The 57,332-nt window shown below is 64.6% G+C and carries 50 protein-coding genes (2 of these 50 only partly in view); 32 read left to right on the top strand and 18 right to left on the bottom strand.

The window, feature by feature from the left end:
• The 6 genes from LDZ27_RS11745 to dut all read left to right on the top strand — a co-directional run.
• Window positions 1-401, top strand: partial view of a bifunctional riboflavin kinase/FAD synthetase gene (locus LDZ27_RS11745; RefSeq protein ID WP_244814248.1) — the end only. It extends 595 nt beyond the left edge of the window; only the last 401 of its 996 coding nucleotides appear in the window; its start codon lies off the left edge, out of view; its stop codon occupies window positions 399-401.
• 117 nt (window positions 402-518) lie between these two features.
• Window positions 519-3,350, top strand: coding sequence for an isoleucine--tRNA ligase (gene ileS, locus LDZ27_RS11750; protein WP_244814249.1), 2,832 nt, complete (start codon window positions 519-521; stop codon window positions 3,348-3,350).
• Window positions 3,351-3,857 (top strand): signal peptidase II, encoded by a 507-nt coding sequence (lspA, locus tag LDZ27_RS11755; protein WP_244814250.1) that lies wholly within the window; start codon window positions 3,351-3,353, stop codon window positions 3,855-3,857.
• A 55-nt stretch (window positions 3,858-3,912) separates the two neighbouring features.
• Window positions 3,913-5,121: a bifunctional phosphopantothenoylcysteine decarboxylase/phosphopantothenate--cysteine ligase CoaBC gene (gene coaBC, locus LDZ27_RS11760; RefSeq protein WP_244814251.1), complete on the top strand. Its 1,209-nt coding sequence runs from the start codon at window positions 3,913-3,915 to the stop codon at window positions 5,119-5,121.
• A gap of 7 nt (window positions 5,122-5,128) precedes the next feature.
• Window positions 5,129-6,136, top strand: coding sequence for an LLM class flavin-dependent oxidoreductase (locus LDZ27_RS11765; protein WP_244814252.1), 1,008 nt, complete (start codon window positions 5,129-5,131; stop codon window positions 6,134-6,136).
• Between the two features lie 2 nt (window positions 6,137-6,138).
• Window positions 6,139-6,585 (top strand): dUTP diphosphatase, encoded by a 447-nt coding sequence (dut, locus tag LDZ27_RS11770; protein ID WP_244814253.1) that lies wholly within the window; start codon window positions 6,139-6,141, stop codon window positions 6,583-6,585.
• A gap of 71 nt (window positions 6,586-6,656) precedes the next feature.
• Here the strand turns inward: dut and clpA are convergent, their stop codons facing one another.
• Both clpA and clpS read right to left on the bottom strand, forming a co-directional pair.
• Window positions 6,657-8,960: an ATP-dependent Clp protease ATP-binding subunit ClpA gene (gene clpA, locus LDZ27_RS11775; RefSeq protein WP_244814254.1), complete on the bottom strand. Its 2,304-nt coding sequence runs from the start codon at window positions 8,958-8,960 to the stop codon at window positions 6,657-6,659.
• The gene (gene clpS, locus LDZ27_RS11780; RefSeq protein ID WP_244814255.1) at window positions 8,957-9,271 is read right to left on the bottom strand and encodes an ATP-dependent Clp protease adapter ClpS; all 315 of its coding nucleotides are present in this window, start codon (window positions 9,269-9,271) and stop codon (window positions 8,957-8,959) included. Before clpS ends, clpA begins: the two co-directional genes overlap by 4 nt.
• 517 nt (window positions 9,272-9,788) lie before the next feature.
• Between clpS and cspD the strand changes: the two genes are divergently transcribed.
• Window positions 9,789-9,995, top strand: a complete 207-nt coding sequence (cspD, locus tag LDZ27_RS11785) for a cold shock domain-containing protein CspD (RefSeq protein WP_008351201.1) — start codon at window positions 9,789-9,791, stop codon at window positions 9,993-9,995.
• Window positions 9,996-10,196: 201 nt separating this feature from the next.
• Here cspD and icd read toward each other — a convergent pair whose 3' ends face one another.
• Window positions 10,197-11,453 (bottom strand): NADP-dependent isocitrate dehydrogenase, encoded by a 1,257-nt coding sequence (gene icd, locus LDZ27_RS11790; RefSeq protein ID WP_244814256.1) that lies wholly within the window; start codon window positions 11,451-11,453, stop codon window positions 10,197-10,199.
• 204 nt (window positions 11,454-11,657) lie between these two features.
• Here icd and LDZ27_RS11795 point away from each other — a divergent pair, with 204 nt between their 5' ends.
• The 10 genes from LDZ27_RS11795 (at window position 11,658) to LDZ27_RS11840 (ending at window position 22,603) form a co-directional block, all read left to right on the top strand.
• On the top strand, window positions 11,658-12,233 hold the full coding sequence (locus tag LDZ27_RS11795) for a pseudouridine synthase (RefSeq protein WP_244814257.1): 576 nt from the start codon (window positions 11,658-11,660) through the stop codon (window positions 12,231-12,233).
• A gap of 317 nt (window positions 12,234-12,550) precedes the next feature.
• On the top strand, window positions 12,551-12,760 hold the full coding sequence (locus tag LDZ27_RS11800) for a hypothetical protein (protein WP_244814258.1): 210 nt from the start codon (window positions 12,551-12,553) through the stop codon (window positions 12,758-12,760).
• A 326-nt stretch (window positions 12,761-13,086) separates the two neighbouring features.
• Window positions 13,087-13,527 (top strand): DUF192 domain-containing protein, encoded by a 441-nt coding sequence (locus LDZ27_RS11805; protein ID WP_244814259.1) that lies wholly within the window; start codon window positions 13,087-13,089, stop codon window positions 13,525-13,527.
• A 180-nt stretch (window positions 13,528-13,707) separates the two neighbouring features.
• On the top strand, window positions 13,708-15,813 hold the full coding sequence (gene fusA / locus LDZ27_RS11810; protein ID WP_244814260.1) for an elongation factor G: 2,106 nt from the start codon (window positions 13,708-13,710) through the stop codon (window positions 15,811-15,813).
• Between the two features lie 99 nt (window positions 15,814-15,912).
• Window positions 15,913-16,416, top strand: coding sequence for a cupin domain-containing protein (locus LDZ27_RS11815; RefSeq protein ID WP_244814261.1), 504 nt, complete (start codon window positions 15,913-15,915; stop codon window positions 16,414-16,416).
• 85 nt (window positions 16,417-16,501) lie between these two features.
• Window positions 16,502-18,163, top strand: coding sequence for an ABC transporter substrate-binding protein (locus tag LDZ27_RS11820; RefSeq protein ID WP_244814262.1), 1,662 nt, complete (start codon window positions 16,502-16,504; stop codon window positions 18,161-18,163).
• The gene (locus tag LDZ27_RS11825) at window positions 18,164-19,171 is read left to right on the top strand and encodes an ABC transporter permease (protein WP_244814263.1); all 1,008 of its coding nucleotides are present in this window, start codon (window positions 18,164-18,166) and stop codon (window positions 19,169-19,171) included. It abuts the gene before it with no gap.
• Complete coding sequence (locus tag LDZ27_RS11830) at window positions 19,168-20,019, top strand: ABC transporter permease (RefSeq protein ID WP_244814264.1); 852 nt, start codon at window positions 19,168-19,170, stop codon at window positions 20,017-20,019. Before LDZ27_RS11825 ends, LDZ27_RS11830 begins: the two co-directional genes overlap by 4 nt.
• Window positions 20,016-22,106, top strand: a complete 2,091-nt coding sequence (locus LDZ27_RS11835; protein ID WP_244814265.1) for an ABC transporter ATP-binding protein — start codon at window positions 20,016-20,018, stop codon at window positions 22,104-22,106. Before LDZ27_RS11830 ends, LDZ27_RS11835 begins: the two co-directional genes overlap by 4 nt.
• A 77-nt stretch (window positions 22,107-22,183) precedes the next feature.
• Window positions 22,184-22,603 carry a hypothetical protein gene (locus tag LDZ27_RS11840; RefSeq protein ID WP_244814266.1) on the top strand — a complete coding sequence of 140 codons (420 nt, stop codon included), beginning with the start codon at window positions 22,184-22,186 and terminating at the stop codon, window positions 22,601-22,603.
• 20 nt (window positions 22,604-22,623) lie between these two features.
• Here the strand turns inward: LDZ27_RS11840 and LDZ27_RS11845 are convergent, their stop codons facing one another.
• The 3 genes from LDZ27_RS11845 to aspT (LDZ27_RS11855) form a co-directional block, all read right to left on the bottom strand.
• Window positions 22,624-23,475 (bottom strand): aldo/keto reductase, encoded by an 852-nt coding sequence (locus tag LDZ27_RS11845; protein ID WP_244814267.1) that lies wholly within the window; start codon window positions 23,473-23,475, stop codon window positions 22,624-22,626.
• 67 nt (window positions 23,476-23,542) lie between these two features.
• Window positions 23,543-25,234 (bottom strand): aspartate-alanine antiporter, encoded by a 1,692-nt coding sequence (aspT, locus tag LDZ27_RS11850; protein ID WP_244814268.1) that lies wholly within the window; start codon window positions 25,232-25,234, stop codon window positions 23,543-23,545.
• A gap of 4 nt (window positions 25,235-25,238) precedes the next feature.
• Window positions 25,239-26,918, bottom strand: coding sequence for an aspartate-alanine antiporter (gene aspT / locus LDZ27_RS11855; RefSeq protein ID WP_244814269.1), 1,680 nt, complete (start codon window positions 26,916-26,918; stop codon window positions 25,239-25,241).
• Window positions 26,919-27,415: 497 nt separating this feature from the next.
• Here aspT (LDZ27_RS11855) and LDZ27_RS11860 point away from each other — a divergent pair, with 497 nt between their 5' ends.
• Together LDZ27_RS11860 and LDZ27_RS11865 are read left to right on the top strand one after the other, a co-directional pair.
• Window positions 27,416-28,423 (top strand): LysR family transcriptional regulator, encoded by a 1,008-nt coding sequence (locus tag LDZ27_RS11860; protein WP_244814270.1) that lies wholly within the window; start codon window positions 27,416-27,418, stop codon window positions 28,421-28,423.
• Between the two features lie 59 nt (window positions 28,424-28,482).
• The gene (locus LDZ27_RS11865; protein WP_244814271.1) at window positions 28,483-29,508 is read left to right on the top strand and encodes a 2-hydroxyacid dehydrogenase; all 1,026 of its coding nucleotides are present in this window, start codon (window positions 28,483-28,485) and stop codon (window positions 29,506-29,508) included.
• Between the two features lies 1 nt (window position 29,509).
• Here the strand turns inward: LDZ27_RS11865 and LDZ27_RS11870 are convergent, their stop codons facing one another.
• Window positions 29,510-30,007, bottom strand: coding sequence for a hypothetical protein (locus LDZ27_RS11870; RefSeq protein WP_244814272.1), 498 nt, complete (start codon window positions 30,005-30,007; stop codon window positions 29,510-29,512).
• A gap of 179 nt (window positions 30,008-30,186) precedes the next feature.
• Between LDZ27_RS11870 and LDZ27_RS11875 the strand changes: the two genes are divergently transcribed.
• From LDZ27_RS11875 to pdeM, 4 genes are read left to right on the top strand one after another with little or no spacing between them, the layout of a single operon-like run.
• Window positions 30,187-31,242, top strand: a complete 1,056-nt coding sequence (locus LDZ27_RS11875; RefSeq protein ID WP_244816130.1) for a ligase-associated DNA damage response exonuclease — start codon at window positions 30,187-30,189, stop codon at window positions 31,240-31,242.
• A complete protein-coding gene (locus tag LDZ27_RS11880) occupies window positions 31,239-32,894 on the top strand; it encodes an ATP-dependent DNA ligase (protein ID WP_244814273.1) in 1,656 nt (551 codons plus the stop codon). The genes LDZ27_RS11875 and LDZ27_RS11880 overlap by 4 nt, the downstream gene beginning before the upstream one ends.
• Window positions 32,891-35,650, top strand: coding sequence for a ligase-associated DNA damage response DEXH box helicase (locus LDZ27_RS11885; protein WP_244814274.1), 2,760 nt, complete (start codon window positions 32,891-32,893; stop codon window positions 35,648-35,650). Before LDZ27_RS11880 ends, LDZ27_RS11885 begins: the two co-directional genes overlap by 4 nt.
• An 8-nt stretch (window positions 35,651-35,658) precedes the next feature.
• Window positions 35,659-36,327: a ligase-associated DNA damage response endonuclease PdeM gene (pdeM, locus tag LDZ27_RS11890; RefSeq protein WP_244814275.1), complete on the top strand. Its 669-nt coding sequence runs from the start codon at window positions 35,659-35,661 to the stop codon at window positions 36,325-36,327.
• On the opposite strand, the gene LDZ27_RS11895 is transcribed toward pdeM, so the two are convergent.
• On the bottom strand, window positions 36,328-36,777 hold the full coding sequence (locus LDZ27_RS11895) for a hypothetical protein (RefSeq protein WP_244814276.1): 450 nt from the start codon (window positions 36,775-36,777) through the stop codon (window positions 36,328-36,330).
• A gap of 286 nt (window positions 36,778-37,063) precedes the next feature.
• Between LDZ27_RS11895 and LDZ27_RS11900 the strand changes: the two genes are divergently transcribed.
• On the top strand, window positions 37,064-38,236 hold the full coding sequence (locus LDZ27_RS11900; RefSeq protein ID WP_244814277.1) for an MFS transporter: 1,173 nt from the start codon (window positions 37,064-37,066) through the stop codon (window positions 38,234-38,236).
• A 125-nt stretch (window positions 38,237-38,361) separates the two neighbouring features.
• Here LDZ27_RS11900 and fahA read toward each other — a convergent pair whose 3' ends face one another.
• Window positions 38,362-39,648, bottom strand: a complete 1,287-nt coding sequence (gene fahA, locus LDZ27_RS11905; RefSeq protein ID WP_244814278.1) for a fumarylacetoacetase — start codon at window positions 39,646-39,648, stop codon at window positions 38,362-38,364.
• Window positions 39,645-40,982, bottom strand: coding sequence for a homogentisate 1,2-dioxygenase (hmgA, locus tag LDZ27_RS11910; RefSeq protein ID WP_244814279.1), 1,338 nt, complete (start codon window positions 40,980-40,982; stop codon window positions 39,645-39,647). The genes fahA and hmgA overlap by 4 nt, the downstream gene beginning before the upstream one ends.
• Before the next feature lie 185 nt (window positions 40,983-41,167).
• Here hmgA and LDZ27_RS11915 point away from each other — a divergent pair, with 185 nt between their 5' ends.
• A complete protein-coding gene (locus LDZ27_RS11915) occupies window positions 41,168-41,989 on the top strand; it encodes an EAL domain-containing protein (protein WP_244814280.1) in 822 nt (273 codons plus the stop codon).
• 25 nt (window positions 41,990-42,014) lie between these two features.
• On the opposite strand, the gene LDZ27_RS11920 is transcribed toward LDZ27_RS11915, so the two are convergent.
• On the bottom strand, window positions 42,015-42,905 hold the full coding sequence (locus LDZ27_RS11920; protein ID WP_244814281.1) for a hypothetical protein: 891 nt from the start codon (window positions 42,903-42,905) through the stop codon (window positions 42,015-42,017).
• A 423-nt stretch (window positions 42,906-43,328) separates the two neighbouring features.
• Here LDZ27_RS11920 and dalD point away from each other — a divergent pair, with 423 nt between their 5' ends.
• The 3 genes from dalD to LDZ27_RS11935 all read left to right on the top strand — a co-directional run bounded on the left by dalD (window position 43,329) and on the right by LDZ27_RS11935 (window position 47,541).
• Window positions 43,329-44,729, top strand: a complete 1,401-nt coding sequence (gene dalD / locus LDZ27_RS11925; RefSeq protein ID WP_244814282.1) for a D-arabinitol 4-dehydrogenase — start codon at window positions 43,329-43,331, stop codon at window positions 44,727-44,729.
• Window positions 44,730-44,845: 116 nt separating this feature from the next.
• Window positions 44,846-46,327: a xylulokinase gene (gene xylB, locus LDZ27_RS11930; protein ID WP_244814283.1), complete on the top strand. Its 1,482-nt coding sequence runs from the start codon at window positions 44,846-44,848 to the stop codon at window positions 46,325-46,327.
• Window positions 46,328-46,593: 266 nt separating this feature from the next.
• Window positions 46,594-47,541: a sugar-binding transcriptional regulator gene (locus tag LDZ27_RS11935; protein ID WP_244814284.1), complete on the top strand. Its 948-nt coding sequence runs from the start codon at window positions 46,594-46,596 to the stop codon at window positions 47,539-47,541.
• A 12-nt stretch (window positions 47,542-47,553) separates the two neighbouring features.
• On the opposite strand, the gene LDZ27_RS11940 is transcribed toward LDZ27_RS11935, so the two are convergent.
• The 7 genes from LDZ27_RS11940 to LDZ27_RS11970 form a co-directional block, all read right to left on the bottom strand.
• A complete protein-coding gene (locus LDZ27_RS11940; protein WP_244814285.1) occupies window positions 47,554-48,417 on the bottom strand; it encodes an MOSC domain-containing protein in 864 nt (287 codons plus the stop codon).
• A 79-nt stretch (window positions 48,418-48,496) separates the two neighbouring features.
• The gene (locus tag LDZ27_RS11945; RefSeq protein WP_244814286.1) at window positions 48,497-49,651 is read right to left on the bottom strand and encodes an ABC transporter ATP-binding protein; all 1,155 of its coding nucleotides are present in this window, start codon (window positions 49,649-49,651) and stop codon (window positions 48,497-48,499) included.
• A gap of 34 nt (window positions 49,652-49,685) precedes the next feature.
• Window positions 49,686-50,384 carry an HAD family phosphatase gene (locus LDZ27_RS11950; protein WP_244814287.1) on the bottom strand — a complete coding sequence of 233 codons (699 nt, stop codon included), beginning with the start codon at window positions 50,382-50,384 and terminating at the stop codon, window positions 49,686-49,688.
• A gap of 11 nt (window positions 50,385-50,395) precedes the next feature.
• The gene (locus LDZ27_RS11955; protein WP_244814288.1) at window positions 50,396-51,247 is read right to left on the bottom strand and encodes a carbohydrate ABC transporter permease; all 852 of its coding nucleotides are present in this window, start codon (window positions 51,245-51,247) and stop codon (window positions 50,396-50,398) included.
• Window positions 51,244-52,179, bottom strand: a complete 936-nt coding sequence (locus LDZ27_RS11960; protein WP_244814289.1) for a carbohydrate ABC transporter permease — start codon at window positions 52,177-52,179, stop codon at window positions 51,244-51,246. Before LDZ27_RS11960 ends, LDZ27_RS11955 begins: the two co-directional genes overlap by 4 nt.
• A gap of 68 nt (window positions 52,180-52,247) precedes the next feature.
• On the bottom strand, window positions 52,248-53,606 hold the full coding sequence (locus LDZ27_RS11965) for a sugar ABC transporter substrate-binding protein (RefSeq protein ID WP_244814290.1): 1,359 nt from the start codon (window positions 53,604-53,606) through the stop codon (window positions 52,248-52,250).
• A gap of 200 nt (window positions 53,607-53,806) precedes the next feature.
• On the bottom strand, window positions 53,807-54,580 hold the full coding sequence (locus LDZ27_RS11970) for an L-iditol 2-dehydrogenase (RefSeq protein ID WP_244814291.1): 774 nt from the start codon (window positions 54,578-54,580) through the stop codon (window positions 53,807-53,809).
• 230 nt (window positions 54,581-54,810) lie between these two features.
• Here LDZ27_RS11970 and LDZ27_RS11975 point away from each other — a divergent pair, with 230 nt between their 5' ends.
• The 4 genes in view from LDZ27_RS11975 to LDZ27_RS11990 are tightly spaced (at most 2 nt apart) and all read left to right on the top strand, a layout consistent with a single transcriptional unit that may run on beyond the window.
• Window positions 54,811-55,296 carry a Fur family transcriptional regulator gene (locus tag LDZ27_RS11975; protein ID WP_244814292.1) on the top strand — a complete coding sequence of 162 codons (486 nt, stop codon included), beginning with the start codon at window positions 54,811-54,813 and terminating at the stop codon, window positions 55,294-55,296.
• The gene (locus LDZ27_RS11980; protein WP_244814293.1) at window positions 55,293-56,183 is read left to right on the top strand and encodes a metal ABC transporter solute-binding protein, Zn/Mn family; all 891 of its coding nucleotides are present in this window, start codon (window positions 55,293-55,295) and stop codon (window positions 56,181-56,183) included. Before LDZ27_RS11975 ends, LDZ27_RS11980 begins: the two co-directional genes overlap by 4 nt.
• Window positions 56,180-57,061 (top strand): metal ABC transporter ATP-binding protein, encoded by an 882-nt coding sequence (locus LDZ27_RS11985; RefSeq protein ID WP_244814294.1) that lies wholly within the window; start codon window positions 56,180-56,182, stop codon window positions 57,059-57,061. Before LDZ27_RS11980 ends, LDZ27_RS11985 begins: the two co-directional genes overlap by 4 nt.
• A gap of 2 nt (window positions 57,062-57,063) precedes the next feature.
• Window positions 57,064-57,332 carry the start of a metal ABC transporter permease gene (locus tag LDZ27_RS11990; RefSeq protein WP_244814295.1) on the top strand. The gene runs 520 nt beyond the window's last position, so only the first 269 of its 789 coding nucleotides appear in the window; it begins with the start codon at window positions 57,064-57,066; its stop codon lies beyond the right edge, outside the window.

The following is a 57,332-nucleotide window of genomic DNA, read 5'->3' on the forward strand; positions in this document are numbered from 1 at the left end:
AGCTCGGCCGCGATCTCGGCTTTCCCACGCTCAATCTGCCGATCGCGCACAAGCGCCCGGCGCTCGCGGGCATCTTCGTCGTGCGCGTGCACGGCCTCGCGAGCGAACCGCTGCCCGCGGTCGCGAGCCTGGGCCTGCGCCCGACCGTCGACGATTCCGGCCGCGTGCTGCTCGAAGTCTTCGTGCTCGACTGGCACGGCGACGCCTACGGCAAGCTCGTGCGCGTGGAGTTTCTGAAGAAGCTGCGCGACGAGGAAAAGTACGTGGACCTCGAAACGCTGTCGGCCGCCATCGCGAAGGATGTCGACAACGCGCGCGCCTATTTCGGCCTGCCGCCCGCGAGCAACGCGGGCAGCCGCGCGTCCGGCTTCGCCATTTCCGCCACCGACCGAATTAGGTAAGCGCGCGCTGCCGCATCGCCCGATGCGCGTATCGCCCGCTGCCCTCGCCTTCGAATCATCGCGCGCGCGTTTCGAGCCAACCGCCAAGCGCCGTCTACCGAATTCACCGAGTCACCCATGAGCGACAAGAAAGAGAAAGCCTCCTCGAAGTACCCCGTCAACCTGCTCGACACGCCGTTCCCGATGCGCGGCGATTTGCCCAAGCGCGAGCCCGCGTGGGTCAAGGAATGGCAGCAGAACAAGATCTACGAGAAGATCCGCGCGGCGTCGAAAGGCCGCAAGAAGTTCATCCTGCACGACGGCCCGCCGTATGCGAACGGTGACATCCACCTCGGCCACGCGGTGAACAAGATTCTGAAGGACATGGTCGTCAAGGCGCGCAATCTCGCGGGCTTCGACGCCGTCTACGTGCCGGGCTGGGACTGTCACGGCATGCCGATCGAGATCCAGATCGAAAAGCAGTTCGGCAAGACGCTGCCCGCCATCGAAGTGATGCAGAAGGCGCGCGCTTACGCGAGCGAGCAGATCGAGAAGCAGAAGGTCGGCTTCCGGCGTCTCGGCGTGCTCGGCGACTGGGACAATCCGTACAAGACGATGAACTTCGTGAACGAAGCGGGCGAAATCCGCGCGCTCGCGAAGATCATGGAAAAGGGCTTCGTCTTTCGCGGCCTGAAGCCGGTGAACTGGTGCTTCGACTGCGGCTCGGCGCTCGCGGAAGCGGAAGTCGAATACAAGGACAAGACCGATCCGACCATCGACGTGATGTTCGCGTTCGCGGAACCGGAAAAGACCGCGCAGGCGTTCGGCCTCGCCGCGCTGCCGAAGGCGGAAGGCGGGATCGTCATCTGGACGACGACGCCGTGGACCATTCCCGCGAACCAGGCGCTCAACGTGCATCCGGAGATCGAATACGCGCTCGTCGATACACCGCGCGGCTTGCTGATCCTCGCCGCCGAGCGCGTCGAAGCGTGCCTCGCGAACTACGGCTTGCCGGGCGAAGTCATCGCGACGACGACCGGCGCCAAGCTCGCGAACCTGCGCTTTCATCATCCGCTCGCGGCCGCGCATCCGGGCTACAAGCGCACGTCGCCCGTCTATCTCGGCGACTACGTGACGACCGAAAGCGGCACGGGCGTCGTGCATTCGTCGCCGGCGTATGGCGTGGAAGACTTCGTGTCGTGCAAGGCGCACGGCATGGCGGATTCGGACATCATCAACCCGGTGATGGGCGATGGCCGCTACATCGAATCGCTGCCGCTTTTCGGCGGGCTGTCCATCTGGAAGGCGAATCCGGACATCGTCGAGGCGCTCCGGAACGCCGGCGCGCTCGTGAAGACCGAGAAGTACACGCACAGCTACATGCACTGCTGGCGCCACAAGACGCCGATCATCTATCGCGCGACGTCGCAATGGTTCGCTGGCATGGACGTCACGCCGAAAGACGGCGGGCGCACGCTGCGCGAGATCGCGCTGGAAGGCGTCGAGAACACGGCGTTCTATCCGTCGTGGGGCAAGCAGCGCCTTTACAGCATGATCGCGAACCGGCCGGACTGGACGCTTTCGCGTCAGCGCCAGTGGGGCGTGCCGATGGCGTTCTTCGTGCACAAGGAAACCGGCGAGCTGCATCCGCGCACGCCGGAATTGCTGGAAGAAGTGGCGAAGCGCGTCGAGGAAGGCGGCATCGAGACGTGGCAATCGCTCGATCCGCGCGAACTGATCGGCGACGACGCCAACATGTACGAGAAGAACCGCGACACGCTCGACGTCTGGTTCGACTCCGGCACGACGCACTGGCACGTGCTGCGCGGCTCGCACAAGGACGACCTGCAATTCCCGGCCGACCTGTATCTGGAAGGCTCGGACCAGCATCGCGGCTGGTTCCATTCGTCGCTGCTCACGGCGTCGATGCTCGATGGCCGCCCGCCCTACGACGCGCTCCTCACGCACGGCTTCACCGTCGATGGCGAAGGCCGCAAGATGTCGAAGTCGCTCGGCAATGGCGTCGATCCGCACGAAGTGGCGAACCGCCTCGGCGCGGAAATCATCCGCTTGTGGATTGCATCGACGGACTATTCCGGCGAACTCGCGATCTCCGAGGAAATCCTGAAGCGCGTGACGGAAACGTATCGCCGTATCCGCAATACGCTGCGGTTTCTGCTCGCGAACCTGTCGGACTTCGACTTCGACAAGAACGCGCTGCCGGTGTCGGAGTGGCTCGAAATCGACCGTTACGCGATCGCGCTCACGCGCAATCTGCAAGACGACGCGCTCGCGCACTACGAGAAGTACGAGTTCCATCCGGTCGTCGCCAAAATCGCGACGTTCTGCTCGGAAGACCTGGGCGGCTTCTATCTCGACGTGCTGAAGGACCGTCTCTACACGACGAAGCCCGATTCGCGCGAACGCCGCAGCGCGCAGACCGCGCTCTTTCATATCGCGCACGGATTGCTGCGGCTCGTCGCGCCGTATCTCTCGTTCACGGCGGAAGAAGCGTACAAAGTGCTGAAGCCGGGTCAGGAAACGATCTTCGCCGAAGTCTTCGCGGCCTATCCGGACATCGCGAATTCGGGCGAACTGCTCGACAAATGGACGCTGATTCGCTCCGCGCGCAGCGACGTGACGAAGGCGCTCGAAGAAGCGCGCACGGCGAACCTGATCGGTTCGTCGTTGCAGGCGGAAGTCGTCGTGCGCGCGAGCGGCGCGCGCTACGACGCGCTCGCGAGTCTCGGCGACGCGCTGCATTTCGTGCTCATCACGTCGCAGGCGAGCGTCGAGCGCGTGGCGGGCGAAGCGGAAGAAGGCGTCGACGTGACCGCGTCCAGCTACATGAAGTGCGAGCGCTGCTGGCACTACTGCGCGGACGTCGGCTCGCACGCGGATCATCCGGGCTTGTGCGGCCGCTGCTTCTCGAACCTCTTCGGCGCCGGCGAAACGCGAGGCGCAGCATAAATGGCCAAGACGATGGTGAAACAACGCTCGTCGAGCGGATCGCTCGCACCCTGGATCGGCGTCGCGCTGATCGTCATCCTGTTCGATCAGTTGACGAAGATCGCAGTGCAGAAGACGTTCGCCTATGGCGAGCCGCACGCGCTCGCGCCGTTCTTCAACCTGCTGCTCGTCTATAACCGCGGCGCGGCGTTCAGCTTCCTCGCGGCGGCGGGCGGCTGGCAGCGCTGGGCGTTCACCGCGCTCGGCGTCGTCGCGGCGGCCGTGATCTGCTATCTGCTCAAGAAGCATTCGGCGCAGCGCCTCTTCTGCACGGCGCTCGCGCTCATCATGGGCGGCGCGATCGGCAACGTGATCGACCGCCTCGCGTATGGTCACGTCATCGACTTCCTCGATTTTCATGCGCGCGCCTGGCACTGGCCGGCGTTCAATCTCGCGGACAGCGCGATCACCGTCGGCGCCGTGCTGCTGGTGTTCGACGAACTGCGGCGCGTGCGCGGCTCGAAGTGATGTTTTTGGCGCGGCCCCTTCGAGGCGCCGCGCTTTTTTTTGCGACGGAGGCAAGTTGGAACTCGCAGGCAAACATCTCGTTCTCGGACTGACGGGCGGCATCGCGTGCTACAAGATCGCGGAACTCACGCGCCTTTTGACGAAGGCGGGCGCGACCGTGCAGATCGTGATGACCGAAGCCGCGACGCAGTTCATCACGCCCGTCACGATGCAGGCGCTGTCGGGCCGTCCCGTCTACGTTTCGCAGTGGGATGCGCGCATGCCGAACAACATGCCGCACATCGACTTGTCGCGCGAGGCGGATGCGATCGTCATTGCGCCCGCTTCCACCGACTTCATCGCGAAGCTCGCGCACGGCATGTGCGACGACCTGCTCTCGACGCTTTGCATCGCGCGCGATTGCCCGCTGCTCGTCGTGCCCGCGATGAATCGCCAGATGTGGCAACACCCGGCGACGCAGCGCAACGTCGCGCAGATTCGCGCGGACGGCGTCGAAGTGCTGGGCCCGGATTCCGGCTCGCAGGCGTGCGGCGAAGTAGGCGACGGCCGCATGATCGAGCCGGAAGCCGCGTTCGAAGCCATCTGCGCGTTCTTCCAGCCGAAGATTCTGCGCGGTCAGCGCGTGCTGATCACGGCCGGCCCGACGTTCGAGCCGCTCGATCCGGTGCGCGGCATCACGAATCGCTCGTCGGGGAAAATGGGCTTCGCGCTCGCGCGCGCGGCGGCTCAGGCGGGCGCTGACGTGCATCTCGTGGCCGGGCCGGTTGCGCTCGCGACGCCGTGGGGCGTGTTTCGCGAAGACGTGCAGACCGCGCTTCAGATGCACGACGCCGTGATGCAGGCCACGCCCGATGCGGACATCTTCATCGCGGTGGCGGCGGTCGCGGACTGGCGCGTCGATCACGCGAGCGAGCACAAGATCAAGAAGGCGGCGGGCCAGCCGTTGCCGGCGTTCGAGTTCGTCGAGAATCCGGACATTCTCGCAACGGTCGCGAATCTGCCGAATCCGCCGTATTGCGTCGGCTTCGCGGCGGAAAGCGGCGACCTCGAATTGCACGGCGAGGAGAAGCGCAAGCGCAAGAATGTGCCGCTGCTGATCGGCAATCTCGGGCCGCTGACGTTTGGCCGCGACGACAACGAAGTCGTCCTCTTCGAGGCTTCGGGTGCGACGCCGTTGCCGCGCGCGGACAAGCAGACGCTCGCGCGCGCGCTCATCGCGGAGATCGCCAAACGCGCGCCGAGCGGCGGCACGCTCTTTTCCTGAGCGCCTCATGACGAAGCTATCGGTTCTCGACCAGACGCCGGTCATCCACGGCCACACGACGGCGGACGCCATCGCCGCGACGCTCGACCTTGCGCAACTCGCCGACGACCTCGGCTACACGCGCTACTGGTGCGCGGAACATCACGGCTTGCATGGCGTGTCCAATCCGTGTCCGGAAGTGATGCTCGCGCGCATCGGCAGTCTCACGAAGCGCATTCGTATCGGCTCGGGCGGCGTGATGCTGCCGTATTACTCGTCGTTCAAGGTCGCGGAACAGTTTCTGATGCTCGAAGCGCTGTTTCCGAACCGCGTCGATCTGGGCGTCGGGCGCGCGCCCGGCGGCGACATGCGAACGGCGCAGGCGGTCGCGGCGGGTTCGTATAATCGCGGCGACGTCTTCCCGCACCAAGTCGCTGAACTCATCGCCCTCTTCGACGGCAAGATTCCCGACGATTCGCTCGCCAAAGGCGTGCTGCTTCAGCCGCACATCGACACGCGTCCCGAACTGTGGATGCTCGGATCGAGCGAATTCGGCGGCCTGCTTGCGGCGCAACTCGGCATTCGCTTCGCGTTCGCGCATTTCATCAACGCGCAGTATGGGCATCGCGTGGCCGAGGCGTATCGCGAGCGGTTCACGGCGGGCCACGAAGACAAACCGTATCTCGCGGCTGCCGTCTTCGCCATCTGCGCGGATACCGACGAAGAAGCGCAGGCGCTCGAAAAAGCCGTCGATCTGCGTCGCGTGCAGATGGCGTATGGACTGAACCAGCCGATTCCGTCGATTGCGCAAGGGCTCGCGCAGCACTACGGCGAGCGCGAACGCGCGGTCATCGCGCATGAGAAAGCGCGCAGCATCATCGGCACGCCCGAGCGCGTGACCGAGAAGCTGCACGCATTGCAGGAACAATTCGATGCCGACGAGCTGATCGTCCTGACGGTCGCCGGCAGCTACGCCGCACGCACGCGGTCCTATGAACTTCTCGCCGATGCCTTCGCGCTCGGCCAATCCGCCTGACCATGAAACTCGACGTCAAGATTCTCGACCCGCGCATGCGCGACTATCTGCCCGCCTACGCGACGCCCGGCAGCGCGGGCCTCGACCTTCGCGCGTGTCTCGATGCGCCGCTCGTCATCGAGCCGCATCAGACGGTGCTCGTGCCGACCGGCCTCGCCATCCATCTCGCCGATCCCGGCTACGCCGCGCTCATTCTGCCGCGATCGGGCCTCGGCCATAAGCACGGCATCGTGCTGGGCAATCTCGTCGGGCTGATCGATTCTGATTATCAAGGTCAGTTGATGGTCTCGACGTGGAATCGCGGCGATACCGCATTCACGCTCAACCCGATGGAACGGCTCGCGCAGCTGGTGATCGTGCCGGTCGTGCAGGCGCAGTTCAATATCGTCGATGAGTTCGACGCAAGCGAGCGCGGCACGGGCGGGTTCGGCAGTACCGGAAAGCACTGAGCTTCTTCGAGGCGAAAAAAAACGGCGCGGGTTTTGCAACCCGCGCCGTTTTTCATTCAAGCACTGAACCGTCAATCCACCTCGATCGCTTCCGGATTCGGATTGCGCGGCGGCGCCGAATTCTCGTCGAAGGTCAGCTGGACCTTGTCCTCGGCATCGACATCGACCGTCACCCGGCCGCCGTTGAGCAGCTTGCCGAAGAGCAGTTCGTCGGCGAGTGCGCGGCGGATCGTGTCCTGAATCAGACGCTGCATCGGACGCGCGCCCATCAGCGGATCGAAACCGTGCTTCGCGAGATGCTTGCGAAGCGCGTCGGTGAAGACCGCATCGACCTTCTTCTCGTGCAGCTGATCTTCCAGTTGCATGAGGAACTTGTCGACCACGCGCAGGATGATTTCCTCGTCCAGCGAACGGAAGCTGATGATCGAATCGAGACGGTTGCGGAACTCCGGCGTGAACATGCGCTTGATGTCGGCCATTTCGTCGCCCGACTCGCGCCGCGACGTGAAGCCGATCACCGACTTGCCCATCGTTTCCGCGCCCGCGTTCGTCGTCATGATGATGATGACGTTGCGGAAGTCCGCCTTGCGCCCGTTGTTATCCGTCAGCGTGCCGTGGTCCATCACTTGCAGCAGCACGTTGTAGATGTCCGGATGCGCCTTCTCGATTTCGTCCAGCAGCAGCACGCAATGCGGCTTCTTCGTGACGGCCTCGGTCAGCAAACCGCCCTGATCGAATCCGACGTAGCCCGGCGGCGCGCCGATGAGACGGCTCACCGCGTGGCGCTCCATGTACTCGGACATGTCGAAGCGAAGCAGTTCGATGCCGAGCGTGAACGCGAGCTGCTTCGCGACTTCGGTCTTGCCGACGCCCGTCGGACCCGAGAACAGGAACGCGCCGATCGGCTTGTCCGTCTTGCCGAGACCCGCGCGCGCCATCTTGATCGATGCCGACAGCGCGTCGATCGCCGGATCCTGGCCGAACACGACAGCCTTCAGATCGCGGTCGAGCGTCTGCAGCTTGCTGCGGTCGTCCTGCGACACGCTTTGCGCCGGCACGCGCGCGATCTTCGAGATGATCTCTTCGATCTCGCTCTTGCCGATGGTCTTCTTCTGCTTCGACTTCGGCAGAATCCGCTGCGCCGCGCCCGCTTCGTCGATCACGTCGATTGCCTTGTCGGGCAAATGACGGTCCGTGATGAAGCGCGCCGACAGTTCCGCCGCCGCCGACAGCGCACCCGAGGAGTACTTCACGCCGTGATGCTCTTCGAAACGCGACTTGAGACCGCGCAGAATGGCGACCGTCTGCTCGACGGACGGCTCGGTGACATCGACCTTCTGGAAGCGCCGCGACAAGGCCGCGTCCTTTTCGAAGATGCCGCGATATTCGGTGAACGTCGTGGCGCCGATGCACTTCAGCTGCCCCGACGAAAGCGCCGGCTTCAGCAGGTTCGATGCGTCGAGCGTCCCGCCCGATGCCGCGCCCGCGCCGATCAGCGTGTGAATCTCGTCGATGAACAGAATGGCGTGCGGACGCTCCTTCAGTTCCTTAAGCACCGTCTTGAGACGCTGCTCGAAATCGCCGCGATACTTCGTGCCCGCGAGCAGCGCGCCCATGTCGAGCGAATAGACCTGCGCATCCGCGAGGATGTCCGGCACTTCGCCGCGCGTGATTCGCCAGGCGAGGCCTTCGGCGATCGCGGTCTTGCCGACGCCGGCTTCACCGACGAGCAGCGGATTGTTCTTGCGGCGGCGGCAGAGCACCTGCACGACGCGCTCGACTTCCAGCTCGCGTCCGATCAGCGGATCGATCTTGCCGTCCTTCGCCTGCTGGTTCAGGTTCTGCGTGAACTGTGCGAGCGGCGTTTCCTTCTGCGCGGCGGCGTCTTCCGATTCCGGATTCGCTTCGCTGTTCGCCTTCGCGGCATCGCCACTGTTCGTCTTTGCGATGCCGTGCGAAATGAAATTCACGACATCGAGCCGCGTCACGCCCTGCTGCTGCAGGTAGTAGACCGCGTGCGAGTCCTTCTCGCCGAAGATCGCGACGAGCACGTTCGCGCCCGTCACTTCCTTCTTGCCGTTCGAGGTCGATTGCACATGCATGATCGCGCGCTGAATCACGCGCTGGAAACCAAGCGTCGGCTGGGTATCGACGTCGTCCGTGCCGGGCACGGTCGGCGTGTTGTCGTGAATGAAATTGCGCAGGTTCTGACGCAAATCCTCGATATTCGCTGCGCAGGCGCGCAGCACTTCAGCCGCGGTCGGATTGTCCAACAAGGCCAGTAAAAGATGCTCGACCGTTATGAACTCGTGCCGCGCCTGACGTGCTTCCATAAACGCCATGTGCAGACTGACTTCCAGTTCCTGGGCAATCATGCTTCCTCCATCACGCACTGCAGCGGGTGTCCCGCTTGCCGTGCATGGCTAACGACTTGCTCAACTTTGGTCGACGCGATATCCCGCGTATAGACCCCACAAACTCCCCTGCCCTCGCGATGAACCTTCAGCATGATCTGCGTCGCAGTCTCACGATCTTTATTGAAGTATTCCTGCACGACCATCACGACGAATTCCATCGGCGTGAAGTCGTCATTCAGCAGCACCACTTTGTACATCGACGGCTTCTTGAGCTTCTGCTCCTGCCGCTCCAGTACCGTGCCATCCTGCTTGTTGGGATTTATCGCCATACACCCATTCTAAACAACACGGTCGCCCCCGCAATTGCCGCTCCAGCATCGGCCAGCCGGCCGCAGTGTCAGGGCTGAAAACGCGCGCTGCGCAGCGACCGTCCATCGAATCCTGCCGGCGCCCAAACTGTTGGCGCGGCCCGCTTGCACCTCGTCGAATCCAGTATCGCACAGCTTCAAAAAAAACAAACCGCACCACCGTGGCGGGCGGCGGGGCGTAGCACACACGTGAGACGATTATGCGACTTTTCAAGATGACTTGCTTGGACGGCGGCGCACACGCAAAGCAGGAATTACCCTACGAATGCGGTCTATGCAACGAGCATAACGACCATCCCAAAAATTCCTTGACACTCGATTTAAGAGATTTAACAATCAAACTGGCACTTTTTTCCGGGGGCCTCCGGGCAAAAAGGCCGAGGGGAGCTAGTGAGGAGGGGGCGGTTCGCTTGTGGGGCGAGCCGTCGAGCTTTTCGAGCGTGCTCGGGTTGCGACGAGAGTTAGAGGGGAAGTACGAATGTCTACAGGTACGGTCAAATGGTTCAACGACGCGAAAGGCTACGGATTCATCACGCCCGATGAAGGCGGCGAGGATCTGTTCGCACATTTCTCGGCGATTCAGATGAACGGTTTCAAGACGCTCAAGGAAGGCCAGAAGGTTTCTTTCGAGATCGTCCAGGGACCCAAGGGCAAACAGGCATCGAACATCCAGGACGCAGCCTGACCGTTCGATCGCACTGAGCCTCACTAAAACCCGGCCTAGCGCCGGGTTTTTTTGCGCCCGCGCCGCAATCACTCAACGGAAACTCGACGTGGGCGAGCAACGAAATCTGCGGCAATTCACGAACAAAACCCCGCAATGCATGAGCCTTTGCGGGGTTTTTCGATTTCGTTCAGCAGTACAGCGATTCGGCCGCGGCGAACATTACATGTTTTCGATCATCACATCGCCGAAAGCCGAACACGACACCTGCGTCGCGCCTTCCATCAGCCTCGCGAAATCGTAGGTGACGCGTTTGGACAGAATGGATTGCTCCATCGACGCGATAATGCGATCCGCCGCCTCCGTCCACCCGAGATGACGCAGCATCATTTCGGCGGAGAGAATTTCCGAGCCGGGATTCACGTAGTCCTTGCCCGCGTATTTCGGCGCGGTGCCGTGCGTCGCTTCGAACATCGCAACGGAGTCCGACATGTTCGCGCCCGGCGCGATGCCGATACCGCCGACCTGCGCGGCGAGCGCGTCGGAGATATAGTCGCCGTTGAGATTCAGCGTCGCGATGACATCGTATTCGGCCGGGCGCAACAGGATCTGCTGAAGGAACGCATCGGCGATCACGTCCTTCACGACGACATCGCCGCCCGTCTTCGGATTCTTGACCTTCATCCAGGGGCCGCCGTCGATCAGTTGCGCGTCGAATTCCTTTTGCGCGAGCGCGTAACCGTAATCGCGGAACGCGCCTTCGGTGAACTTCATGATGTTGCCCTTGTGCACGAGCGTCACCGAACGGCGGTTATTGTCGATCGCGTATTGAATCGCCTTGCGCACGAGCCGCTCCGTGCCCTCGCGCGACACCGGCTTGATGCCGAGCCCCGACGATTCCGGAAAGCGGATTTTCTTCACGCCCATTTCGTCGCGCAGGAACGCGATCACCTTTTTCGCCTCGGCCGATTCCGCCGGCCACTCGATGCCCGCGTAGATGTCTTCCGAGTTCTCGCGGAAGATCACCATGTCCACCTTCTCCGGCTCGCGCAGCGGCGACGGCACGCCCTTGAAGTAGCGCACCGGACGCAGGCAGACGTAGAGATCGAGCTGCTGGCGAAGCGCGACGTTGAGCGAGCGGATGCCGCCGCCGACCGGCGTCGTGAGCGGCCCCTTGATCGACACGATGTATTCCTTCACCACGTCGAGCGTTTCGTCGGGCAGCCAAACGTCCGGGCCGTAGACTTGCGTCGCCTTTTCGCCAGCGAAGATTTCCATCCATTGAATCTTGCGCTTGCCGCCGTAGGCTTTTTCGACTGCCGCATCGACCACCTTGAGCATCACAGGCGTGATGTCCACGCCCGTGCCGTCGCCCTCGATATACGGGATGATCGGCTGGTCCGGAACGTTGAGCGTGAAATCCGCGTTGACGGTGATCTTTTCACCGCTCGCCGGAACCTCGATGTGCTGATACGGCATGGTCGACTCCAAAGAACGCCGGGCTTGCATGGATGAACGGCCGGACGGAAAACGCGCACGGCTGACGCGCTTGTTCGCGGTCTTTGCGCTTTTTTGCGCTTGTCTGTCCAGTCAGAAAGGGAATACGGATCGCGTTTCATTATGCATTAAGATGTGCCGCGTTCACGCCCCGCTGCTTCTGTTTCCCCTCCCGCCGCCGCCCGCATGCCGCTCATCGCTCTCAATAAACCGTTCGGCACTATCTGCCAGTTTTCGGCGCACGAAACACGTCCCTCGCTCGGCGACTGGGTAAAGACGCCGGGCGTCTATCCGGCGGGCCGCCTCGACGCGGACAGCGAAGGGCTCTTGCTGCTGACGGACGACGGCGCGCTGCAGGCGCGCATCGCCGAGCCGCGCCACAAGCTCGTCAAGCGCTACTGGGCGCAAGTCGAAGGCGCACCCGGCGACGACGCCCTCGCGCATCTGGCGAAAGGCGTCGATCTCGGCGACTACGTGACGCGCCCGTGCCGCGCAACGTTCGTCGCCGAGCGCGAGATCGAGGCCCTGTGGCCGCGCAATCCGCCGATCCGCTACCGCGCCGCCATCCCGACGACGTGGATCGAACTCGCGATCACCGAAGGCAAGAACCGGCAGGTGCGGCGCATGACGGCGGCGGTCGGCTATCCGACGCTGCGGCTCGTGCGCGTGGCCATCGGCGCGCTCGATGTCTTCGCGCTCGGCCTCGCGCCCGGCGAGACGGCCGAGGTGCCCGCTCGCGCGCCGTGGCAACGCACGCGCTGATACATCGCCTACGCGAATGGCCACCGTCCACGCTGCAAACATTTTTTTCACGCGCGATGCAGTTCGCCGATAAATCGCGTCAACCGACTCTTCAGACGACGCGTTAAGGGCGACAGATGCCGCGCAAAGCTATCCGGCATGGACGAAACAGCCTTTCGATAACCTGTGTGCTCCAAGGCATTTGAAAGGATTAAGCGTTCACAGCCGTATCGCGTTTTTGCCGATACGACTGTCAACCGAAAGGTGGATGGCTCGTTTACCGACATGACTCCATGACCGGGTCGTTTGGTTAATTAACTCAAGCTGAGGATTCACAAATGAACAAACTGATCGCTGCTCTCGTCGCTGGCCTGTTCGCAACGGCTGCTTTCGCACAAGCTTCGGCTCCGGAAGCTGCTGCTCCGGCTGCTGCTTCGGCACCGGCTCACAAGGCTGCAAAGAAGTCGTCGCACAAGAAGTCGCACAGAAAGTCGCACAAGGCTGCTGCTGAAGCTTCGGCTCCGGCTGCTGCTTCCGCAGCTCAGTAAGTTCGTTGTAAAGACGCGGTATAGCGAAGCTAAAAACGAGCATTACCGCCGTCTTTACGGCGTTAAAGGGCAGATTCCGAAAGGTGTCTGCCCTTTTGTTTTGTTTCCCGCTCGCGATACCGCGTACTCGCCCGCGCTTTTCACACTCGGATGCGGCTTGAAGTAACATGCGCGGGCTGCGGTCTTTCAGCGCAATCATCGATTAATAGGAGCATCGTGTGAATTCGCTGTTGCTTTCCCTTCGCGCCCTGCGCGCTTCGTTTGCTTTCATTCAAAACAAGCGCCGTTCGCGCGTCATTGCATCGTTGCGTGGATTGGTCATTGCGATGCTGCTGCCGCTCGCGTCGCTTTCACTCGCACAGGCGCAGGCCATGCCGCCTGGCGCGAAGCAACCGTCGGAGTTTCCGCGCGCGAAGCTCACCGCGGGCATGTACGTGATCGACGCCGCCGTCGCCGCGAACGACGCGGATCGCGAACAAGGGCTCATGTATCGCACGCAACTCGCCGCGAACGAGGGCATGCTCTTCGTGTTCAACGAGAACGCCGTGCATTGCTTCTGGATGAAGAACACGCTGATTCCGCTGTCGATCGCCTTTATCCGCGCGGACGGCACAGTCACGGATATCGACGAAATGGATGCCGAAACAACCAACAACCATTGCCCGCGCAATAACGGCACGTATGCGCTCGAGATGAGCAAAGGCTGGTTCACGGCGAAAGGCATCAAGCCGGGAATGAAGATCAAGGGGCTGCCAGGCGCGCAGTAAGCGCTTCTCGGGGCGAATTCATCGTAAGGCGTGCCGCATGGCACGCCTTTTTTTGGTTCAAGAAGCGGGCTGGCAAGATTCCTGCAAGAAGCCTCTCTACGCGCTATCCTAAAAAGATCGCATGAAGCCGGACCGGGCCTGAAACGCCGGTCGGGTCGACAATTCCCACAGGAGGTTCACGTGCCCCGCAAGACTCCCATCGAGCGCTATCGGAATATCGGAATCAGCGCTCACATCGATGCCGGCAAAACCACTACGACCGAGCGCATCCTTTTCTACACCGGCGTGACTCACAAGATCGGCGAGGTTCACGACGGCGCGGCGACGATGGACTGGATGGAGCAGGAGCAGGAGCGCGGCATCACGATCACCTCCGCCGCGACGACCGCCTTCTGGAAGGGCATGGCCGGCAATTATCCCGAGCATCGCATCAACATTATCGATACGCCGGGACACGTCGATTTCACGATCGAAGTGGAGCGCTCCATGCGCGTGCTCGACGGAGCATGCATGGTGTACGACTCCGTCGGCGGCGTGCAGCCGCAATCGGAAACCGTGTGGCGTCAGGCGAACAAGTACAAGGTGCCGCGCATTGCGTTCGTCAACAAGATGGATCGCGTCGGCGCGGACTTTTTCCGCGTTCAGCGGCAGATCGGCGAGCGTCTGAAGGGCGTGGCCGTGCCGATCCAGATTCCGATCGGCGCGGAAGACCACTTTCAGGGCGTAGTCGATCTCGTGAAGATGAAGGCGATCGTCTGGGACGACGATAGCCAGGGCATCAAGTTCACCTACGAAGAGATTCCCGAGAACCTCAAGGACCTCGCGCACGAATGGCGCGAGAAGATGGTCGAGGCGGCCGCCGAATCGAGCGAGGAACTGCTCGAAAAGTATCTCGACGACCACGAAAGCCTGACCGAGGACGAGATCAAGACGGCCATCCGCAAGCGCACCATCGCGAACGAGATCGTGCCGATGCTCTGCGGCAGCGCGTTCAAGAACAAGGGCGTGCAGGCGATGCTCGACGCGGTGATCGACTATCTGCCCTCGCCGGTGGATGTACCCGCGATCCTCGGCCACACCGAGGACGACCAGCAAGCGGAGCGCCATCCGAGCGACGACGAGCCGTTCTCCGCCCTCGCCTTCAAGATCATGACCGACCCGTTCGTCGGCCAGTTGATCTTTTTCCGCGTGTACTCGGGCGTGGTGAATTCGGGCGATACGGTCTTCAATCCGGTGAAGGACAAGAAGGAGCGCCTCGGCCGGATTCTGCAAATGCACGCGAACGAGCGCAAGGAAATCAAGGAAGTGCGCGCGGGCGACATCGCGGCGGCGGTCGGCCTGAAGGAAGCGACGACCGGCGACACGCTCTGCGATCCGGCGAACGTCATCATTCTCGAACGGATGATTTTCCCGGAGCCGGTGATCTCGCAGGCCGTCGAGCCGAAGACGAAGGCCGATCAGGAAAAAATGGGCATTGCGCTGAATCGTCTCGCGCAGGAAGACCCGTCGTTTCGCGTCGCGACCGACGAAGAATCCGGCCAGACGATCATCTCCGGCATGGGCGAGCTGCACCTTGAAATTCTGGTCGACCGCATGAAGCGCGAATTCGGCGTGGAGGCGACCGTCGGCAAGCCGCAGGTCGCGTATCGCGAAACGGTGCGCAACAAGATCGAGGATGTCGAAGGCAAGTTCGTCAAGCAGTCAGGCGGGCGCGGCCAGTACGGTCATGCGGTGATTTCGCTGGAGCCGCATCCGGGCAAGGGCTACGAATTCGTCGATCAGATCAAGGGCGGCGTAATTCCGCGCGAATACATTCCGGCGGTGGACAAGGGCATTCAGGAAACGCTGAAGTCGGGCGTGCTCGCGGGCTATCCGGTCGTCGATACGAAGGTCACGCTGACTTTCGGCTCGTACCACGATGTCGATTCCAACGAAAACGCGTTCCGCATGGCCGGCTCGATTGCCTTCAAGGAAGCCATGCGCAAGGCCAAGCCCGTTCTGCTCGAACCGACGATGGCCGTCGAAGTCGAAACGCCCGAGGAGTTCATGGGCAACGTGATGGGCGATCTGTCGAGCCGGCGCGGCATCGTGCAGGGCATGGAGGACATCGCGGGCGGCGGCGGCAAGATCGTGCGCGCCGAGGTGCCGCTCGCCGAGATGTTCGGCTATTCCACGTCCCTTCGCTCGCTGACGCAGGGCCGCGCCACCTACACGATGGAGTTCAAGCACTACGCCGAGACGCCGAACAACGTGTCCGAAGCGATCATCAACTCGAAGGGGAAATGATCGCGACATAGGCGTGTAATATCGGAAGTCCGTTGTGCGCTTCGTGTTGGTGGCGGCAACGGACTTTTTTTATCCGCGGACCAGAGCGTTAGAGCCATCATGAGCGACGCACATCACATCGATTGGCGCGAAAACGGCGTCAGGGTCATCAAGGGCGATCAGCTCGACACCAACACCCCGCAGACGCCGGGCATGAACCGCGCGGCGGCGATCAACGCGGCGCGCGTCGGCGCGCAGAAAATCTGGGCGGGCACGGTCACGATCCATCCGAACGCGAAGACCGGCGCGCATCACCACGGCGCGCTCGAAAGCGTGATCTACATCCTGCGCGGACAGGCGCGCATGCGCTGGGGCGAGCACCTCGAATTCACGGCTGAAGCCGGACCGGGCGATTTCATCTTCGTGCCGCCCTATGTGCCGCATCAGGAAATCAACGCGAGCACGGACGAGCCGCTCGAATGCGTGCTGGTCCGAAGCGACAACGAGGCGGTCGTCGTCAACCTGAATATCGATGCAGTCGAGGCGCCGGAGGAAGTGCTCTGGATCGATCCGATTCATAAAGATCCGCACGACCATCCGCACGACAAACCGCACGACCACTGAAGCCGGCGCGCGCCTTGCTACCGCACCGCGTCGGCGTCCGCGAGGCGGCCGGACAACGACAACACCGCACACGGAACCCTTCCCGATGAAAAAAGCATCGACGGACGCGCATCACTTCGAACTCGCGCGCGCAGGCGCAGGCGAACTCGGCAATCACGCGATCGACGAATTCAAAGCCGGCCGGCTCACGCGCCGCGAGTTGCTGCGGCATGCGAGCGTGCTCGGCATGGCGCTGTCGGCGGGCGGGCTTTTCGGCATGCCGGCCGCGCGCGCGCAGGGTGCGGCCAAGCCCGGCGGCACGATACGCGTCGCGCACATGACGCCCGCGGGCGCCGTCGATCCGCTCACGGTGACGGACGCCGCCGGTCTCGTGCTCATCAATCAGACGGGCGAATTCCTGATCGACGACGACAGTCAGACGCTCACGCTGCGCCCGGCGCTCGCGCTCTCGTGGTCGTCGAATGCGACGGGCGACGTGTGGACCTTCAAGCTGCGTCCGAACGTCAAGTTCCACGACGGCCAGACGATGACCGCGAAGGACGTCGCCGCGACCTTCAACCGCCTCGCCGATCCGGGCGCGGGATCGGCGGCGCTCTCGGTGCTGAAGGGCGTGCTCTCGAAGAACTCGGCGAAGGCCGTCGACGATCACACCGTCGAGTTCCATCTCGATGGGCCGAACGGCAATTTCCCCTACTACGTTTCGTCGGACAACTACAACGCGGTCATCCTCCCGGCGAACTTCAGCGGCTCGTATGAAAAGTCGTTCATGGGAACGGGCGCGCTCAAGCTCGAAAAGTACACGCCGAAAGTGGGCGCGTCGTTCGTGCGCAATCCGGATTACTGGGGCGAGAAGTCGCTGCCCGACCGCGTCAACTTCTCGTTCTACGCCGATCAGCAGGCGCAGCTCCTCGCGATGCAAGGCCGTCAGGCCGACGTGATGGGCGACTTCACGGTGCAAGGCGGCGTCTCGATGCTCACGAACCCGCAGTTCAAGGTGCTGGGCGCGAAATCCAGTTCGCATCGGCAGATTCACATGCGCTGCGACATGGGCGCGTTCAAGGACAAGCGCGTGCGTCAGGCGCTCGCGCTCGCGATCAATCGCGAAGTCATCGTGAAGGGCCTCTTTCGCGGACGCGCGGTGGTCGGCAACGACAGTCCGTTCGCGCCCGTCTTCCCGTCGAGCGATTTGACGGTGCCGCAGCGCCGCGTCGATGTCGCGAAGGCCAAGCAGTTGATGAGCGAAGCGGGCGTCGGCAACGGCTTCGACATCACGCTGACGACCGAAAAGTACATGGAGATTCCCGATCTCGCGGTCGTCGTGCAGAACGCGGCGAAGGCAATCGGCATTCGCATCGCGCTCAAGGTGGAAAGCCAGGACCTGTATTACGGCTCGGGCACGTTCGGCAAGTCGGACTGGCTGGATTCGCCGCTCGGCATCACCGATTACGGGCATCGCGGCGTGCCGAACGTGTTCCTGAACGCGCCGCTCACGAGCAGCGGCACATGGAACGCGGCGCATTTCAAAAACGCGGAATACGACAAGCTCGTCGCGCAGTTCGTCGCGGCGCTCGATGTCGCCTCGCAAAAGAAAGTTTCCGGGCAAATCCAGCGCCTTCTGCTCGACGAAACGCCCGTCGTGATCCCGTACTTCTACGACCAGTTGATCGTCACGCGCGCGAACGTCTCCGGCGTGCGCTTCAACGCGATCTCGCAGATGTGGTTCGACCGCGCGACGGTGAGCGCCTAAATGAGCACGATGATGCCGGCGGCGCGCGTCGCTGAGTTCGCGAGACTGCGGCGCGTCGTGCGCTTCGTCGGCGTGCGCGTGCTGCTTGCGCTCGTGACGCTCTGGCTTCTTTCGATGATCGTCTTCGCCGGCGGCCAGTTGCTTCCCGGCGACGTGGGCCGCGCGATTCTCGGCCCGCTCGCCGATGCGCGCGCCGTCGCGGCGCTCAATCATCAACTCGGCGTGGACCGGCCGCTGCTTGCGCAATACACCGGCTGGATCACGCACTTCCTGCGCGGCGACATGGGCGAGTCGTACGCGTTTCGCGCACCCGTGGCGCCGTTCATCGGCGGCGCGCTGTGGAATTCGGCGAAGCTCGGCGCGCTCGCGTTCGTGGTCGTGGTGCCGCTCGGCATCGCGGGCGGCGTATATGCGGCGCTCAACGCGGGGCGTTTCATCGACCGCTTCCTGAGCATCGGCGGACTGACGGCGACGGTCGTGCCGGAATTCGTCTCGTCGATCGTGCTGATCCTGATTTTCGGCGTCTGGCTGCAATGGCTGCCGATCGAAGCGGCCGCGCCCGCCGGCGCCGGTTTTCTGCTGCAACTGAAGCATCTCGTTCTGCCGGTGCTGCCGCTCGTCTTCGTGTTCTTCGGCTATATCGCGCGGATGGCGCGCGCCGGCACCGTCGAAGCGCTCGACGCCGACTACACGCGCACCGCGATCCTGAAGGGCTTGCCGCGCCGCGTCGTGATCCTGCGGCACGTCCTGCGCAACGCGCTCCTGCCGACGGTGACGGTCGCCGCGACGCAGCTCGGCTACATGATCGGCGGGCTCGTCGTCGTGGAGACGCTCTTTCACTATCAGGGCATCGGCTCGCTGATCTACAACGCGGCGCGCGCGAAGGACTTTCCGATGCTCGAAGCGGGCGTGCTGACCATCGGCGTGATCTACACGGCGGCGAACCTGATTGCCGATGCGCTCTACGTCGTGCTCAATCCGCGCCTGCGCACCGGAGGCGCGCGATGAGCACGGTCACGCTCGCGAAACCGCGGCGCTTCGACGCGCTCGGCGCACTGCTTCGCTCGCCTTCCTTCGATGTCGGCGTGCTCATGCTGCTGTTCTGGATCGTCTGCGCGCTCTTCGGGCACTGGCTCGTTCCGCACGATCCCTACGCGTCGGACCCGCTGAACTCGCTCGCCGCGCCTTCCGCCGATCACTGGTTCGGCACCGATCAGCTCGGCCGCGACGTGTTCGCGCGCGTGATCGTCGGCTCCCGCGACATTCTCACCATCGCGCCGCTCGCGACGCTGCTCGGCACGGCGGCGGGCGCGGCGCTGGGACTCATCGTCGGCTACTTCGGCGGATGGGTCGATGCGATCGTCGGCCGTGTCATCGATGCCCTGCTCGCACTGCCGCTCGTCATCGTCGCGCTGCTCGCGCTCGCGGCGGTCGGCGCGAGCAACACGACGGTGATTCTCGTCATCGGTCTCACCTTCGCGCCGATCACCGCGCGCATGGTCCGCGCGGCCGTGCTCGGCGAGCGCCATCTGGACTACGTGCTCGCGGCGCAGCTTCGCGGCGAGAACGCGTTCTACATCATGTTCGCGGAAATACTGCCGAACGTGCTGCCGCCGATCATCGTGGAAGCCACGGTGCGCCTCGGCTACGCGATCTTCGCGGTCGCGACGCTCTCGTTTCTCGGCTTCGGCATTCAGCCGCCTTCCGCCGACTGGGGCCTCGCGCTTTCCGAAAGCTACACACTGATGGCGGGCGGCGCGTGGTGGACCGTCGTGTACGACGCTGCCGCGATTGCGTCCCTCGTGGTCGCGGTGAACCTCGTCGCGGATGCCGTGCAAGGAGTGCTCGACCGATGAACGGACCGCCGCCATCGGCTTTTCCCGCGTTCGGCGCGTCCAAGGGCGCAGAAACCGACGCGCTCACCGTCGTCGGCCTGACGGTCGCGTACCGCACGCGCTGGCATGAACGCGACGTCCTTCAGGACGTTACGCTGCGCGTGCGGCGCGGCGAGGCGTATGGGCTCGTCGGCGAATCGGGCTGCGGCAAATCGACGGCCGCGCTCGCTATCCTGCGCTATCTCCCGCGCAACGGCCGCGTGAAGGCGGGCCGCGTCTCGATCGGCGGACGCGACGTGTCCGCGCTTCCCGCCGAGCAACTGCGCGCGCTGCGGGCCAACGCCGTGTCGATGGTCTATCAGGACCCCGGCCGCGCGCTCAATCCGTCGCTGACCATCGCGCGGCAGGTGTCCGAGGCGTTCGAAGCGGCGGGCGCATCCGCCGCCGACGCCCTCGCCCGCACCGCCGACATGCTGCGCCGCGTGCGCATCGCGTCCCCGGAGCGCGTGATGGAGAGCTATCCGCATCAGTTGTCGGGCGGCATGCAGCAGCGCGTCGTCATCGCGATGGCGCTCGCGTGCAATCCCGAACTCCTGATCCTCGACGAACCGACGACCGGGCTCGATGCCACCGTCGAAGCCGACGTGCTCGATCTCATCGCGCAGTTGCGCGCGGAACTCGGCACGGCGGTGCTTTTCATCAGCCATAACCTCGCGGTGATCGGGCGCATGTGCGACCGCGTCGGCGTGCTGTACGCAGGACGTCTCGTCGAAGAAGGCGCAACCGCCGATGTGTTCGCGAAGCCGCGTCATCCGTACACGGTCGGCCTCTTGCGCTGTCTGCCGACGAGCGGGCGCAGCAAGGAAAGCGGCCGACTCGATACGATTCCCGGCTCGCTGCCGCTGCCGGGATCGGTCACGCAGGGATGCATTTTCGCGCCGCGCTGCAAGCTCGCCGACGAGCGCTGCGTGAAGGACGCGCCGCCGCCGTATCGCGTGGCCTCGCTGCACGGCGATCAGATGGCGCGCTGCCACTACCACGAGCGCGCCGAAACCCTGCCGCGTTCTGCGGGCACCGCGCCGCTGGCCTCGCCGATTCCCGGCGACACGCCGTCCGACGTATTCGCGCTCTCCGCGCGTCATGTGTCGAAAACATTCCGCGTCGGCGACGAAGACGTGCGCGCCGTCCACGATGTCTCGCTCGATCTCATGCAGGGCGAAACGCTCGGGCTCGTCGGCGAATCGGGCAGCGGCAAGACCACGCTCGCGAAGCTGCTTCTCGGCCTCGTGTCGCCCGACGAAGGCGCGACGCTCGAACTCGACGGCAAGCGTCTCGCCGAGCGCGTCACGCGGCGCAGCGGCGAGCAGGTGAAGTCGCTGCAGATCGTGTTTCAGAATCCGGATTCGGCGCTGAATCGCGCGCATTCCGTGCGGCGGCTGATTGCGCGCTCGCTCTCGAAGCTCGGCGCGCTGCACGGCGAAGCGAAAGAAAAGCGGCTGCACGCGCTGACCGAAGCCGTGCGCCTGCCCGAACGCTATCTGAGCTCGCGCACGCGGCAGCTCTCGGGCGGACTGAAGCAGCGCGTCGCGATTGCGCGCGCGTTTGCGGGCGATCCGCGCGTCGTCGTGTGCGACGAGCCGACGTCCGCGCTCGATGTGTCCGTGCAGGCCGCGATCCTCAACCTGCTCGCCGACTTGCAGCGCGAGCGGCGCGTGAGCTATGTGTTCATCTCACACGATCTGCATGTGGTGCGGTATCTGTCGGACCGCATCGCGGTGCTGTATCTCGGGCGGATCATGGAAATCGGCCGCGCCGCCGATGTCTTCGATGGCCCGCAGCATCCGTACACGGAGGCGCTGCTGTCGTCGGCGCCATCGCTCGATGACGCGCGCGCGCGCGGCAAGCGCATCCGGCTATCGGGCGAGTTGCCGAGCGCGGCGAATCCGCCTTCGGGCTGCGTATTTCACACGCGCTGTCCGCGCAAGATCGGCGAAATCTGCGAGCGCGAGACCCCGCCCGATCGCGATGCCGGCAACGGCCACACGATTCATTGCCACATTCCCGTCGATGAACTGCGCGCGCTGCAATCGCGCGCGGGCGTGACGTGACGAGCGCCATCGCCGGAACCAAAGCGCGCCGCATCGCCTCTCACGGGTTCACGTCATACAACAAGAGGACTCACACGATGAAACGCGCTCTCTCGCTCGCCGCTTCACTCTCTGCTTCGCTCACGCTTTGCACGGCCGTTGGCGTTCACGCGCAGCCGGCCCCGACGCCCGGCGCATCCGATCCGACCTTCTCCGCGTGGTCGCTCGCGCAGCAATGCAGCCAGAAGAGCGACAACGCGGCGCAAGGGCAATGCGTGGGCGCAGTGCGCGGCATCGTGCGGGGCTATCAGTACGGCGTGCTGTTTCTCTCGCAGCGCGCCTCGCTGCCGCCCGACGAGGCGAAGCGCGTCTCGCTGTGCCTGACGGACACGAGCGTGTCGTCGATCGTCGACGACTTCCTCGCCGACGCGAAGCAGGTCAGCGAAGCGGATTTGCGCCGCACGCCGGCGGAAGTCGCGGTGCTCGGTTCGGTGCACGGCCACCATGCGTGCTCGTAGCGTTCCGAGCGGCGGCGCGCCTACAGCATTTCCAGCGGCCGCTTCGACTTCGGCGGTTTGAACTGCTGATCGATGTCGGCGAGTTCTTGCGGCGACAAGCAAATGTCGAGCGCCGCGCGATTCTCGCGCACATGGGCGACGTCCGCGGCCTTCGGAATAGCGAAGACGCCCGGCTGCTGAAGCACCCACGCAAGCGCGATCTGAAACGCCGACACGCCGCGCGCGCTCGCGATTTTCTCGAGCGCGCCGCCGCGCGGCAGCCGCGCATGATCGACGGGGCTATACGCCATCGCGGGCAAGCCGCGTTCGCGCAGCCACGGCAGCAGATCGAATTCCGCACCGCGCCTCGCGACGTTATAGAGAATCTGATTCGTCGCGCAGGCGTCGCCGCCGTCGAGCGAGAAGAGTTCTTCCATGTCGCCGGTGTCGAAGTTGCTCACGCCCCAATGCCGGATCTTGCCGTCGCGCTTCAGCTTGTCGAAGCCCGCCACGACGCCCTCCAAATCCTCGCCGCCGCGCCAGTGCAGCAAGTACAGATCGATGCGATCGGTCTTCAGGCGCGCGAGGCTGCGCTCGCATGCCGCCTGCACGCCGCGCTCGCTGCCGTTATGCGGATACACCTTGCTCACGATGAACACATCGTCGCGCATATCCGATAGCGCCTCTGCGATGAGCTTTTCGCTCTCGCCGTCGCCGTACATCTCGGCGGTATCGATGAGCGTCATTCCGAGTTCGACGCCCTCGCGCAATGCGGCGATTTCCGCCTTGCGCGCGTTAGGGCGTTCGCCCATTTCCCAGGTGCCCTGACCGAGCTTGGGAATCGCTTCGCCGCCGGGGAGCGTGACGGCAGGTAAGGTATTCGCATTCGCCATGAGAAGCCTCCTTGTTCGCCCGGCGATTATGGCGCAGGGGGAAGGAAAGCGAATCCGGTGCCGCGTCTCAAACCAGCCCCACAACCAGCGGCCCGAGCAGCGTCAACAGCACATTAGCAAGCGCATACGTCACCGCGAACGCGGCAGTCGGCACCGGGCTCCCTGCTTTCTCGAGCACGCCGCCGAACGCGGGATTCGCGCTTCGCGAGCCCGACAGCGCGCCGGCGAACACGGCGGCGTTGTCGTAGCGCAGCACGTAGCGCCCGAAGAGCATCGTGAGCAGCAACGGAAACAGCGTCACGAACACGCCGAGCAGAAAGAGGCTGAGGCCGCTCTCCTTGACGGTGACGACCGCCTGCAAGCCCGAATTCAGCCCGACCACGGCGACGAACGCGGCAAGCCCGAAGTCCTTCAGCAATTGCGACGCGGCCGGCGGCATCACGCCGTACATCGGATGCTTGCCGCGCATCCAGCCGAAAACGAGTCCCGCGAGCAGGCAGCCGCCGCCCGAGCCGAGCGTGATCGGAATGCCGCCCACGCGCACGACGACGAGCCCCATCAGCAGGCCGATCACGATGCCGACGCCCATATAGATGAAGTCCGTCTTGTTGGAATACGGCAGCTCGTAACCAGCGGCATCGACGGCGCGCTTGGTGTCCTGCGGCGAGCCGTAGAACGTGAGGACATCGCCGTGTTCCAGCCGCGTTTCGGGCAGCACCGGCAGCGGCATGCCGGCGCGCGAAATGGCCTGGAGATAGACGCCGTGGCGCATCTCGCGGTCCACTGTCGCGCGCACGGCGGCGATCGTCGTGCGGTTCATGCCGCGCTTCGCGAACACGCCCTCGCGCCTCTGCATGATGACGCTGATGCCATCCGTGTCCGCGACTTCCTCGCCGATGCGCGCCGTCGCGCCGACCATCACTTCGCGCCGCCCGACGACGAGCACGATGTCGTCCGCGTCCAGCATCACGTCCGGCCGCGGCTCCACCGCACGGCCCGCGCGCCGGATGCGCTCGACGGTGATCGAGTCGTCCTCGGCCATTTCGATCTGCGCGACCGTGCGCCCCGCCCCGCCGCCCGGCATCACGCGATACGCGCGCCCGACGAGCGACGGAAGAACTGAAACCTGCCCCGGCGCGGGACCGGCGGCATCGCCCGCAAGCGACTTTTCCGCTTCGATAGCCGCCTCGCGAAGCCCCCGCCCCATGAACTTCGGCAGGATGTTCACGCACACGATGATCGCGCCGAGCGAGCCGAACACGTAGGTGACCGCGTAGGCAATCGCCACATCCGCCTGCAGCGCCTTCGTTTCGGCGGCGGACAGTCCGAGCCGCGCGATCGCGTCGCCTGCCGTGCCGATGATCGCCGACTGCGTGAGCGCGCCGCCCGCGAGCCCCGCCGCCAGCCCCTTGTTCAGCCCGAAAACTTTCGCGCAGACGATCACGGTGACGAGCGCCGTCACCGCTAGAAACACGGCCATCGCGATCTCGCGCAGCGTGCGGCGGTTCAATGAGTTGAAGAATTGCGGCCCGGAGTCGTAGCCGACCGCGTAGATGAACACGGCGAACATCACGGATTTCACGCCGTTGTCGATCTGCACGCCGACCTGACTCACGACGACCGCCGCGATCAGCGAGCCGCCGACGCCGCCGAGCTGAAACTTGCCGAAGTTGATCTGGCCGATGAGATAGCCCGCCGCCAGCGACAGGAACAGCGCCGTCTCCGGCGACTTCTGGAACACCGCGTGTAGCCAGTCCATGTGCTCAGCCCAGTTTGCTCACGAGCCCGACGACGAGCGGCCCGAGCAGCGGCAGCAGCACGTTGGAGATCGCGTAGGTGATCGTATAGCCGATGACGGGCGTCGCGTTTCCCGTCACGCCGACGAGCGCGCTGATCGCCGGCGTGCTGCATTGCTGGCCGGCGATCGCGCCGAGCAGCATCGGCACTTCGAGCTTGAGCAGCGCGCGCCCGATGAAAAGCGACGCGAGCGCCGGCCCGAGCGTGATGACGATGCCCGCCACCGGCAGCGCGATGCCGAACTCGCGCACGAGCCGCAGCGCGTCCGCGCCCGCCGAGAGGCCCACCGCCGCGATGAACGTGCACAGGCCGAAGTCCTTGAGAATCTGCGCGGCGGCGGACGGCAGCGAGCCGATCACCGGATAGCGCGAGCGGATCCAGCCGAACACGAGCCCGGCGAGCAGGCAGCCGCCGCCCGTTCCGAGCGACAGATCGATGCCGCCGACGCGCGCCGAGAGCCGCCCGAGCGCGATGCCGGCGAGCACGCCCAGCCCGAGAAAAACGAAGTCGGTCTTCTGCGTCGCGGGGATGAGATAGCCGAGCTTGGCCGCGCCGCGCGCCACGTCTTCCTTGTTGCCGACGAGCGTCAGCACGTCGCCGCGCTGCACCTGCGTGCCCGGCAGCGCGGGAACGGTGCTGTCGAGGCGCGTCACGGCGGCGACGAACACGCCGCGCCCTTCCGCCGGATTGGCGCGCGCGCGGGCCTGCGCGAGCGTCAGGCCATGCATCGCGCGGTTGGTGAGCATCACGTCGGCTTTTTCGACGAAGACGTCGCCGCCGCCGTTGAACACTTCTTCGCCGATCCACGGAATGGCCTCGACGAGCGCCTCGCGCCGCCCCGCGACGACGATGCGGTCGCCCGCCTTGAGCGTCACCGATGGCTGGCTGCGGATGAGCGAGCGGTCGCGCATCACGCGTTGCACGCTCACGTTGTTGCCGAAGCGCTTTTCGAGTTCGCCGATACTCGAGCCGGCCGCCCCGTCGACCTTGAGTTCGCGCGCGGCGAGCGGCGACACGGCGGGCGTCTGTCCCTGCGCGAGCGCGCCGTCACCGCCCAGCTTGCGCCAGACGCGCTCGGCTTCGTCGCGCAGGTTGACGCGCAGCAGAAGCGGCGCGAACTGGCTCGAAAAGAGCACGATCGTGACCAGCCCGAAGAGATAGCTCACGCTGTAAGCGGTCACGATGTTCGCCTGCAGGCGCGCGATGTCCGCGGGAGGCAGACCGAGCCGCGCGACGGCTTCCGACGCCGTGCCGATGACCGCGGACTCCGTCGCGCCTCCCGCGAGCAGGCCAGCCGCCGTGCCGGGGTCGAGCTTGAGCATCGCCGCGATGCCCAGGACGAGCGCGACGACCACGATGACCTCGACAAGCGAGAGCGCGCCGTAGCGCCAGCCGCGCCCGATGTTGGCGAAGAATTGCGGACCGCCAGTGAATCCGAGCGCGAAGATAAAAAGGGCGAATGCAATGTTCTTCAGATCCGGCGATACGCGCGCGCCGCTTTGTCCGAGAATCAGCGCGACGATGAGCGTGCCGCAAACGCCGCCGAGCTGAATGGGCCCCAACTTGAATGACCCGATAAAGAACCCGATTGCCAGACTTGCGAATAACGCAATTTCCGGCTGCGTCGACAGAAGATGTCCAGACATGGTTCGATCACCCTTTCCGTTCCTGCAAACAAAACAGGCGATAGTGCGGAATCCGTATATCGATTATTGCTCTTGATGCATCAGCGCGGTTAATCGAAAAGCCGAATCGATTACCGAAATCTTATTGCTGCTTTTACGCCGTTTTTTTCTTTATAAAGGCCCCAGTCTGGTGCGAATATTAATTAAGCGCCCCGCGCGTTGACATTTTCGTCTTTCTTATCGGTTTCCCGGATTCCAACTTCATTCATAACGCCGCTTACTGAAACGTTCTTACCGAAAAACGCGCTTCGCTGAGAAGATCATTCTGCAGACATCTCGCGCAGCATCAAGAAAGCGCCGTGCGGCAAGTTTTTCTACCTGCCAAGTCAATGTGTAATCTGATATTGCAATATCTTCGTTCTGTCAATATTATGCATTCAAGCATCTTAAATAGCCGACGCGTCTCACCTCGATTCGCGCCTACGTCACGTAGCACAACAGAGAGAGAGGGCACTCAGATGAACCAGATCCACGCAATGCGCGTTTTCGTCCGAGTCGCGGACACCGAAAGTTTTAGACGCGCCGCGCAGCAACTCGATGTATCGAATGCGCTCGTCACACGCGCGATCGCAATGCTGGAGGCGCACCTCAGGACTCGCCTTATTAACCGCACGACCCGCAATCTTTCACTCACCGAAGCCGGCACGCGTTATTTGGAGGGCTGCCGCGCATTACTGGAAGAACTGGATCATCTTGAATCGGCAGTCACGCATACCGAGGGAGAACCGAGCGGCACATTGCGCGTGGTCGCATCGAGCGCGCTTTCACTGCTCACATTGACGCCGCTCATCGACGGCTTTCGGAAGCTGTATCCCAAGGTGAACGTGCGGCTTACACTGGCCGAGCGGCATGTTGATCTTGTCGAGGACGGCTACGACGTCGGCATCGTCACGGCGTTCATGGTGTCGAGCACGGCGCTCGTCGAGCGGCCCATCGGCGTGAATGCGCTGATACCCGTCGCGACGCCCGCTTTCGTGGCCGAACACGGCATGCCTGCCGCGCCGGCGGACTTGCAGCAGATGCCGGCCGTGGGTCTGCCCAACGAAATCCGCAGTTCGTCGTGGCATTTCAGGCATCGGCTGGGTTCGTCGGAACAGGTGACGCTCGCGCCAGTCTATTCGGTGAACAGCGCGTTGATGGTGAGGCTCGCGACGCTGCGCGACATGGGTTTCTCGGTGCTGCCCGAAGGCATCGTCGCGGGCGACATCAAGGACGGCACGCTCGTGCGGCTGCTGCCGGATTATTCGGTGGACGATCCCGAGATGAAGCTGTCGATCGTCTATCCGGGACGTCAGTATCTGCCGGCAAAGACGCGCTTTTTCATCGACTATGCACTTGACCGGCTGACCAAGGAGATCAATGCCGGCAACGCCAAGCCCGACGATATCTATCGTCAGACGCCGCCCGCTTTTCAGACCTCCTCCGCAAACGTTGGCCTGGGCGCGGGGGCTTCGAGAACGCACTGACGCGCCCGGCTCCGGGCCGGCGCGGTTTCCTCAACGTCCACGCCGCACGGCCCGAAACGATGACAGACACGCGCGCACGCACCAACCGGTTGATTCTCTTCAGCTCCCGCCAGTACGACGCCGACACCTTCCGGCAAGCGAACGAAGCGTTCGGCGTGGAACTGGACTTTCAGGAAGCGCATCTGGACGCGCAGACGGCCATCCTCGCGCAGGGTTACACGGCCGTCTGCCCGTTCGTCAACGACAGCGTCGACGAAACCGTGCTCGAAAAGCTGCACGCGGGTGGCACGCGCCTGCTCGCGCTGCGCTCGGCCGGGTTCAATCACATCGACCTTCATGCGGCGAAGCGCCTGGGCATTACCGTGACGCGCGTGCCGGCCTATTCGCCGCATGCGGTGGCGGAACACGCGGCCGGCATGATCCTCACGCTCAATCGCCGGCTGCATCGCGCGGTCGCCCGCACGCGCGACGGCGACTTCTCGCTCACCGGCCTGCTGGGATTCGACCTGCACGGCAAAACGGTCGGCGTGATCGGCACGGGCATCATCGGGCGCGTGTTCGGCAATATCATGGCGTGCTTCGGCATGCGCGTGCTCGCCTACGATCCCGGCCCGCCCGCGCAGGACCTGCTCGATCGCGGCGCGCGCTACGTCGAACTCGACGAACTGCTGGCGCAGTCGGACATCGTCTCGCTGCACTGCCCGCTTCTGCCGTCCACGTATCACATGATCGACGAGCGCGCGCTCGCGCGCATGAAGCCCGGCGCGATGCTCATCAACACCGGGCGCGGCGGGCTCGTCGAAAGCAATGCGCTCGTCGGCGCGCTCAAAAGCGGCCAACTGGGGCATCTCGGCCTCGATGTCTACGAGGAAGAAGGCGGCCTCTTCTTCGAGGACCATTCGGACCGCCTGCTTCAGGACGACGTGCTCGCGCGGCTGCTCACCTTTCCGAACGTCATCATCACTGCGCATCAGGCGTTTTTCACGCGCGAGGCGCTCGTCGAAATCGCGACGACGACGCTCGGCAATCTGAAGGCATGGGCGGACGGCGCACCGCGCAATGTCGTCGATGCGCCGCCTGCATGAGTCAGAACTCGCCGTATTCCGCGCTCGTCTCGTCGGGCGCGGCGCACATGGCGCGCAGCAGATCGGCCTCGCGCTCGTGGACTTCGACCGGCATGCACAGCGCCCCCGCGTGCGCCAGATACCTCGCGCGATGCTGCCCGTTGCGAAACGCGACGACGCCTTCGCGATGCACGCCGATAAGCCCGAGCAGTCCCGCCGAGCGCCGCACGCAGATGGTCACGTAGGGCATTTCCGGCACGCGCGGGTTGTCGGGATCCAGAAACTCGCGGATGCCGCGCACCTTGCCCGCGTGCCAGTCGTCGACGGCCTTGAGCACGTAATCGGTGTCGTCGCGGTTTGCGCATTCGAGCAGCTTCTTCACGTCGACGAGCACGACCTGATGGCGCGAGCCCACGCCCGGGAAAACCCGCTTCAGGCGCACGAAGTCATACTGCGGATGGCTCCTTAGCCTGACGATCCAGACCGCTTCTGCGGCGGTCGACGCAACCATCGTGTCCATGTTCGGCTTCACTTTGAAAACACCAGCGCGAGATACGCTTACGACGGGAAATTCATCAACAGCTTCATCGGCACTTCGATAAAACAAACTTTTACACCGTAGACGCTCCGCGTGAAAGCGGCGTGACGGGCATGTTGCGTGCTTTGTTGCCGGAATAGAACATTTCTGAGGAGCACCGCCTGAAAGCGCAGCCCAGTTCGTCCTCCGATTTGATCGTCGCGCGTCCCGAAGGCTTGTACTGTCCGCCAGGCAACTTTTTCATCGATCCGTGGCGGCCCGTCGAACGCGCGGTCATCACGCACGCGCACGCGGATCACGCGCGCTTCGGCCACGCGCGCTACCTCGCGGCGGAGCCGGGCTTGGGCGTGCTGCTCTCGCGGCTGCCGGGCATCGACGTGCAGGGGCTTGCCTATGGCGAGCGCATCGACGTGAACGGCGTCGCGGTGTCGCTGCATCCGGCCGGCCACGTTCTCGGCTCGGCGCAGGTGCGGCTCGAACACGGCGGGCGCGTGTGGGTCGCATCCGGCGATTACAAGGTCGAGCCCGATCCGACCTGCGCGCCCTTCGAGCCGGTGCGCTGCGACACTTTCATCACCGAATCGACGTTCGGCCTGCCGATCTATCGATGGGAGCCGCCGCACGCGGTCTTCGAAGGCATCGATTCGTGGTGGCGGCATAACGCGGCCGAGGGTCGCGCGTCCGTGCTCTTCTGCTATTCGTTCGGCAAGGCGCAGCGCCTTCTCGCGGGCGTCGATGCGGCCATCGGCCCGATCTTCTGTCACGGCGCGGTCGAGCCGCTGAACCGCGCGTATCGCGACGCGGGCGTGGCGCTGCCCGACACGCGGCTCGTCAGCGACATTCCCGCGCGCGACAAGGCCGCGTTCAAGGGCGCGCTGATCGTCGCGCCGCCGTCCGCGCAAGGCAGCACGTGGATGCGGCGCTTTGGCGATTACAGCGATGCCTTCGCCTCCGGCTGGATGCGTCTGCGCGGCACGCGGCGGCGCAAGGGTGTCGATCGCGGCTTCGTGCTGTCGGATCATGCGGACTGGCCGGGGCTGCAATCGGCCATCGGCGCGACGGGCGCGGAACGCGTGATCGTCACGCACGGCCAGATCGAGCCGATGGTGCGCTGGCTGTGCGAACAAGGGCTGGATGCGGGCGCGTTCAAAACCGAATACGGCGACGACGTCGTCGAAGCGGACACCATCGCCGAAGCGCCGGGGGCATCGTCATGAGACGGTTCGCCACGCTCTACGCCGCCCTCGACGCGACGACCTCCACGAACGAAAAGCTCGAAGCGCTGATCGCGTACTTTTCGGGCGCGGAACCGGAAGACGCGGCATGGGCGTCGTACTTTCTCGCGGGCGGCAAGCCGCGCCAGTCGGTGCCGACGCGCCTTCTGATCGAATTCGCCCGCGAGCGCGCGGGCTTGCCCGAATGGCTTTTCGAGGAGTCGTATCACGCGGTCGGCGATCTCGCGGAAACCATCGCGCATGTGCTGCCGCCGCCGACGCACGAGTCGGAGCTTGGACTCGCGCAATGGATCGAGGATCGCGTGCTGACCTTGCGCGGCGCGAATCCGGCCGAATTGCGCGAACGGCTCATCGGCTACTGGGACGAGCTGAACTGGAGCGAGCGCTTTCTGCTCACGAAGCTGATCGGCGGCGGCTTTCGCGTGGGCGTCGCGCGGCAACTGGTGGTGCGCGCGCTCGCGCAAGTGGCGGGCGTCGATCACAAGCGCATCGCGCAGCGCATGGTCGGCTGGACCGATTCGCGGCAGGCGCCGAGCGCCGCGCGCTATCTGCGGCTGATCGCGCCGGCAGCCGAGGGCGACGACATCGACACGCCGCACGAAAGCGATCTGGGCCTGCCTTATCCGTTCTTTCTCGCGCATCCGTTGCAGGCCGATCCTTCGACGCTCGGCGCGCCCGCCGACTGGATCGCGGAATGGAAATGGGACGGCATACGCGCGCAGCTCGTGAAGCGCAGCGGCCGCGTGTGGCTCTGGTCGCGCGGCGAAGACCTGCTGACCGAGCGCTTTCCCGAACTCGCCTCGCTCGGCGCGGCGCTGCCGGACGGCACCGTGATCGACGGCGAAATCCTCGCGTGGGAACCGGGCGCGGCCATGCCGCTGCCGTTCGCGCGTCTTCAGCCGCGCATCACGCGCAAGTCGCTCACGAAGAAAGTTCTCGCCGATTCTCCCGCCGCGCTGCTCGCCTATGATCTGCTCGAAGCCGATGGCCGCGATCTGCGCATGAAACCGCTCGAGGCGCGCCGCGCGAAGCTCGATGCGCTCGCGTCGTCGCTCGCGGTCGATGTGCTGCGCGTTTCGCCGATGGTCGAAGGCGCCGACTGGCAAGCGCTCGCCGCATTGCGCGACGAAAGCCGCGCGCGCGGCGTCGAAGGGCTGATGCTGAAGGAACGCGCGTCGATGTACGGCGTCGGGCGCACGAAGTCGTCGGGAACGTGGTGGAAGTGGAAGATCGATCCGTATTCCGTCGATGCCGTCCTGCTCTACGCGCAGCCCGGCCACGGCCGCCGCGCGAGCCTCTACACGGATTTCACGTTCGCGGTTTGGGACGAAGCCGACGGCCTGCGCACGCTCGTGCCGTTCGCGAAGGCCTATTCCGGCCTCACCGATGAAGAGATGCGCAAGGTCGACGCCATCGTGCGCAAGACGACCGTCGAGAAGTTCGGGCCGGTGCGCAGCCTCACGCCGACGCTCGTCTTCGAGATCGGCTTCGAAGGCATTCAGGCGAGCCCGCGCCACAAGTCGGGCATCGCGGTGCGGTTCCCGCGCATGCTGCGCTGGCGCACGGACAAGACCATCGACGACGCCGATACGCTCGACATGCTCAAGGGCTTTCTCAGCGAGGCGGTGGCGTGAATACCGCCGATGAGCCCGACGACGGCGACACGCCCGACATCGCGAGCCGCACGGCACGCGAACGACGGCGGGCGCCGCGTCCGCGCCGCGTGCCGCGCACGCAGGCCGCGCAAGCGAAGCTGGATGCCGCCGCCGAATCGTTCAGGCCCGCGCCCTTCGAGTTCGATGCAATCGAAGCGGCCAAGCCGATGGACGCGCGCATCGCCCGCTGGTTCGAGGCGCGCGGCTGGCAGCCGTTCCCGTTTCAGTGCGAGGTTTGGCGCGAGATCGCGCGCGGCGCAAGCGGCCTTCTGCACGCGACGACGGGCGCGGGCAAGACGTGGGCCGTGTGGCTCGGCGCGCTCGCGGCGTATGCGGGGCCGGTGAAGGCGCGGGGCGCGAAAAAACGGGCGGGCGCATCGTCGAGGCGCGGCGCGCGTTCGCCGAATGCGGACATTGCGAGCACGCTTGCATCTGCCTCGAACGAGGCGCGGGAGACGCAAAGCGCCGACGCCGATACCGCATCGCCCGCTGCGCTCACCGTCCTCTGGATCACGCCGATGCGCGCGCTCGCCGCCGACACCGCCCGCGCGCTGCAAACCGCCGTCACCGCGCTGTCGGTGCCGTGGACCGTCGGGCTGCGCACGGGCGATACGTCGTCGACAGAACGCGCGCGGCAAAACCGCCGCATGCCGTCCGCGCTCGTAACCACGCCCGAAAGCCTCACGCTGATGCTCACGCGCGCCAACGCCCGCGAAGAACTCGCGCATGTGCGGCTCGTCGTCATCGACGAATGGCACGAACTGCTCGGCAACAAGCGCGGCACGCAGACGCAGCTCGCGCTCGCCCGTCTCACGCGCTGGCGTCCCGATCTGCAAATCTGGGGCTTGTCCGCGACGCTCGGCAACCTCGCGCTCGCGCACGATGCCCTGCTGCATCCGGTGAAAACGCCGCGCGTGGTCGTGCGCGGCGCGCAGCCGAAGACGCTCATCGTCGATACGCTGATTCCCGACACCATCGAGCGCTTTCCGTGGGGCGGGCATCTCGGCACGCGGCAAGTCGGTCCCGTCGCCGACGAAATCGAGCACGCGCAGAGCGCGCTCGTCTTCACCAACACGCGCTCGCAATCGGAAATCTGGTATCGCGCGCTGCTGGATTTGCGCCCCGACTGGGCCGGACTCATCGCGCTGCATCACGGATCGCTCGACAAGGAAGTGCGCGACTGGGTCGAACTCGGGCTGAAGAACGGGCAGCTGAAGGCGGTCGTCTGCACGTCGAGCCTCGACCTCGGCGTCGATTTTCTGCCGGTGGATCGCGTATTCCAGATTGGATCGCCCAAAGGCGTCGCGCGTTTGATGCAGCGCGCCGGGCGCTCCGGCCACGCGCCGGGACGCGTGTCGCGCGTGACGATCGTGCCGACGCATGCGCTCGAACTCGTCGAAGCGGCGGCGGCGCGCTGGGCAATCGCGGAGCATCGCATCGAAGGGCGCGACATGCCGCTGAAGCCGCTCGACGTGCTCGTGCAGCATCTCGTGACGGTGGCCATCGGCGGCGGTTTCCGGCCGGCCGACATGCTCGACGAAGTCCGCACCGCGTATGCGTATCGCGATCTCACGCAGGCCGAGTTCGACTGGGCGCTCGCGTTCGTCGAGCGCGGCGGCGCGTCGCTCGGGGCGTATCCGGACTATCACCGCGTCGTCGCGGGCGATGACGGCGTCTATCGCGTGCCGCGCGAAGACCTCGTGCGACGGCATCGGAACAATGTCGGGACCATCGTCGCGAACGCCACGATCAACGTCGCGTACATGACGGGCGGACGCATCGGCGCGATGGAGGAATCGTTCATCTCGCGCCTGAAGCCCGGCGACGTCTTCACCTTCGGCGGACGCGCGCTCGAACTCATCCGCGTGCGCGACATGACCGCCTACGTGAAGCGCGCGACCTCCTCGCGCGGCGCGATGCCGCAATGGGCGGGCAGCAAGATGCCGCTGTCGTCGGAACTCGCGGAAGCAGCGCTCGTGATGCTCGCGCGCGCGAACGACGGCATCTACGAGGAGCCGGAGATGCGCGCCGTCAAGCCGCTGCTTGACTTGCAGGCGAAGTGGTCGGCGCTGCCGGGGCCGGGCGTGCTCGTCGTGGAAGCCGTGCGCTCGCGCGAAGGGCATCACTTCTTCTGCTATCCGTTCGCGGGACGCATGGCGCACATCGGGCTGGGATCGCTCATCGGCTGGCGCGTCGCGCGCGATTCTCCGAGCACGTTCTCCATTTCGATGAACGACTACGGCTTCGAACTCTTGTCCGCGCGCCCCTTCGACTGGGAAACGCTGATCGCGCAAGGGCTTTTTTCGCCGGACGATCTCGAACACGACATTCTCGCGAGCCTCAACGCATCGGAGTTGTCGGCGCGGCGTTTTCGCGAAATCGCGCGCGTGTCGGGGCTGATCTACCAGGGGCATCCGGGGCAGCAGAAAAGCGCGCGGCAGTTGCAGGCGTCGAGCGGACTCTTCTACGAAGTTTTTCGCAAGCACGACAGCAGCAATCTGCTGCTCGCGCAGGCCGATCAGGAAGTGATGCTTCAGGAACTGGAACTGGGCCGTCTGCGCGACGCGCTCGTGCGCATGAGCGAAAGCCGTCTCGCCTTGACGCGCCCGAAGAAGCCGACGCCCTTCGCGTTTCCGCTGATCGTCGGGCGTCTGCGCGAGAAGGTGAGCACGGAGAAGCTCGCGGACCGCGTCGAACGCATGCTCGCCGAGCTGGAAAAGGCGGCGGGAGGCTGAACGCGCGCATGGCAACGGAAGCACTGACAATCGACGTAGGCGGCCGCGCGCTGCTCCTTTCGGCGGAACGCGCGGCATTCGATCCGCTGGCGAAAAGCCTCTTTATCGCGGACGCCCATTTCGGCAAGGACGCCGTGTTCCGCGCGCGCGGCATTCCGGTGCCCGCGGGCGCGAGCGCGGAAAACATCGCGCGGCTGGATGCGCTCATCGCGACGCATCGGCCGGAATCGGTTGTTTTTCTGGGCGACCTGCTGCATGCCCGCGAATCTCACGCCGATGAAACCCTCGCCGCCCTCGATGCATGGCGCGCGCGGCATCGCGCACTGCGGCTCGTGCTCGTGGAAGGCAATCACGACCGGCACGCGGGCGCGCTGCCGCCGCGCTTCGACGTGGAACTCGTGAAGGAGCCGTATCGGCTGGGGCCGTGGGCGCTTTGCCATCATCCGCAGCATGTGGACGATGCCTACGCGCTCGCCGGCCACGAGCATCCGGTGTATCGGCTCGCGACGCGCACCGACAGCGTGCGGCTGCCGTGCTTTCGCTTCGGGGCGCGCGCGGGCGTGCTGCCGGCGTTCGGCGCGTTCACGGGCGGCTTCGAGGTGAACGATAGCGTGCGCCGCGAGCGCGAGGCCGTCTACGTGGTCGCGGGAGAGCGCGTGTTCGGCGTGCGCGTGTAATCAGTGGTAGATGCGCGTGGACGCCTGCAACTTCGTGAGCGCGCCGCGTTCGAGCCGGAACCAGCCGAGCGATGTCTGCATGACGACTTCATCGCCTTGCCAGAACACGCGCTGCACCGCCATGCGCTTGCCCGCGCGCTGCACGAGCGGCGGATTGCGGCGGAAGTCGTACAGCACCGGGCCTGTGTCCGTCTGCACCAGTGAACGCGCGAGCGTGCCGTCGGCGGACGGTTCGTCGAAATGCGCGAGACGGCGCGCGTCGAAGCGATCGAAGGCTTGCGTGCCGAGCATCGCGGCAAAGCCGGATTCGTCGCGCAGGAAGTAGACGGTGCCCGCCTTCGTGGAAATGGGGCCGGTGGCATCGCTCTGGGCGTTCGCGTGGGTGACGAAGAGTGCCGTATAGACGACGGCCGCGATGGCCGGGCGCAGGCCAAGTTTCAGTCGAGACATTTTCGTTCAGTAAGTGCTGTGTTTTTCCAACAGGCGTGGCGCGCAACGATCCGCGCGCCGGCGCCCGAAATGCGAAACGCGTGTGGCACGTCATGGCGCATGCGCGCAGGATTCGTGCGCCGCGCCCGGCGATTCGACAAGGAACCGCTCATGATCCGGCATTGTGCGGGCGGTCCGGGCTTAGGGTTTCCACCAGCATCAAAAATCACCTTTCTGTAGAATTCGATCCTTCGCTGCCCTCTTTTTCCGCCGCGGCGCCCGCGTCCGCGACTTCTCCCGCCTCGCCATGCCCTTGCCCCTGCTAGCTCTTGCCATTGCCGCGTTCGGCATCGGCACGACCGAATTCGTCATCATGGGCCTCTTGCCCAACGTCGCGCGCGACCTGGCCGTATCTATTCCCGCCGCCGGCATGCTCGTTTCGGGCTACGCGCTCGGCGTGACCGTCGGCGCGCCGATCCTCGCCATCGTCACCGCGAGAATGCCGCGTAAAAAAGCGCTGATGGGGCTGATCGGCGTGTTCATCGTCGGCAATCTGCTGTGCGCGCTCGCGCCGAATTACTGGGTGCTGATGGGCGCGCGCATCGTCACCGCGTTCTGTCACGGCGCGTTCTTCGGCATCGGCTCGGTGGTCGCCGCCGATCTCGTCGCGCCGAACCGCCGCGCGCAAGCCATCGCGCTGATGTTCACCGGTCTCACGCTCGCGAACGTGCTGGGCGTGCCGCTCGGCACCGCGCTCGGACAGGCGGCCGGCTGGCGCGCGACGTTCTGGGTGGTCACGCTGATCGGCGTGGCGGCGGCGGGCGCGCTGGCAGTCTGCTTGCCGAAGCACTTCGAAATGCGCGAAACCAGCATCCTGCGCGAATTCGACGTGCTCAGGAACCCGCAAGTGCTGATGGTGCTCGGCATCAGCGTGCTGGCGTCGGCGAGTCTTTTTTCGGTGTTCACGTATATCACGCCGATTCTCGAAGACGTGACCGGCTTTTCGCCGCACGCGGTCACGTATGTGCTGCTGCTTTTCGGTCTCGGGCTGACGGTGGGCAGCACGCTCGGCGGCAAGCTCGCGGACTGGAAGCTGCTGCGCTCGCTGCTGACGTTTCTGCTATCGATCGTGGTGATTCTCACGGTCTTCGCCGCGACGATGCACGAGCCGATGTCCGCGATGATCACCATCTTCCTGTGGGGCGTGCTCGCGTTCGCGATCGTGCCGCCGCTGCAGTTCCTGATCGTGAACCGCGCGAGCGACGCGCCGAATCTCGCTTCGACGCTCAATCAGGGCGCGTTCAATCTCGGCAACGCGACGGGCGCATGGCTCGGCGGCTGCGTCATCAGCGCGGGCGCGCCGATGACCGCGCTGCCGTGGGTCGGCGTGGCGATGGCGTGCGGCGCGTTCAGCCTCACGCTGCTTTCCGCGACGCTCGACAAGCGCGCGCGTCGTTTGTCCATCGGGCAAGCGGCCTGATTTTTTGACGGCGGACGCGCATGCGTGGGCGTGCTGGCCGCCTTTCTCGTGCCGGGCGGCGACGTCGACGTGCTTTCGATCATCGCCGGAGCGGGCTTGGCTTGCATCGCTCGCTTCCTCTGCGTTCAGCCTTGCGCCGGCACGATCTGTCCCACGCATTCGCCGAAGCCCACGCGATAACCCGCGCCCTGACACCAGCCGCGCAGCGTGATTTCATCGCCATCGAGCAGGAAGGACCGCTCGCCGCCCTCTTCCAGCGCGATGGGCCGCTGGCCGTTCCACGTCGCTTCGAGCAGGCTGCCGCATGAATCCGGCGTCGGCCCGCTGATCGTGCCCGAGCCCATCAGGTCGCCGACGCGTGTGTTGCAGCCCGATACCGTGTGATGCGCGAGCTGCTGCGCCATCGACCAGTACATGAGCCTGAAGTTGGTGCGCGAGAGGGTCGTCGCCTTTTGCGCGCCGGGCGCACGCAAGGTCACTTCGAGATCGATATCGAATGCATGATCGCCCGCATGACGCAGATACGCGAGCGGCTGCGGCTCCTGCGCGGGCGTCGCGCTGCGGAACGGCTCGAGCGCGTCGAGCGTGACGATCCACGGCGAGATCGTCGTCGCGAAGCCTTTCGAATTGAACGGGCCGAGCGGCACGTATTCCCATTGCTGGATGTCGCGCGCGCTCCAGTCGTTGAGCAGCACCATGCCGAAGATATGCGCCTCGGCGTCCTCGCAGGCAATCGGCTCGCCGAGCGCATTGCCCCGGCCGATGATGAAGCCCGTTTCCAGTTCGATATCCAGCTTGCGGCACGCGCCGAAGACCGGGCGCTCCTCGTTCGGCAGCTTGAGCTGGCCGTTCGGCCGGCGCACCGGCGTGCCGCTCACGACCACCGACGACGCGCGCCCGTTATAGCCGATCGGCATCTCCGACCAGTTCGGCAACAGCGCGTTCTTCGGATCGCGAAACATGGAGCCGACGTTCGTCGCGTGTTCCTTCGACGAGTAAAAGTCCGTATAGCCGGGAATCGCGACGGGCAAGTGCATCGTCGCGTCCTTGCGCGGCACGAGCGCGCGGCGGCGCAAATCGGCATCGTCGCGCAGCGTCGGCGTGTCCCGCGCGAAGAGGCCGCTCAACGCGACGCGCACCGCGCGCCACGTTTCGCGTCCGAGCGCGATGAACGCGTTCAGGCCCGGCTGCGCGAACACGTCGTGCGCGGGAACGAGGCGCGCTGCTTCCAGCACGGACAGATCGGCGATCCAGTCGCCTATCGCGACGCCCGCGCGCGGCCGTTCGTTCACCGCGTCGCTGAAGATGCCGAACGGCAGGTTCTGAATCGGAAAGTCGCTGGCCGGGTCGTTCGCTGACTCGATCCAGCTTCTGAGCGTCGGGGCGAGTGTCGCCTTGAGCGCATCGTTCATCGTTGCTCCGGGTTGAAGTGTTTCGTGAGGCCCTGCCAGCATTCGTAGTAGTTCGCCTGAAGCTGCGCGGTGTCGAGCGCGAACTGCGTCGGCTTGATGAGCGTGCGCGTTTCGACCATGAAAGCCATCGTGTCGCCGACCTTCGCGGGCTTCGACGTATCGCCGCTGGATGCCTTCTCGAAGGTATCCGCGTCCGGGCCGTGTCCCGACATGCAGTTGTGCAGGCTCGCGCCGCCAGGCAGGAAGCCTTCGGCCTTCGCGTCGTAGACGCCATGCACGAGGCCCATGAACTCGCTCGCCACATTGCGATGAAACCACGGCGGCCGGAACGTATCTTCGGCGGCGAGCCAGCGCGGCGGGAAGATCGCGAAGTCGATGCTGTCGACGCCCGGCGTATCGCTCGGGGATTGCAGCACGAGGAAGATGGACGGATCGGGATGATCGAAGCTGATCGAGCCGATCGTGTTGAAGTGGCGCAAGTCGTACTTGTACGGTGCGTAGTTGCCGTGCCACGCGACGACATCGAGCGGCGAATGGCCGATATCCGCGCGCCACAATGCGCCGTTGAGCTTCGCGACCAGTTCGAAGCGGCCCTCGCGGTCTTCATACGCGGCGTGCGGCGTGAGAAAGTCGCGCGGATTCGCGAGGCCGTTGGAGCCGATCGGCCCGAGATCCGGCAGTTGCAGCAGCGCGCCGAAGTTCTCGCAGATGTAGCCGCGCGCTTCGCCATCCGGCAGCGCGACGCAAAAGCGCACGCCGCGCGGAATCACCGCGATCTCGAACGGCTCGATGTCGAGCTTGCCGAGTTCGGTCGCGATCGTTAGCCGGCCCTGTTGCGGCACGATCAGCAGTTCGCCGTCGGCGTCGTAGAAGAAGCGGTCCTGCATCGGACGATTCGCGGCGTACAGATGGATCGCGCAGCCGGTCATCGATTCCGCCGCGCCGTTGCCGGCCATCGTCACCCATCCGTCGATGAAATCCGTCGGCTCTGCGGGCATCGGCAGCGGGTCCCAGCGCAACTGATTCGGCGGCGTCGGCGGGACATCCCCGAAATTCGCGACGAGCTTCGCCCGGAGCGCCTCGCCCGTCATCCGCGTGAACGGCTTGTGGACGGCGGCCGGCCGGATGCGATACAGCCACGAGCGGCGGTTGTGCGCGCGCGGCGCGGTGAACGCGGTGCCGGAAAGCTGCTCGGTGTAGAGGCCATACGCCGCACGCTGCGGCGAATTGCGGCCGAGCGGCAACGCGCCGGGCAGCGCTTCGGTGGCGAAGTCGTTCGCGAAGCCAGACTGGTAGTGGCGGCTCGCGTCGGTGTGCGTCTCGAAGGGGGGCATCGTCGGATCCTGTGACGTGGTTTTACGAATGTTAAACCGATTACGTTTAGTGAAATAGCTCGTAAACCCTCATTCGACGCGCCGGCTGCGCATATCAATATGTCGATTTGGTGCAAGGCGCTGCGAGGCGCGCTGATACCATCCACGAACAAGGCGCCCGGTACGGCACGCACCAGAACCCATCCATGATTTCCCCGTCCCTGCCAGAACTCGTCGCACGCGCCGCCGAGCATCCGTTTCTCGGCGCGCATATTGTGCTCGGCGAAGGCGAGCGCGCGCGGCAGGCCATCGCGCGTTATCACGATGTCACGGTCGCGAGCGCGTACGAGCCGATCTTCGATGTGGGCACGCACAGCTTCCCGCAGACGCTCTCGGCTTCGGCCGAGAGTGCGGAGCGCTTCGGCGACGAACTGGGCGTGCAGGCGCTGACGGTGATCCGGGGCGACGCGCCGCCCGATCCGTTCTCGACGCTCGACGACGATCGCGAGCTCGTCGCGCTCGACCGGCTATCGCGCGCGCTGCATGCGATGAATTTCTTCGGGCCGCATCGGCCGGGGTTGCTGTTTTTGCGCGTGCACGAGCGGCTGCTAAAGAGCGTGAAATACGATCACGGGCGGCACTTTTCGTCGGTGCTGCAGGAGTTCGCCATGAATCCGTCGCGCGTGGTGATCGAACTGCCGGCCGCGGCGGTCGCGCACAAGACGTTTCTCGGCTATCTGACCAAGAGCTATCAGCGCTACGGATTCAAGGTGGCGGGCAATCTGCCGAACGCCGGGGCGATCCTGGCGGTATCGGACATGGCGCGGCTCGATTTCATCAAGATGGATGCGGGCGCGGCGCTGCGCGACTCGGTCGTGAAGCATCTCGTTGCGTATGCGCATCGGCTGAAGATTCCGCTCATCTTCTGCAATGTCTCCGACGAAGCGCAATTCGATGCGCTTCAGCAGTTCGACGTGCATTTCGTGCAGGGGCCGGTGTTTGATTCGCACTCGACGCAAGCACGGTGATTTGCGCAGCGCCCGTTTGAATCGATTAGCGAATCGCGGCGGAACGCGCTGCTTTCACGTCTTCGAGATCGGCGGCGGCGAGCCAATGACAATATCCGCCGAGACTCGTCCGATCGATTTGCGAAGGGTCCATGTCGTGGTATTCGCCCGCACGGAATTTATGCTTCGACCAATAATCATCGGTGTGCCATGCGTGTACGTGCAGCACGTCGCTCGCTAACTTGCGCTCGCCCTGAGTGAAGTTGTCCAGCAGACCGATCGAACACTGTTGCGGATAGGTCATGCGCAATGCGAGTTCGCCGGCGTACATGGTCAGAACCTGCTTCGTCCAGTTGGGCCATTGGCCGGAGAAGTCCGCGAACTCTTCCTCGAGAAGCCGGTTGCAGTTCTGCATGTGCACGTTCAGATACGTGAGCACCCTGTCCGTCGGCCCGAGAACGGATGCGCCGATGTTATGCAAGCCGATGTGCGGATAACCCCAGCGCTCGCTGCATTCGTCGAGTTTCCGGCGAACGGAAGCCTGATATGCGTAAGCACCGAAACCGAAGCACAAGCCCGATGGCTCGAAACCTTTGAGATGCGGCGTGACGAAGGTATCGCAATCGGTTTTAAGGATGTATTCGAATTCGCTGCATGCCGCGTGGACGGCCGGTTCTACCAGATTGCCAATCGAGTTGACGAACTTGTAGTCGGCCCATTCATTGTTTCGCTCTGCGTAGGGAAGCGCGGGAATCAATCTGATGCAATTTTCCCGAGGTAGCTTTTCCGCGACATCCGGATGACATACGACAATCAACTCGCAGCCTTCGATCACGCCCGAATAGATCGCGCTCTTAAATAACCACGAGAACTCCTCCACCATTTCGTCGTTATTGTCGACGTAGACGAGGATGCCTAACTTATTCTTTGCCACCATTGCTCTCTTACGGAAAACCATCTGTCGAATATAGCAGATGGTCTTCGTGGCTTATGTGATCTGTGCGTGCCGATGTCGATGCCGATCACAAGGTTCATGACGGTGTCTCGCGTCGTCGTTGCGCCGGAGTCGCATGCACGTTCCGTCAACGCACGCGCCGTTGCCTATCCGGGTATGTCCCGATTCGCCGACGCACCGCATTTGGTGCGACGCAACGCCCGCCGCCGAGCGCCCGCGCGATCAGCCGACGACGCGCATCGCGCGCCCGTTCGCGCTGCATCGCAGCGGAGCGCGCGCGGTTGCGCGCCTTGACTTTCAAAAGGCCCGACACCATGATTTCGATCAATCGACCAATCATCGAGCAATTGCTCAACCGTCGTCCGCGCGAGAACGGGCGCTTCAGCCAATCAGAGGAAGACAGACATGAGTAGCGAACAAGGCGTTGGCACACCGGGCGCGAACGTGATCCTGCACATCGGCGCGGGCTCGTTTCATCGCGCGCATCAGGCGTGGTACCTGCACAGACTGATCGAATCGGGCGATGCGGGCTGGTCGCTCGCCGTCGGCAACATTCGCGGAGACATGAACGCCGTGCTCGATGCGCTCGCCGCGCAAAACGGCGCATACACGCTCGAAACGGTCACGCCGCAGGGCGAGCGCGAATACGAAACGGTGCGATCGATCCGCAAAGTCGTACCGTGGTCGGCGGACCTCGCGGAACTGATCGCGACGGGCGCCGCGCCGGAGTGCCGGATCGTCTCGTTCACCGTGACCGAAGGCGGCTATTACCTCGACGAGCACGACAGGCTCGACACCGCGAACCCCGACCTCGCCGCCGACCTCAAGGGCGCGAAGACGACCATCTATGGCGCGCTCGCCGCGATCCTCGAAGCGCGCATGAACAACGGCTCGGGCCAGGTGTCGCTCCAGAACTGCGACAACCTGCGCAGCAACGGCGACCGCTTCAAGGCGGGCATGCTCGAATTTCTGCAACTGCGCGGGCAGACCGCGCTGCGCGACTGGATGATCGCGAACACGTCGAGTCCGAATTCGATGGTCGATCGCATCACGCCGCGCCCGACGCCGGATGTCGCCGAGCGCGTGAAGGCCGCGACCGGCATCGACGACAACGCGCCGGTGATGGGCGAGAAGTTCATCCAGTGGGTGATCGAAGACAACTTCATCGCGGGGCGGCCGGCGTGGGAAAAAGCCGGCGCGGAACTCGTCGATTCCGTCCATCCGTATGAGGAGGCGAAGATCCGCATTCTCAACGCGAGCCACAGCTGCATCGCGTGGGCGGGCACGCTCGTCGGCCTGCAATACATTCACGAAGGCACGCAGGACATGGAAATCCGCGCGCTCGCGGAAGGCTATGTCACCGAGGACGTGATTCCCTGCCTCACGCCGAGTCCGATCGATCTGGCGCAGTATCGCGATGTCGTGCTCGACCGGTTCAGCAATCCGTATATCAAGGACACGAACCAGCGCGTCGCCGCCGATGGCTTTTCCAAGCTGCCCGGCTTCATCGCGCCGACGATGGCCGAATGCTTCGCGCGCCAGGTCGATCCCGCCGCGACCGCCATTCTCCCCGCGCTCTTTTTCCGCTTCCTCGAACGCTGGCACGAGGGCACGCTGCCGTATGCGTATCAGGACGGCGTGATGGACGCGGCCGTCGCCCATGGCTTCTTCACGGCGGCCGATCCGGTCAAGGCGTTCACCGGCGACAAGCTGCTCTGGGGCAGCATGGCGCAGAGCAAAAAGCTCGAACGCGTGATGCGCACGGCGCTCGCGCAGGTCGATGCGTGGCTGGCGAACCGTCCGTGATCGCATCGGAAAGCGCGGCGCGCTCCGGTATTGTGCTCATGGCGCGCGGCGGCGCCGGGCGTTAAATTCCACGTTTTCAGCCGGCATGCGTTCCGGCTACACCCAGGGCTTAGCTCATGTACTTAGGCATCGACCTCGGCACATCTGAAGTGAAAGTGCTGCTGCTCGCGGGCGACGGCAGCGTCGTCGGCACGGCGGGCACGCCATTCACCGTTTCGCGGCCGAAACCGCGCTGGTCGGAACAGAATCCGCTCGACTGGTGGGAAGGTACGCGCGCCGCGCTCTTCGCGTTGCGCGACAAGTTTCCGGCGCAGTTCGCGGAAGTGCGCGGCATCGGACTTTCCGGTCAGATGCACGGCGCGGTGCTGCTCGATTCGACGGATCGCGTGTTGCGTCCCGCGATTCTCTGGAACGACATGCGCAGCGACAAGGAATGCGCCGAGCTTTACGAGCGCGCGCCGAACCTGCACGAGATCGCCGGCAATCTCGCGATGCCCGGCTTCACCGCGCCGAAGCTGCTATGGGTCGCGCACAACGAGCCGGAGCTTTTCAACCAGACCGCGTGCGTGCTGCTCCCGAAGGACTATTTGCGCATGCATCTGACGGGCACGAAGGTGTCCGATCCGTCCGATGCGGCCGGCACCCTCTGGCTCGACGTCGCGCGCCGCGACTGGTCGGACGAACTGCTCGCCGCGTGCGGGATGACGCGCCAGCAGATGCCGGCGCTCGCGGAAGGCAGCGAGCCGTCGGGGACGCTGTTGCCGTCGCTGGCGCGCGAACTCGGCCTGCCCGATGGCGTGATCGTCGCGGCGGGCGGCGGCGACAATGCGGCGAGCGCGGTGGGCATCGGCGCGACGGAACCGGGCGATGGCTTTCTGTCGCTCGGGACGTCGGGCGTGCTGTGCGTGGTCGGGGATCGCTTCCGGCCGAATCCGGCGTCGGCGGTGCATGCGTTTTGCCATGCGATACCGGACCGCTGGCATCAGATGAGCGTGGTGTTGTCGGCGGCGAGCTGCCTGCGCTGGGTGTGCAAGCTGACATCGACCGACGAGCCGACCTTGCTCGCCGAAATCGAGGCGTTGCCGCCGGAAACGCTCTCGACTGCGCCGCTTTTCTTGCCGTATTTGAGCGGCGAACGCACGCCGCATAACGATCCGTATGCGCAGGGCGTGTTTTTCGGCATGACGCACGCGACGGACCGCGCGCTGCTCGGCTATTCGGTGCTGGAGGGCGTGACGCTCGCGCTCACCGATGGGCTGGACGCGTTGCAGTCGGCGGGTACGCAGGCGCATGCGTTGTCGATGCTTGGCGGCGGCGCGAGAAGCGCGTATTGGGGGCAAATGTTCGCGGATGCGTTCAATACGCCGACGCGCACGCACGGGGGCGGCGAGACGGGTGCCGCACTTGGCGCGGCGCGGCTGGGGTGGCTTGCGGCTGGGGGCGATCCTGCGGTCGTGCTTGCCAAGCCTGCCGTTCGGCTCGAATTCACCCCCGATGCACAGCGGCATGCGGCTTTGCGCCAGCGGTTGAAAGGGTTTCGGGAGCTTTATCAGCATGTGTGGCCGTTGTTTGATGTTTCTCGGCCGAGGTTGGCTTAAGCGGTCTTTTTGCGTTTCGCTCGCGGCGGGTTTGGTTCGCTGCGGCTCCCGGGGAGCTTGTTTTCGTGTCGGTTTATTTGCGTTGCCCCTCCCCGGGGCGGGGGTCACTTTCTTTGTGTCGACCAGAGTTGGCGCTTTAGTGCCTTACTCTGGTCCCAAGCAAAGAAAGTGACTGCCGCCCCGCACAGGGGCGAGCTAAGAGACCGACACGAATACAAGTTCACCGACAACAAAGCCGCCCTGCGAAAAAAAGAAAGACCGACAAATTGCCAAAATCAACCGAAAAGCTCGATCTAGCAACCCGCGCAGCGTGGCTGTATTACGTCGCCGGCAACACCCAGAACGAGATCGCAGAGAAACTGCAAATCTCGCGTCCGGTGGCGCAACGGCTCGTCGCGTTCGCGGTGGAAAAGAACCTGATCCGCGTGCGAGTGGATCACCGCATCGCCGATTGCCTCGCGCTCGCACAGCAGCTCAGCGACCGCTACGGACTCGCGATCTGCGAGGTCGTCCCTATCGACGGGGATTCGAGCGAGCAGGTCGACCGCAAGCTCGCCGTCGCCGGCGCGCAAGTCATGGAGCGTTATCTCGTCGATGAGAAACCCATCGTCGTTTCCATCGGCAGCGGGCGCACGCTGAAAGCCGTCGTCGCGCAAATCGGACAGCTCGACCGGCCGCAGCATCGCTTCGTGTCGATGGTCGGCGCCATCGCGCAGGACGGATCGTCGAACCGTTACGACGTCGCGCAGCAACTCTCCGAGAAAACCGGCGGCAAGCACTTCATGCTGCCCGCGCCGCTCATGGCCGACAACGAGGCCGAGCGCGCGCAATGGGTCAATCACCGGCTGTATCGCATCGTCGAGGGTCTGGCGCAGCAGGCGGATGTGTCGTTCGTCGGCATCGGCAATATCGGCATCAACTGCCCGCTGCACGAAGACGGCTTCATCACGCGCGCGGAAGTCGACGAGATGTTGAAAGCCGGCGCGGTCGCCGAATGGCTCGGACTGCCGATCGACGCGCAAGGCAAGCGCGTGCAGTCGAAAACCGGCGCACGCGTGACAAGCCTCAAGCTCGATGCGCCCCCAAAGCGGCCGACCATCGGCTTCGCGGGCGGCCAGCGCAAGCGCGAAGCGCTGATCGCCGCGCTCAAAGGTCAGTGGCTCTCCGGCCTCGTCACGGACGAACTCTGCGCGAAAGCCGCGCTCGAAGCGTGAGCCGGCCGTCCATCAGAACGCGATCTCCGCTTCCACGCTCTGCCCCGCTTCGAGCGCCACACCCTCGCCTCGCAGAATCACGGCGTTCTTGCCGAAGGTCAGCTTGCCGCCGTGCCGCTCGCTCGCGCGATACGCGCTCATCGTGTCGAGCGGTTCGTGCGGCCACGCGGGATTCGGTGCGCCGGTAAGCTGATCGATCGTCGGCACCGGGCAGCGCGTGCACAGCTTCACGAGGCGTAGTTGCACATCGCGATCCGCGGCGCCAATGCGCATCTCGTCGACGAAATCCTCTTCGTAAGCATCCAGGCCGTCAATCACCAGATTCGGGCGAAAGCGATTGACCGGTATGCGCGGCGCGCCTTTCTGCGCGAGACGCGCATTGAGATCGTCGAGCGATGCCTGGCCGAGCACGAGCAGCGGAAAGCCATCGGCGAAGCGCGTGTGCGTGACGAGCGGCGCCGTCCATTTCCGGTCGACGACACGCTTCACCTTCGGCGAAAAGCGCGCGAGCCGCGCGGGCAGATCGAGCAGTTCGCTGAACCATCGGGCCGGTTGTTCGCCGGCGTCGAGCGCATCGACGGTATCGCGCCAGACGGTCGCGCGCATGGGCTGCGCGTGCAGCAGCGCTTCGGCGCGCAACGGTGTGCGCAGCGCGGGCATGCCGGGCGCTTCGATGAGCAGATCGTCACCATCGAACGCGGTGCGGATCAACGCCATGCACGGATGCGTGCGCTGCGTGATCATGCCGCCCGTCGCGTCCGTCACGAGCCAGTTGCGATCGTACTCGAGGCCGGTTTCCAGCAGCACCGCGCGGGCAAGCCCGATGCCCGCGCAAGACTTGATCGGATAGACGAAAAGTTCTTTCAGAACGGACATGGCGAGAATTGGCGAAAGACGATTGGCGGGCGAAGCCGCATTATCGCCCGTCGCCGCATTCGCTAACACGCGCGCACCGTCAGGCGCTTTGCACGCGCGACATCTTCACTTCGGGATGCTCATTCAAATAAACCTCCACCGCATTCCGCCTGAACGCCTGCCCGTTCGCATCGAACATATGGCAGTGATCCGGCTCCGCACCGAGCTTGAGCTTCTGGCCGCGCGCGTGCTTCTCAAGCGGCGGAATGCGCGAGATGAGACCGTCCGGCGCCACCGGTGTCTCCGCGTACAGATAAGCCGCATCGCCGAGCGTTTCGACCGTCATCGTCGACGCCGAGACGCCGTTCTCGCTCCCCGCGCCGATCGGCTGCAAATGCTCGGGCCGGATGCCGACCGTCACCGCATCGCCCGGCTTCGCGTTGCCCGGCAGCACGCCGGCGAGTTGCGTCTCGCCGCTCGCGTACTTGACGAGCACGCCATCGCTCAGAACTTGCTCCACCGTGCCGGACAGGAGGTTCATCTTCGGCGAGCCGATGAAGCCCGCGACGAACTTGTTCGCCGGCGCGTGATAGAGCGTGTTCGGCGTGCCGACCTGCTCGACGTTACCTGCCGACAGCACGACGATCTTGTCCGCGAGCGTCATCGCTTCGACCTGATCGTGCGTGACGTAGATCATCGTCGTCTTGAGATCGTCGTGCAGGCGCGCGAATTCCAGGCGCATCTTCACGCGCAGCGCGGCATCGAGGTTGGAAAGCGGCTCGTCGAAGAGAAAGACTTTCGGCTTGCGCGTGATCGCGCGGCCGATTGCGACGCGCTGACGCTGCCCGCCCGACAGTTGCTTCGGCTTGCGGTCGAGCAAATGATCGATGTGCAGGATCTTCGCGGCGTTCTTGACGGCGGCATCGATCGCGGGCTTTTTCTCGCCCGCGAGCTTGAGGCCGAAGGCCATGTTGTCGTAGAGCGTCATGTGCGGATAGAGCGCATACGACTGAAACACCATCGCGATGCCGCGCTTGGCGGGCGGCAACTCGTTCACGCGCGCGCCGTCGATCATGAGGTCGCCGCCGCTGATGTCCTCGAGGCCCGCGATCATTCGCATGAGCGTGGACTTGCCGCATCCCGACGGCCCCACGAAAACGACGAACTCGCCGTCTTCGATGTCGAGGTTCACGCTTCGCATCACCTCGGTGTCTTCGTAGCGCTTGTTGATGTTGCGCAGGGTCAGGCTAGCCATGATGTGTCTCCATGCTTTCGTTGAGCGCGCGCGTTCATCGTGTTTCGAACGTCGCGTATTGCAGCCAATGCTCGACGAGCGCGGGCAGGCGCGCCATGTCGTCGAATACGATCGCGGCGCCGGCGCGCTTCAACGTCTCGACCTGTCCTTCCGTCGCGTGTCCGCCGCCGATGAAACCGAGCACCGGCATGCCCGCCGCCGTCGCCGCCGTCACGCCCGTCACGCTGTCCTCCACGACGAGGCAGTTCGACGGATCGACGTTCATCGCGCGCGCCGCCGCCAGATACACGTCCGGCGCGGGCTTCGGATTGGCGACCATATCCGCGCAGAAGCGCCGGTCGCCGAAGAAGCGCACGAGGCCGGTGCGTTGCAGCGCCGTATCGACATACGACGAGAAACTGTTGCTCGCACACGCCTTCGTGAGCGGCACGGCGGCAAGCGCCTGTGTAATGCCTTCGACGGGCGGCGCCTGCACCGCCGCCGCCTCCACCGAGCGCCGGATCGCGGCGGCCTGTTCGGGCGTGAGCGTGCGGTTCACGCTGTCCGCGGCGCTCGCGAGCACCGCCTCGATGCGCAGGCCGAGCAGCGGCAGCACCACCGGTTCCACATCGACGCCCGGCCACAGCGCTTGCAACTCCGTCACGAGCATGCGCGCCGCCACCGCTTCGCTGTCGATCAGGACGCCGTCGCAATCGCAGATCAGAAGGCGGCCGGAAATGGGAGCGTGATTCACGTGCCCCGCCCTCACTTGACCGCGCCGAACGTGAGACCGCGCACGAGCTGCTTCTGCGACAGCCAGCCGACGATCAGGATCGGCGCGACCGCGAGCAGCGACGCCGCCGAGAGCTTCGCCCAGAAAAGCCCTTCCGGACTCGAATACGACGCGATGAACACCGTCAGCGGCGCGGCGTTGGAACTCGACAAGTTGATGCTCCAGAACGCCTCGTTCCACGAAAGGATGATGAGCAGCAGCCCCGTCGATGCGAGCCCCGGCAGCGCCATCGGCATCAGCAAGTAGACGATCTCCTGCCATGTCGTCGCGCCGTCGATGCGGCCCGCCTCCAGAATGTCCTTCGGCACTTCGTTGAAATACGTGTAGGCCATCCAGACGGCGATCGGCAGATTGATGAGCGTATAGACGATGATGAGGCCGGTGACCGTATCGAGCAGTCCGCTGTTCTTCCACAGCAGATAGATCGGCACGAGCACGCCGACCGACGGCATCATCTTCGTGGACAGCATCCACAAGAGGAGCTTCTGCGTCTTTCGCGTCGGGAAAAAGGCCATCGCGTAGGCGCACGGCACGGCCAGCAACAGGCAGAGCACCGTGACGCCGACGGAGATCAGCACCGAGTTCCACGCAAAGCCGAAGTAGTTGCTGCGCGCGAACACTTCGCGAAAGCTATCGAGCGTCGGCGAGAAAATGAGCGACGACGAATACGCCTGCTGCTCCGTCTTGAACGCGGTGATCGTCATCCAGAAGATCGGGAAGAACAGCAGGATCGACACGATCCACGCGAGCACGCCAGGCACGATGTTCTTCACATGATCGAGCGCGGGCGTGCGCGTCGTGGCGGTAACGGGATGCGTGCTCATGACTCGTACTCCCCTTTGAGGTTCTTCGCGAGCATTCTCACGAGGAAGAACGCGACGATGTTCGCGAGGATCACCGCGAGAATGCCGCCCGCCGAAGCCAGCCCGACATCGAACTGTTGCAGGCCGAGCGCGTAGATGAGATACGAAAGGTTCGTGGTCGCGGTGCCGGGACCGCCGCCGGTGGTCGTATAGATTTCCGCGAAGATCGAGAGCAGAAAGATGGTTTCCATCATCACGACGACGGCGATCGCGCGCTTCAAATGCGGCAGCGTGATGAAGAAGAACATCGCGAACGGACCCGCGCCGTCGATGCGCGCCGCCTCCTTCTGTTCCTGATCGAGCGACTGGATCGCGGTAAAGAGAATCAGAAAGGCGAACGGAAGCCACTGCCACGCGACGATCACAATGACCGCGAAGAGCGGATACTCGGCGAACCAGTCGATCGGCTGCATGCCGAGCGATCGCATCAGCGAGGCGACGAGGCCGTACACCGGATGCAGGATCATGTTCTTCCAGATGAGCGCGGAGACCGTCGGCATCACGAAGAACGGCGCAATCACGAGCAGGCGCGCAATGCCCTGGCCGATGAACTTGCGGTCGAAAAGCACCGCGAGCAGCACACCGCCGATCACGGTAATCGCCAGCACGGACGCAATGAGCGTGAGCGTATGACCGATCGACGGCCCGAACGCCGGATCGGTGACGAGGAACTGGAAGTTGTCGAGGCCCGCGAAGCCCTTTACGTCGGGATTGAGCAGGTTGTAGCGCGAGAACGAGAACCAGATCGTCATCGCGAGCGGAATCGCCATCCACAGGAAGAGAAGTCCGCTCGACGGCGTGATGAGCCATCGCACGGACTTCGCGCGCTTCTTGTCGCGCTCGGCGGCGGAGTCTTCGAAGTGATCGGTGATGGGGGGATTCAGTTGGCGCATGATCGTGTCACCTCTCGATGATGCCGGCGGGCCGCGCCGCCAAGAACGCGAAACGGCCCGCGAAGCACTTACTTCTGATAACCCGCCTGCTTGACCGCGCGGTCGGCTGTCGCGTTGGCCGCCTTCAGCGCGTTGTCCACGCTCGTCTGCCCGGCGACGACGCCCGCGATCGACTGCCCGACCACCGTGCCGAACGACTGGAACTCCGGAATGCCGACGAACTGGATGCCGCTATACGGCACCTTCTTGAGCGACGCATCGTTCGGGTTCGCGGATTCGATCGCCTGCAGCACGAAGTCGCCGAACGGCGCGGCCTGCTTGTACTCGGGGCGCGCATACGTGGACTTGCGCGTGCCCGGCGGCACCGACGCCCAGCCTTCGTCCTTGCCGACCATCTCGATGTATTCCTTCGACGTGGCCCACGCGGCGAACTTCTTCGCGGCGTCCTGCTGCTTCGACGTCTTCGGAATCGCGAGCGACCAGGACCAGAGCCAGTGCGAGCCCTTCGGCGTGACTTCGGTCGGCGCGGCGGCGAAGCCGATCTTGTCGGCCACCTGCGACTGCGACTTGTTGTACAGCATGCCCGCGGCGACGGTTGCGTCGATCCACATCGCGCACTTGCCCGACGACATCAGCGTGAGGTTCTCGTTGAAGCCGTTGGAGCTCGCTCCCGGCGGGCCGTCGTTCTTGAGCAAGTCGGCGTAGAAGGACACGGCCTTGTGCCACTCGGGGGAATCGAGCTGTGCCTTCCATTGTTCGTCGAACCAGCGGCCGCCGAACGTATTGACCACCGTGGAGACGAACGCCATGTTCTCGCCCCAGCCCGCCTTGCCGCGCAGACAGATGCCGTACTGGCCTTTCGACTTGTCCGTGAGCTTGTCGGCGAACTGCTTGATCTGGTCGTAGGTCGGCTGGTCGGGCATCTTGAGGCCCGCGGCCTGGAACAAGTCCTTGCGGTAGTACGTCATCGAGCTTTCGACGTAGAACGGCAGCGCGTAGAGCTGGCCGTTGTACGAGAGACCGTCGCGGGCGGTCTTCACGACATCGTCGAGGTCGTAGTTCGCGGGCAGGTTCGCCATCGGCGAAAGCCAGCCGCGCTTGCCCCACTGCGGCGCTTCATACGTGCCGATCGTCAGCACGTCGAACTGGCCGCTGTTCGTCGTGATGTCGGTCGTCGCGCGCTGGCGCAGCACATTCTCTTCGAGAATGACCCACTTGAGCTGAATGTCCGGATTGGCTTTTTCGAAAGCCGGCGAGAGCTTCTTCAGCTCGATCATGTCCGGGTTGTTCAGCGTGGCGATGGTGATGGTCGTCGCGGCGTGCGCGCCGAGCGGCACGAGCGCGGCGGCGGCGAGCGCCGTCGAAAGCGCTGTGGCGAGGCGCGGGGCGCGCGGTGCGGCTCGAACGATGCGTTGGGTGCGTTTCATGTTGGTTCGTCTCCTTTTTCGTTTGCACGGGCGCAGTGGGCAGACGGTTCATTGAAACTGCCGGATACCGCCGCCGCTGCGTGTTGTGATGCGCTGGGAACCGCGTGATGGCTGCTTTTGCCGGCGCTTCCCGGCGAGCATTTCGCCGCGACGCCGTTTCACTATAGACGGTGCGCCTCGCGCTGCAAGGCGCGCGCCGGTCAACTCATCCAGTTGCCGCCGTCGACGTTGAGCGTCTGCGCGGTGATGTAATCCGAATCCGCCGATGCGAGAAAGAGCGCCGCGCCGGTGAGATCGCCGGGCACGCCCATGCGCCCGAGCGGCACTTCCTCACCGACGATGCGCTTCTTCTCGCCGAGCGGCCGGCTCTCATAGCGCGCGAAGAGCGCATCGACCTGTTCCCACATCGGCGTATCGACGACGCCCGGCGCAATGCCGTTCACGTTGATGCGATCCTTCGCGAGCGCGAGCGCCGCCGACTGCGTGTAGCTGATGACGGCCGCCTTGGTCGCGCAGTAATGCGAGACGAGCGCCTCGCCGCGCCGCCCCGCCTGCGACGACATATTGATGATCTTGCCGCCGCGCCCCTGCTCCACCATGCGGCGCGCGACCGCCTGCATCAGAAAGAACATGCCCTTCACGTTGACCGCGAAGAGGCGGTCGTACACGTCCCAGGATTCGTCGAGGATCGGGCGCATGTCGAAGAGCGCCGCGTTATTGAAGAGAATGTCGATGCCGCCGAAACGCTCGGACGCGCTCGCCACGATGCGCTCGATGTCTTCGCGGCGCGTGACGTCGGCCTTCAGCGCGAGAACGCGCTCGGAAGCGCTCTGATAGCGCGCTGCCATTTCGCGCTCGTCCTTGACGTCGACGACAACGAGCTTCGCGCCTTCGTCGAGATAGCGGCGCGCGACCGCTTCGCCGATTCCGCTTGCTGCGCCTGTGATGACCGCGACCTTGTCTTTCAGTCTCACCGATGTCTCCGTTCTTTGGCTGCCGGCCGCCGAAGTGAGCGAACGCTCGACAGCCGATCAATTGCTCTATGTTTGATCGAATGATCGGCGTTGCGACGGCGCGTGTCAAGGCGGGGCCGCCCTGTTTCGATGTTGCGGCGCGGGAGGCTCAAAGACGCCATTCGTCCGATGCAAACGTCGGTGATACGTTATATCATCGCAGCACCACACTTACGCAGGGCCGCGACTTCATGACCGCATCCGTCGAAACCATGCTCGCGCGCGCCGAGGCGCTCGCCGATGAGCGCGGGCTCGCGCTCACGCCGCTGCGCCGTCACGTCTACGAACTCGTGCTCAGGGCGCACAAGCCGATCGGCGCCTACGACCTCATCGACGCGCTCGAGCCGCAACGTGGCGCGCGCGTGCCGCCGACCACCGTTTACCGCGCGCTCGACTTCCTCGTCGAAAACGGGCTCGTGCACCGGATCGAATCGAAGAACGCGTTCGTCGCATGCTGCGACGCCGGCAAGCCGCACGAAAGCCAGTTCCTCATCTGCGACGAATGCGGCGCGACGCTCGAAATTCAGGGCCGCGAACTCGCGTCGTCGCTGTCGGCGAGCCCGCCCGCGCATGGCTTCGAAGTGCGGCATCAGGTCGTCGAACTGAGCGGGTTATGCAGCGAATGCCAGAGAAAACATCGCAACACGAAGCAGGCTCAACCGCAAGGAAACCGATGAAACTCGCGCAAATCCTGACCTGCATCGCGGCGGCGGCGAGCTTCGGCCAAAGCGCGATCGCGCACGCGGCGGGCGTGCCCGTCGTGCCGGTCGTCGCGGCGGAGAACTTCTACGGCGATGTCATCCGCCAGCTCGGCGGCGAGAACGTGCAGGTGACGAGCATCCTCAACAATCCGGACGAAGACCCGCATCTGTTCGAAGCCAGCCCGAAGACCGCGCGCGCGCTCGCGCATGCGGCGCTCGTCGTCTATAACGGCGCGAACTACGATCCGTGGATGGACAAGCTGCTCGGCTCTACGCGGACCAGCGGCAAGCGCACGGTCATCGTCGCGGCGCAACTCACCGGCAAGAAGCCCGGCGACAATCCGCATCTCTGGTACGACCCGCCGACGATGCCCGCCGTCGCCAAAGCGGTGAGCGCCTATTTGTCGAGCGCGGACCCGGCGCACAAGCGCGACTACGACGCACGCCTCGCCACGTTTCTCGATTCGCTCAAACCCATCGACGCGCGCATCGCCGTAATGAAGTCGCATTACAAGGGCGTGCCCGTGACCGCGACGGAACCGGTCTTCGGCTACACGGCGGACGCCATCGGCTTCGAAATGCGCAATCAGCGCTTCCAGACCGCCGAGATGAACGAGACGGAGCCGAGCCCCGCCGATATCGCCGCGTTCGAGAAAGACCTGCGCGAACGCCGCGTGCACGTGCTCATCTACAACAGTCAGGCGACGGGCGCGCTCACACGGCGTCTGCTCGATGTCGCGAAAGACGCGCACTTGCCGAGCGTCAGCGTGACGGAGACGCTGCCCGCCGGCAAGACGTATCAGCAATGGATCGAATCGCAGCTCGATGCGCTCGCGGGCGCGCTGCAAGGATGGCAGCGATGACGCACCACGCCCACGAAGCGCTCGAAGTCGACCGCGTGACGCTGCAACTCGGCGGACGCACGATTCTCAACGACGCGAGCTTCACGGTCCGCACCGGCGAATTCATCGGCGTGCTGGGGCCGAACGGCGCGGGCAAGACCACGCTCATGCGCGCGCTGCTCGGGCTCGTGCCCGTCGCGTCCGGCGCGATCCGCGTGAACGGCGAAGCGGTCGTGCGCGGCAATCCTTCGATCGGCTACATGCCGCAGATTCGCACCGGCCTCGCGAATCGCCGGGTGCTGGGCCGCGATTTCGTCGCGATGGCCGCCGACGGACACCGCTGGGGGTTGGCGCATCGCGATGCGCGCATCCGCGCCGAGGTCGAGCGCGTGCTCGATCTCGTCGGCGCGCGGCAACTGGCTTCGCGGCCGCTGTCGGAGCTATCGGGCGGCGAACGTCAGCGCCTGCTGCTCGCGCAGTGTCTCCTCGGCAAGCCGCGCCTTTTGCTGCTCGACGAGCCGCTCATCAGCCTCGATCCGCGTCATCAGACGGGCGTCGTCGAACTCGTGCGGCGCGTGCAGCGCGAACTCAACATCACCGTGCTGTTTTCCGCGCACGAACTCAATCCGCTTCTGAACTCGCTCGATCGCGTGCTCTATCTGGGCAACGGGCGCGCGGCGCTCGGCACCATCGACGAAGTCATCACGAAGCCGGTGCTCTCGCGTCTCTATGGCTCGCCCATCGACGTGATGCGCGTGAACGGCCGCATCTTCGTGATGTCGGGCGATGTCGAGATCGACAAGCTCGATCACGCGCACGAGGAAGGCGACGAACATGAGCACGAGCATGAGCATGGGCACGGACATGAGCACGGCCACCATCACAGTCACGGCGAATAACAATGTTTGAATACGACTTCATGGTGAACGCGTTCGCGGCGTCGGGAATCGTCGCGGTGCTCTCGGGCATCGTCGGCTACTTTCTCGTGCTGCGCGGGCAGACGTTCGCGGGGCACGCGCTCTCGCACGTCGGCTTCACCGGCGCGACGGGCGCGGTGCTGCTCGGCATGCCGCCCATCTGGGGCATGGTCGGCTTCACGCTAGCGGCAGGCGTCGGCATGGGCGCGCTCGGCGAGCGGCTTTCGGGCCGCGATGTGGCCATCGGCGTGAT

Source organism: Caballeronia sp. Lep1P3, assembly GCF_022879595.1.
Classification (GTDB): domain Bacteria; phylum Pseudomonadota; class Gammaproteobacteria; order Burkholderiales; family Burkholderiaceae; genus Caballeronia.

What these genes read in the sequence shown, in the direction of transcription:
- cspD (WP_008351201.1), top strand. Translation starts at nt 9,789, where the DNA reads ATGTCTACAGGTACGGTCAAATGGTTCAACGACGCGAAAGGCTACGGA.
- LDZ27_RS11815 (WP_244814261.1), top strand. Translation starts at nt 15,913, where the DNA reads ATGAGCGACGCACATCACATCGATTGGCGCGAAAACGGCGTCAGGGTC.
- LDZ27_RS11985 (WP_244814294.1), top strand. Translation starts at nt 56,180, where the DNA reads ATGACGCACCACGCCCACGAAGCGCTCGAAGTCGACCGCGTGACGCTG.
- LDZ27_RS11800 (WP_244814258.1), top strand. Translation starts at nt 12,551, where the DNA reads ATGAACAAACTGATCGCTGCTCTCGTCGCTGGCCTGTTCGCAACGGCT.
- ileS (WP_244814249.1), top strand. Translation starts at nt 519, where the DNA reads ATGAGCGACAAGAAAGAGAAAGCCTCCTCGAAGTACCCCGTCAACCTG.
- LDZ27_RS11840 (WP_244814266.1), top strand. Translation starts at nt 22,184, where the DNA reads ATGAAACGCGCTCTCTCGCTCGCCGCTTCACTCTCTGCTTCGCTCACG.
- LDZ27_RS11765 (WP_244814252.1), top strand. Translation starts at nt 5,129, where the DNA reads ATGACGAAGCTATCGGTTCTCGACCAGACGCCGGTCATCCACGGCCAC.
- LDZ27_RS11870 (WP_244814272.1), bottom strand. Translation starts at nt 30,007, where the DNA reads ATGGACACGATGGTTGCGTCGACCGCCGCAGAAGCGGTCTGGATCGTC.
- fahA (WP_244814278.1), bottom strand. Translation starts at nt 39,648, where the DNA reads ATGAACGATGCGCTCAAGGCGACACTCGCCCCGACGCTCAGAAGCTGG.
- LDZ27_RS11820 (WP_244814262.1), top strand. Translation starts at nt 16,502, where the DNA reads ATGAAAAAAGCATCGACGGACGCGCATCACTTCGAACTCGCGCGCGCA.
- LDZ27_RS11945 (WP_244814286.1), bottom strand. Translation starts at nt 49,651, where the DNA reads ATGGCTAGCCTGACCCTGCGCAACATCAACAAGCGCTACGAAGACACC.
- LDZ27_RS11975 (WP_244814292.1), top strand. Translation starts at nt 54,811, where the DNA reads ATGACCGCATCCGTCGAAACCATGCTCGCGCGCGCCGAGGCGCTCGCC.
- aspT (WP_244814268.1), bottom strand. Translation starts at nt 25,234, where the DNA reads ATGGACTGGCTACACGCGGTGTTCCAGAAGTCGCCGGAGACGGCGCTG.
- lspA (WP_244814250.1), top strand. Translation starts at nt 3,351, where the DNA reads ATGGCCAAGACGATGGTGAAACAACGCTCGTCGAGCGGATCGCTCGCA.
- clpS (WP_244814255.1), bottom strand. Translation starts at nt 9,271, where the DNA reads ATGGCGATAAATCCCAACAAGCAGGATGGCACGGTACTGGAGCGGCAG.
- LDZ27_RS11860 (WP_244814270.1), top strand. Translation starts at nt 27,416, where the DNA reads ATGAACCAGATCCACGCAATGCGCGTTTTCGTCCGAGTCGCGGACACC.
- LDZ27_RS11825 (WP_244814263.1), top strand. Translation starts at nt 18,164, where the DNA reads ATGAGCACGATGATGCCGGCGGCGCGCGTCGCTGAGTTCGCGAGACTG.
- dut (WP_244814253.1), top strand. Translation starts at nt 6,139, where the DNA reads ATGAAACTCGACGTCAAGATTCTCGACCCGCGCATGCGCGACTATCTG.
- LDZ27_RS11795 (WP_244814257.1), top strand. Translation starts at nt 11,658, where the DNA reads ATGCCGCTCATCGCTCTCAATAAACCGTTCGGCACTATCTGCCAGTTT.
- LDZ27_RS11940 (WP_244814285.1), bottom strand. Translation starts at nt 48,417, where the DNA reads ATGTCCGTTCTGAAAGAACTTTTCGTCTATCCGATCAAGTCTTGCGCG.
- pdeM (WP_244814275.1), top strand. Translation starts at nt 35,659, where the DNA reads ATGGCAACGGAAGCACTGACAATCGACGTAGGCGGCCGCGCGCTGCTC.
- LDZ27_RS11805 (WP_244814259.1), top strand. Translation starts at nt 13,087, where the DNA reads ATGCTGCTGCCGCTCGCGTCGCTTTCACTCGCACAGGCGCAGGCCATG.
- LDZ27_RS11865 (WP_244814271.1), top strand. Translation starts at nt 28,483, where the DNA reads ATGACAGACACGCGCGCACGCACCAACCGGTTGATTCTCTTCAGCTCC.
- icd (WP_244814256.1), bottom strand. Translation starts at nt 11,453, where the DNA reads ATGCCGTATCAGCACATCGAGGTTCCGGCGAGCGGTGAAAAGATCACC.
- LDZ27_RS11895 (WP_244814276.1), bottom strand. Translation starts at nt 36,777, where the DNA reads ATGTCTCGACTGAAACTTGGCCTGCGCCCGGCCATCGCGGCCGTCGTC.
- LDZ27_RS11915 (WP_244814280.1), top strand. Translation starts at nt 41,168, where the DNA reads ATGATTTCCCCGTCCCTGCCAGAACTCGTCGCACGCGCCGCCGAGCAT.
- LDZ27_RS11835 (WP_244814265.1), top strand. Translation starts at nt 20,016, where the DNA reads ATGAACGGACCGCCGCCATCGGCTTTTCCCGCGTTCGGCGCGTCCAAG.
- LDZ27_RS11960 (WP_244814289.1), bottom strand. Translation starts at nt 52,179, where the DNA reads ATGCGCCAACTGAATCCCCCCATCACCGATCACTTCGAAGACTCCGCC.
- xylB (WP_244814283.1), top strand. Translation starts at nt 44,846, where the DNA reads ATGTACTTAGGCATCGACCTCGGCACATCTGAAGTGAAAGTGCTGCTG.
- LDZ27_RS11955 (WP_244814288.1), bottom strand. Translation starts at nt 51,247, where the DNA reads ATGAGCACGCATCCCGTTACCGCCACGACGCGCACGCCCGCGCTCGAT.
- LDZ27_RS11900 (WP_244814277.1), top strand. Translation starts at nt 37,064, where the DNA reads ATGCCCTTGCCCCTGCTAGCTCTTGCCATTGCCGCGTTCGGCATCGGC.
- LDZ27_RS11920 (WP_244814281.1), bottom strand. Translation starts at nt 42,905, where the DNA reads ATGGTGGCAAAGAATAAGTTAGGCATCCTCGTCTACGTCGACAATAAC.
- dalD (WP_244814282.1), top strand. Translation starts at nt 43,329, where the DNA reads ATGAGTAGCGAACAAGGCGTTGGCACACCGGGCGCGAACGTGATCCTG.
- LDZ27_RS11830 (WP_244814264.1), top strand. Translation starts at nt 19,168, where the DNA reads ATGAGCACGGTCACGCTCGCGAAACCGCGGCGCTTCGACGCGCTCGGC.
- LDZ27_RS11965 (WP_244814290.1), bottom strand. Translation starts at nt 53,606, where the DNA reads ATGAAACGCACCCAACGCATCGTTCGAGCCGCACCGCGCGCCCCGCGC.
- clpA (WP_244814254.1), bottom strand. Translation starts at nt 8,960, where the DNA reads ATGATTGCCCAGGAACTGGAAGTCAGTCTGCACATGGCGTTTATGGAA.
- hmgA (WP_244814279.1), bottom strand. Translation starts at nt 40,982, where the DNA reads ATGCCCCCCTTCGAGACGCACACCGACGCGAGCCGCCACTACCAGTCT.
- LDZ27_RS11980 (WP_244814293.1), top strand. Translation starts at nt 55,293, where the DNA reads ATGAAACTCGCGCAAATCCTGACCTGCATCGCGGCGGCGGCGAGCTTC.
- LDZ27_RS11880 (WP_244814273.1), top strand. Translation starts at nt 31,239, where the DNA reads ATGAGACGGTTCGCCACGCTCTACGCCGCCCTCGACGCGACGACCTCC.
- LDZ27_RS11845 (WP_244814267.1), bottom strand. Translation starts at nt 23,475, where the DNA reads ATGGCGAATGCGAATACCTTACCTGCCGTCACGCTCCCCGGCGGCGAA.
- aspT (WP_244814269.1), bottom strand. Translation starts at nt 26,918, where the DNA reads ATGTCTGGACATCTTCTGTCGACGCAGCCGGAAATTGCGTTATTCGCA.